The organism is Dulcicalothrix desertica PCC 7102 (assembly GCF_003991905.1).
Lineage (GTDB): Bacteria > Cyanobacteriota > Cyanobacteriia > Cyanobacteriales > Nostocaceae > Dulcicalothrix > Dulcicalothrix desertica.
In genome coordinates, this window is the sequence record NZ_RSCL01000026.1 from 1 (window position 1) to 57,671 (window position 57,671).

The 57,671-nt window shown below is 39.5% G+C and carries 54 protein-coding genes and 2 pseudogenes (1 of these 56 running past the window's edge); 14 read left to right on the plus strand and 42 right to left on the minus strand.

What is annotated here, in order from left to right; genetic code table 11:
• Positions 1-153: 153 nt before the first annotated feature.
• The 14 genes and pseudogenes from DSM106972_RS39385 to DSM106972_RS52805 all read right to left on the minus strand — a co-directional run bounded on the left by DSM106972_RS39385 (position 154) and on the right by DSM106972_RS52805 (position 11,048).
• Positions 154-1,032, minus strand: coding sequence for an Rpn family recombination-promoting nuclease/putative transposase (locus DSM106972_RS39385; RefSeq protein ID WP_127085804.1), 879 nt, complete (start codon positions 1,030-1,032; stop codon positions 154-156).
• Positions 1,033-1,122: 90 nt separating this feature from the next.
• Positions 1,123-2,001, minus strand: coding sequence for an Rpn family recombination-promoting nuclease/putative transposase (locus tag DSM106972_RS39390; RefSeq protein ID WP_127085805.1), 879 nt, complete (start codon positions 1,999-2,001; stop codon positions 1,123-1,125).
• A gap of 190 nt (positions 2,002-2,191) precedes the next feature.
• Positions 2,192-2,551 (minus strand): hypothetical protein, encoded by a 360-nt coding sequence (locus DSM106972_RS39395; protein WP_186538502.1) that lies wholly within the window; start codon positions 2,549-2,551, stop codon positions 2,192-2,194.
• Positions 2,552-2,599: 48 nt separating this feature from the next.
• Positions 2,600-2,734 (minus strand): hypothetical protein, encoded by a 135-nt coding sequence (locus DSM106972_RS55150; protein ID WP_267901212.1) that lies wholly within the window; start codon positions 2,732-2,734, stop codon positions 2,600-2,602.
• A 250-nt stretch (positions 2,735-2,984) separates the two neighbouring features.
• Positions 2,985-3,158, minus strand: a complete 174-nt coding sequence (locus DSM106972_RS54215; protein ID WP_127085806.1) for a DUF4351 domain-containing protein — start codon at positions 3,156-3,158, stop codon at positions 2,985-2,987.
• Positions 3,124-3,240: pseudogene (locus DSM106972_RS39405) on the minus strand (DUF2887 domain-containing protein); the annotation flags it as partial. The pseudogene DSM106972_RS39405 and the gene DSM106972_RS54215, both read right to left, overlap by 35 nt.
• 298 nt (positions 3,241-3,538) lie before the next feature.
• Positions 3,539-4,525, minus strand: coding sequence for a glycosyltransferase (locus DSM106972_RS39410; RefSeq protein ID WP_127085808.1), 987 nt, complete (start codon positions 4,523-4,525; stop codon positions 3,539-3,541).
• Positions 4,526-4,707: 182 nt separating this feature from the next.
• Positions 4,708-5,697 carry a hormogonium polysaccharide biosynthesis glycosyltransferase HpsE gene (hpsE, locus tag DSM106972_RS39415; protein WP_127085809.1) on the minus strand — a complete coding sequence of 330 codons (990 nt, stop codon included), beginning with the start codon at positions 5,695-5,697 and terminating at the stop codon, positions 4,708-4,710.
• Between the two features lie 154 nt (positions 5,698-5,851).
• Entirely contained in the window at positions 5,852-6,844 is a 993-nt protein-coding gene (locus DSM106972_RS39420) for a DUF4351 domain-containing protein (protein WP_127085810.1), read from the minus strand.
• A 224-nt stretch (positions 6,845-7,068) separates the two neighbouring features.
• Entirely contained in the window at positions 7,069-7,314 is a 246-nt protein-coding gene (locus DSM106972_RS39425) for a hypothetical protein (protein WP_127085811.1), read from the minus strand.
• An 11-nt stretch (positions 7,315-7,325) separates the two neighbouring features.
• Positions 7,326-7,553, minus strand: a complete 228-nt coding sequence (locus DSM106972_RS39430; RefSeq protein ID WP_222596606.1) for a ribbon-helix-helix domain-containing protein — start codon at positions 7,551-7,553, stop codon at positions 7,326-7,328.
• A 649-nt stretch (positions 7,554-8,202) separates the two neighbouring features.
• Positions 8,203-9,333: a Fic family protein gene (locus DSM106972_RS39435; RefSeq protein ID WP_127085812.1), complete on the minus strand. Its 1,131-nt coding sequence runs from the start codon at positions 9,331-9,333 to the stop codon at positions 8,203-8,205.
• A 42-nt stretch (positions 9,334-9,375) separates the two neighbouring features.
• Positions 9,376-10,134 (minus strand): HIRAN domain-containing protein, encoded by a 759-nt coding sequence (locus DSM106972_RS39440; protein ID WP_127085813.1) that lies wholly within the window; start codon positions 10,132-10,134, stop codon positions 9,376-9,378.
• A gap of 5 nt (positions 10,135-10,139) precedes the next feature.
• Positions 10,140-11,048 (minus strand): HipA domain-containing protein, encoded by a 909-nt coding sequence (locus tag DSM106972_RS52805; RefSeq protein ID WP_186538504.1) that lies wholly within the window; start codon positions 11,046-11,048, stop codon positions 10,140-10,142.
• Positions 11,049-11,185: 137 nt separating this feature from the next.
• Here DSM106972_RS52805 and DSM106972_RS39450 point away from each other — a divergent pair, with 137 nt between their 5' ends.
• Complete coding sequence (locus DSM106972_RS39450) at positions 11,186-11,842, plus strand: PEP-CTERM sorting domain-containing protein (protein WP_127085814.1); 657 nt, start codon at positions 11,186-11,188, stop codon at positions 11,840-11,842.
• 50 nt (positions 11,843-11,892) lie between these two features.
• Here the strand turns inward: DSM106972_RS39450 and rpmB are convergent, their stop codons facing one another.
• From rpmB to gloA, 10 genes are all read right to left on the minus strand, one after another.
• On the minus strand, positions 11,893-12,129 hold the full coding sequence (gene rpmB / locus DSM106972_RS39455; RefSeq protein ID WP_019492761.1) for a 50S ribosomal protein L28: 237 nt from the start codon (positions 12,127-12,129) through the stop codon (positions 11,893-11,895).
• Between the two features lie 121 nt (positions 12,130-12,250).
• Positions 12,251-14,206 carry a molecular chaperone HtpG gene (gene htpG / locus DSM106972_RS39460; RefSeq protein ID WP_127085815.1) on the minus strand — a complete coding sequence of 652 codons (1,956 nt, stop codon included), beginning with the start codon at positions 14,204-14,206 and terminating at the stop codon, positions 12,251-12,253.
• A 348-nt stretch (positions 14,207-14,554) separates the two neighbouring features.
• Entirely contained in the window at positions 14,555-14,803 is a 249-nt protein-coding gene (locus tag DSM106972_RS52810) for an addiction module protein (protein WP_411675383.1), read from the minus strand.
• A gap of 62 nt (positions 14,804-14,865) precedes the next feature.
• Positions 14,866-15,147: a hypothetical protein gene (locus DSM106972_RS39470; protein WP_127085816.1), complete on the minus strand. Its 282-nt coding sequence runs from the start codon at positions 15,145-15,147 to the stop codon at positions 14,866-14,868.
• Positions 15,144-15,749, minus strand: coding sequence for a GNAT family N-acetyltransferase (locus DSM106972_RS39475; protein WP_127085817.1), 606 nt, complete (start codon positions 15,747-15,749; stop codon positions 15,144-15,146). Before DSM106972_RS39475 ends, DSM106972_RS39470 begins: the two co-directional genes overlap by 4 nt.
• A 284-nt stretch (positions 15,750-16,033) precedes the next feature.
• Positions 16,034-16,351, minus strand: coding sequence for a hypothetical protein (locus DSM106972_RS39480; protein WP_127085818.1), 318 nt, complete (start codon positions 16,349-16,351; stop codon positions 16,034-16,036).
• Between the two features lie 61 nt (positions 16,352-16,412).
• Entirely contained in the window at positions 16,413-16,733 is a 321-nt protein-coding gene (locus DSM106972_RS39485) for a hypothetical protein (protein ID WP_325052263.1), read from the minus strand.
• 319 nt (positions 16,734-17,052) lie between these two features.
• Positions 17,053-19,725: an ATP-dependent chaperone ClpB gene (gene clpB / locus DSM106972_RS39490; protein ID WP_127085819.1), complete on the minus strand. Its 2,673-nt coding sequence runs from the start codon at positions 19,723-19,725 to the stop codon at positions 17,053-17,055.
• A gap of 311 nt (positions 19,726-20,036) precedes the next feature.
• Positions 20,037-21,638, minus strand: coding sequence for an iron uptake porin (locus tag DSM106972_RS39495; protein WP_127085820.1), 1,602 nt, complete (start codon positions 21,636-21,638; stop codon positions 20,037-20,039).
• 23 nt (positions 21,639-21,661) lie between these two features.
• Positions 21,662-22,096, minus strand: a complete 435-nt coding sequence (gene gloA, locus DSM106972_RS39500; protein WP_073624080.1) for a lactoylglutathione lyase — start codon at positions 22,094-22,096, stop codon at positions 21,662-21,664.
• Between the two features lie 103 nt (positions 22,097-22,199).
• Here gloA and DSM106972_RS39505 point away from each other — a divergent pair, with 103 nt between their 5' ends.
• Positions 22,200-22,427: a hypothetical protein gene (locus tag DSM106972_RS39505; RefSeq protein ID WP_127085821.1), complete on the plus strand. Its 228-nt coding sequence runs from the start codon at positions 22,200-22,202 to the stop codon at positions 22,425-22,427.
• Positions 22,411-22,722, plus strand: coding sequence for a type II toxin-antitoxin system VapC family toxin (locus DSM106972_RS39510; RefSeq protein WP_127085822.1), 312 nt, complete (start codon positions 22,411-22,413; stop codon positions 22,720-22,722). Before DSM106972_RS39505 ends, DSM106972_RS39510 begins: the two co-directional genes overlap by 17 nt.
• Positions 22,723-22,983: 261 nt before the next feature.
• On the opposite strand, the gene DSM106972_RS39515 is transcribed toward DSM106972_RS39510, so the two are convergent.
• Positions 22,984-23,856, minus strand: a complete 873-nt coding sequence (locus DSM106972_RS39515; RefSeq protein WP_127085823.1) for a LolA family protein — start codon at positions 23,854-23,856, stop codon at positions 22,984-22,986.
• A gap of 222 nt (positions 23,857-24,078) precedes the next feature.
• Positions 24,079-24,717: a 4Fe-4S single cluster domain-containing protein gene (locus tag DSM106972_RS39520; protein WP_127085824.1), complete on the minus strand. Its 639-nt coding sequence runs from the start codon at positions 24,715-24,717 to the stop codon at positions 24,079-24,081.
• 206 nt (positions 24,718-24,923) lie between these two features.
• On the opposite strand from DSM106972_RS39520, the gene eno reads away from it, so the two are divergent.
• Positions 24,924-26,210 (plus strand): phosphopyruvate hydratase, encoded by a 1,287-nt coding sequence (gene eno, locus DSM106972_RS39525; protein ID WP_127085909.1) that lies wholly within the window; start codon positions 24,924-24,926, stop codon positions 26,208-26,210.
• A 38-nt stretch (positions 26,211-26,248) separates the two neighbouring features.
• On the opposite strand, the gene DSM106972_RS39530 is transcribed toward eno, so the two are convergent.
• Positions 26,249-26,668 carry an aspartyl protease gene (locus DSM106972_RS39530; RefSeq protein ID WP_127085825.1) on the minus strand — a complete coding sequence of 140 codons (420 nt, stop codon included), beginning with the start codon at positions 26,666-26,668 and terminating at the stop codon, positions 26,249-26,251.
• 658 nt (positions 26,669-27,326) lie between these two features.
• Here DSM106972_RS39530 and DSM106972_RS39535 point away from each other — a divergent pair.
• Positions 27,327-27,770, plus strand: coding sequence for a hypothetical protein (locus tag DSM106972_RS39535; RefSeq protein ID WP_145837614.1), 444 nt, complete (start codon positions 27,327-27,329; stop codon positions 27,768-27,770).
• A gap of 315 nt (positions 27,771-28,085) precedes the next feature.
• Here DSM106972_RS39535 and argC read toward each other — a convergent pair whose 3' ends face one another.
• On the minus strand, positions 28,086-29,144 hold the full coding sequence (argC, locus tag DSM106972_RS39540; RefSeq protein ID WP_127085827.1) for an N-acetyl-gamma-glutamyl-phosphate reductase: 1,059 nt from the start codon (positions 29,142-29,144) through the stop codon (positions 28,086-28,088).
• 171 nt (positions 29,145-29,315) lie between these two features.
• On the opposite strand from argC, the gene ribBA reads away from it, so the two are divergent.
• Complete coding sequence (ribBA, locus tag DSM106972_RS39545) at positions 29,316-31,001, plus strand: bifunctional 3,4-dihydroxy-2-butanone-4-phosphate synthase/GTP cyclohydrolase II (protein WP_127085828.1); 1,686 nt, start codon at positions 29,316-29,318, stop codon at positions 30,999-31,001.
• Positions 31,002-31,058: 57 nt separating this feature from the next.
• Here the strand turns inward: ribBA and DSM106972_RS39550 are convergent, their stop codons facing one another.
• The 4 genes from DSM106972_RS39550 to dnaG all read right to left on the minus strand — a co-directional run bounded on the left by DSM106972_RS39550 (position 31,059) and on the right by dnaG (position 37,257).
• The gene (locus DSM106972_RS39550) at positions 31,059-31,676 is read right to left on the minus strand and encodes a Uma2 family endonuclease (RefSeq protein WP_127085829.1); all 618 of its coding nucleotides are present in this window, start codon (positions 31,674-31,676) and stop codon (positions 31,059-31,061) included.
• 109 nt (positions 31,677-31,785) lie between these two features.
• A complete protein-coding gene (gene ilvD / locus DSM106972_RS39555) occupies positions 31,786-33,630 on the minus strand; it encodes a dihydroxy-acid dehydratase (protein ID WP_127085830.1) in 1,845 nt (614 codons plus the stop codon).
• Between the two features lie 247 nt (positions 33,631-33,877).
• Positions 33,878-35,149: a mannosyltransferase family protein gene (locus DSM106972_RS39560; RefSeq protein WP_186538507.1), complete on the minus strand. Its 1,272-nt coding sequence runs from the start codon at positions 35,147-35,149 to the stop codon at positions 33,878-33,880.
• A gap of 176 nt (positions 35,150-35,325) precedes the next feature.
• Complete coding sequence (dnaG, locus tag DSM106972_RS39565; protein ID WP_127085831.1) at positions 35,326-37,257, minus strand: DNA primase; 1,932 nt, start codon at positions 37,255-37,257, stop codon at positions 35,326-35,328.
• 63 nt (positions 37,258-37,320) lie between these two features.
• Between dnaG and tftA the strand changes: the two genes are divergently transcribed.
• Together tftA and sbcC are read left to right on the plus strand one after the other, a co-directional pair.
• Positions 37,321-38,658, plus strand: coding sequence for a hormogonium tapered terminus morphoprotein TftA (tftA, locus tag DSM106972_RS39570; protein WP_127085832.1), 1,338 nt, complete (start codon positions 37,321-37,323; stop codon positions 38,656-38,658).
• A 285-nt stretch (positions 38,659-38,943) separates the two neighbouring features.
• Positions 38,944-41,970: an exonuclease subunit SbcC gene (gene sbcC, locus DSM106972_RS39575; RefSeq protein WP_127085833.1), complete on the plus strand. Its 3,027-nt coding sequence runs from the start codon at positions 38,944-38,946 to the stop codon at positions 41,968-41,970.
• Between the two features lie 93 nt (positions 41,971-42,063).
• On the opposite strand, the gene DSM106972_RS39580 is transcribed toward sbcC, so the two are convergent.
• Positions 42,064-42,438: a recombinase family protein gene (locus tag DSM106972_RS39580; RefSeq protein ID WP_127085834.1), complete on the minus strand. Its 375-nt coding sequence runs from the start codon at positions 42,436-42,438 to the stop codon at positions 42,064-42,066.
• A gap of 577 nt (positions 42,439-43,015) precedes the next feature.
• On the opposite strand from DSM106972_RS39580, the gene DSM106972_RS39585 reads away from it, so the two are divergent.
• Positions 43,016-44,872 carry a PAS domain-containing sensor histidine kinase gene (locus tag DSM106972_RS39585; RefSeq protein ID WP_127085835.1) on the plus strand — a complete coding sequence of 619 codons (1,857 nt, stop codon included), beginning with the start codon at positions 43,016-43,018 and terminating at the stop codon, positions 44,870-44,872.
• A 114-nt stretch (positions 44,873-44,986) separates the two neighbouring features.
• On the opposite strand, the gene DSM106972_RS52340 is transcribed toward DSM106972_RS39585, so the two are convergent.
• The 6 genes and pseudogenes from DSM106972_RS52340 to DSM106972_RS39605 form a co-directional block, all read right to left on the minus strand.
• A complete protein-coding gene (locus DSM106972_RS52340) occupies positions 44,987-45,163 on the minus strand; it encodes a hypothetical protein (RefSeq protein ID WP_170213636.1) in 177 nt (58 codons plus the stop codon).
• Positions 45,164-45,240: 77 nt separating this feature from the next.
• Positions 45,241-45,381: pseudogene (locus DSM106972_RS51780) on the minus strand (DUF6816 family protein); the annotation flags it as partial.
• 120 nt (positions 45,382-45,501) lie between these two features.
• The gene (locus tag DSM106972_RS39590; protein WP_127085836.1) at positions 45,502-45,957 is read right to left on the minus strand and encodes a restriction endonuclease; all 456 of its coding nucleotides are present in this window, start codon (positions 45,955-45,957) and stop codon (positions 45,502-45,504) included.
• Complete coding sequence (locus DSM106972_RS39595; RefSeq protein ID WP_127085837.1) at positions 45,954-46,400, minus strand: hypothetical protein; 447 nt, start codon at positions 46,398-46,400, stop codon at positions 45,954-45,956. Before DSM106972_RS39595 ends, DSM106972_RS39590 begins: the two co-directional genes overlap by 4 nt.
• An 11-nt stretch (positions 46,401-46,411) precedes the next feature.
• Positions 46,412-47,089: a ParA family protein gene (locus tag DSM106972_RS39600; RefSeq protein WP_158632953.1), complete on the minus strand. Its 678-nt coding sequence runs from the start codon at positions 47,087-47,089 to the stop codon at positions 46,412-46,414.
• Between the two features lie 119 nt (positions 47,090-47,208).
• Positions 47,209-48,009 (minus strand): DUF6816 family protein, encoded by an 801-nt coding sequence (locus DSM106972_RS39605; RefSeq protein ID WP_127085839.1) that lies wholly within the window; start codon positions 48,007-48,009, stop codon positions 47,209-47,211.
• Positions 48,010-48,319: 310 nt separating this feature from the next.
• Between DSM106972_RS39605 and DSM106972_RS54220 the strand changes: the two genes are divergently transcribed.
• Together DSM106972_RS54220 and DSM106972_RS39610 are read left to right on the plus strand one after the other, a co-directional pair.
• Positions 48,320-48,721 (plus strand): ABC transporter permease subunit, encoded by a 402-nt coding sequence (locus DSM106972_RS54220; protein ID WP_233787230.1) that lies wholly within the window; start codon positions 48,320-48,322, stop codon positions 48,719-48,721.
• 22 nt (positions 48,722-48,743) lie between these two features.
• Entirely contained in the window at positions 48,744-49,748 is a 1,005-nt protein-coding gene (locus tag DSM106972_RS39610) for an ABC transporter permease subunit (protein WP_233787231.1), read from the plus strand.
• A gap of 104 nt (positions 49,749-49,852) precedes the next feature.
• Here the strand turns inward: DSM106972_RS39610 and DSM106972_RS39615 are convergent, their stop codons facing one another.
• From DSM106972_RS39615 to DSM106972_RS39625, 3 genes are all read right to left on the minus strand, one after another.
• Positions 49,853-50,473 carry a cytochrome c oxidase subunit 3 gene (locus DSM106972_RS39615; RefSeq protein ID WP_127085840.1) on the minus strand — a complete coding sequence of 207 codons (621 nt, stop codon included), beginning with the start codon at positions 50,471-50,473 and terminating at the stop codon, positions 49,853-49,855.
• A 113-nt stretch (positions 50,474-50,586) separates the two neighbouring features.
• Entirely contained in the window at positions 50,587-52,329 is a 1,743-nt protein-coding gene (gene ctaD, locus DSM106972_RS39620) for a cytochrome c oxidase subunit I (RefSeq protein WP_127085841.1), read from the minus strand.
• A gap of 42 nt (positions 52,330-52,371) precedes the next feature.
• Entirely contained in the window at positions 52,372-53,457 is a 1,086-nt protein-coding gene (locus tag DSM106972_RS39625; RefSeq protein WP_127085842.1) for a cytochrome c oxidase subunit II, read from the minus strand.
• A 474-nt stretch (positions 53,458-53,931) separates the two neighbouring features.
• On the opposite strand from DSM106972_RS39625, the gene DSM106972_RS39630 reads away from it, so the two are divergent.
• The 3 genes from DSM106972_RS39630 to DSM106972_RS39640 all read left to right on the plus strand — a co-directional run.
• A complete protein-coding gene (locus DSM106972_RS39630; protein ID WP_127085843.1) occupies positions 53,932-54,882 on the plus strand; it encodes a COX15/CtaA family protein in 951 nt (316 codons plus the stop codon).
• A gap of 227 nt (positions 54,883-55,109) precedes the next feature.
• Positions 55,110-56,066 carry a heme o synthase gene (locus DSM106972_RS39635; protein ID WP_127085844.1) on the plus strand — a complete coding sequence of 319 codons (957 nt, stop codon included), beginning with the start codon at positions 55,110-55,112 and terminating at the stop codon, positions 56,064-56,066.
• A 159-nt stretch (positions 56,067-56,225) separates the two neighbouring features.
• Positions 56,226-57,671 carry the 5' portion of a DUF655 domain-containing protein gene (locus tag DSM106972_RS39640; RefSeq protein ID WP_127085845.1) on the plus strand. The gene runs 183 nt beyond the window's last position, so 1,446 of the gene's 1,629 nt are visible here — the first part of the coding sequence; the start codon lies at positions 56,226-56,228; its stop codon lies off the right edge, out of view.

Here is a 57,671-nt window from a genome sequence, read left to right on the forward strand (position 1 = left end):
ATAGCTCTCTTGTTCCCCCCTTATTAAGGGGGGTTAGGGGGGATCAAAAATCTGCGTCAACACATCAAAACTAATGACACAGACTACTAGTAAAAATTTTACCGTGATTAAAAGCCCCCGAAGAACGTATCGAGGGCTTGAAAAATTGAAAAATTAGATTGCGCGCGCGTCCAACCAAGGTTGTAAATCAGCAAAAGAAGTAAAATCCAATAAATCCTCACTCAAAGTTTCGAGAGTAGGTAACGGTAAACTTTCTATTTGCGCGCGCATCTCCTCAGATAATTCCTGCCCAAACCGTTTCTTCAAAAGACGGGCAATGAGATTAACTGCTTGTTCTTCTCGTCCTTCTTCTCGTCCTTCTTCTCGTCCTTCTTCTCGTCCTTCTTCTCTAGCTTCCTGATAAACTCGTGTTTGTTTAAGTGTTATGCCCAACATAGTATCTATATCCTTTCGACTTAATTTTTCAAACTTGCTAACCATTATCGATGTCACTATCTCAATTATGGCACCACTCAATGCTTCCGATTCTTGCTGTGAGCGTGAGAGTAAATATTTCGCTTCCGAAGGCGCCCTCTTTTTACTCAACGTAGTCAGAACCATTAATGCGACCCATATCGGGAGCTTGCGTATATTCCCTAGTTTATTCAAATATACTATATGCACTTGCCCGCCATTGAGAAACGAGCGATGTGGATGAAGATTACTTTGCTCTACACCCTTTGACGGATAAATTACAACGGCTTGCCAGTCACTAAATTTTTCGCGGTTGCGGTAGAAGTATATTGAGGATTCAGCAGTTAATCTTTCATATAACATCTCGTCCTTCTGGAATTGGACTTCGCAAAAATACACAGTTCCAGGTTGTTTGCTTTCGGGTGGCAAGAATATGCCATCAATTTCAAATTTCGACTCTTTTATAACAACACTATCAAATCTGTAAGCGTCTGTATTGGGCGGTGGTGTCTTAAGTAATTCAAATAGTATCGATGGATATCGTTGGAAAAGTTCGTAAAATATTGAGTTTCGTTTCATTTATTCACCCTGGTAACAATATTTTTAGTATTCCGATACACAAGCCAAAGTTACGCGATTTCAGCACTTTACAGCTTAATAGCGCGAAAATCAGATTACCCTCGTGTCCAACCAAGGTTGTAAATCAGCGAAAGAACTAAAATCCAATAAATCCTCTGTCAAATTTTCAAGATTAGGTAAGGGTAAACTCTCTAGTCGCTGGCGCATCTCTTCAGATAATTCCTGCCCAAATCGTTTCTTTAAAAGACGGGCGATGAAATTGACTGCTTGTTCTTCTCGTCCTTCTTCTCGTCCTTCTTCTCGCCCTTCTTCTCGTCCTTCTTCTCTAGCTTCTTGGTAAACTCGTGTTTCCTTTATTGTTATGCCTAACATAGTATCTATTTCGTTTCTACTCAGTTGTTCAAACTTGTAAACCATTATCGACGTTACCACCTCAAGTACGGCGCCACTTGAAACTTCCGGTTCTTGTCGTGAGCGTTCGAGCAAATATCTTGCTTCTGTTGGCGCCACTGTTTCATTGAGCGTAGTCAACACCATTACAGCAACCCAAATTGGGAGTTTGCGAATATCCCCTAGTTCATCTAAATAAACTCTATGTACTTGCCCGCCATTAAGATACGAGCGATGTGGGTAAACATTACTTTGTTCTACACTTTTCGATGGATAAATTACAACAGCTTGCCAGTCACTGAATTTTGAACGGTTGCGATAAAAGTACAGATGAGATTCAGCAAAAAATTTTTCATATAACATCTCATCCTTCTCGAACTGTGCTTCACAAAAATATACAGTTCCAGTTGTCTCGGTTGCTGGTGGCAATAATATACCATCAATTTCAAATTTTGGTTCTTTGACAGCGACACAATCAAATCTGTAAGCGTCTGCGTTTAATGGTGGCGTTTTGAGTAATTGAAATAGTGCAGATGGATATTGCTGGAAAAGTTTGTAAAATATAGAGTCTCGCTTCATTACCCTGATAATAATATTGTTTGCGCCTCAATAAGAGGATAAACTCAAGCTTTTTAAAGCTTTAATATTAATATATTACTATAAATAGTATTTAAACTTTAATTAATTATGACAGATATTGTACTGGCATAACTAGATTATTATGCTGTTTTAAATATGCTTTAAATGTGAAAAAATAATTTTCATTAGTTTACAATACTAATGGCTGTTTACATTCAATATAGGCTATTAATACTATATTTTCTGGACACAATGCTACCGAGGCGTTTGATTGTTTTAATTTTTGTTCGATTTGACGTGCATAGTTTTTAGATATTATTGGTTCGTAAGAGCGGTAATAATCTTTTTTATATATATTTCTGTATATGCTCCACTTAGCTCTTGTTATTATTTGATATCTTTTAGCAAGGGCGCCTATATAATCGATAGGAACATTTTGCTCTGTCAACTCCTGTGCTATGTAACTACCTGCTGTACAAAGTCCTTGAAGGTTTCTTGACCAGGATGTTTTGTTTAATACATCATATTCTGTAATATATGCAAGTTTCATAATTGTTCAACAATACAAGTATATTTCCCAAGCAGGCGCCGGGTATTGTTATTGTTCCCAAGTATTATTCCCAAACAGGCGCCGTGTAATGTTATTTTTTCCAAGTGGGCGCCGGATAATGATTGTTATATGTAAAAAACCTAACCCCCATTCCAGAGTTCCCTTCAAGGAAAGGCAGAACAAATTTACTCTCCTCTCCTCGTAGGAGAGGGGTTGGGGGAGAGGTTCTTAACAGGCATGAAAAACAAGTTGATTGACCCTCTAACCAAGTTGGTAAATCAGCACGTTAATTTTATATCTCGCTCACGTAATTTATTTCCATAAATACGCTTTGTTCGCGGCTTGTAAAGCAAATTATAGAAACAACGGGCGCCTCTGCTTAAAATTTTACCCTTATTAAAAGCCCCCGAAGAACGTATCGAGGCTTGAAAAATTAGATCGCCCGCGCGTCCAACCAAGGTTGTAAATTATCCAAAGATGTAAAATCTAATAAATCCTCACTCAAAGTTTCAAGAGTAGGTAACGGTAAACTTTCTATTTGCGCGCGCGCCTCTTCTGATACTTGCTGCCCAAACCGTAATACAATCAAAGCTGTAAGCGTCCGCATTTGCTGGTGGCGCCTTAAGTAATTCAAACAGTACAAATGGATACTGTTGGAAAAGTTTATAAAATATTGAGTCTCGTTTCATTACCCACCCTGGTAACAATATTGCTGATACCTCATTACAGAGGTAAAGTTCAAGTTTCTTAAAACTTTCATATAAATATATTACTCTGATTAAATATTTTAATTTTGAGCAATTATGACAGAAATAATACTGGCATAAACGCATAATTATATGATTGCAAATATGATGTTTATATTAACAATAAATCCCCCCAACCTCCCTTAATAAGGGGGCTAAGAGGTGAGTCAAATTCTTTTATAATAAAGCGCTAAAATACCCTTATTATCTCCCCCTTATTAAGGGGGGCTAGGGGGGATTTTCAAGGATAATTAACTTTGATATAACCAAAAAATGTACTCGTATCCGAAAGACGAGGAAATTTATTTAATAAGTCAGTTGCACTTTTTGGAGATAAAAACGACATCGCAGCTAGTTTTAATAAAGCTTTATATAATATTGGTTTAAATAGCAGAGTTTTATCATATTTAACTGCTGTAACTAAAAACCTTACAGCAATTTTAGCATTATGTTGACCAGGTGGCGCCGAGAGTGCTTTATGACTAAGATATTTATATAGGTTTGCGATGCTAACTGATTTTAAATGCTGATACTGCAATGCTTTGGGATGTGCATAAGCTCGTTCAATAACTTGCAAGTTTGCTTTTTCTAGCCCCAATACATTAGAAGACATAGAACTTGCAGAAATACGGTATAAAACTTGTACTTTTTTTACTACAACAAAATCACCTAATGCAGCTAAACGAAACCATAAATCAGTATCTTGCGCGTTAGAAAGCGAACCGTCAAAACCACCTACTTCTGTAAATGCTTCAGCACGTATCATCACATTTGAACCGCTTCCAATAAAGTCATCTAAAAGCAGTTGTGCAAAAACATCACTTGACCACGCTGCATGACTACATGGACGCAAAAATTTATCATTCTCATCTATCGCATCAGTAAAACTATAAGCCACAACACTATTACTTTCCACTAAGGCATTGTACTGTGCTTCGAGCTTATCCGGCGCCCAAATATCATCAGCATCTAAAAAGCTAATAAATTTACCTAAACAATGTTCAAATCCACGATTACGATTAACTGCAACATTTGCTTTGGGATATGAGTATACACGAAGTCGAGAATCTTTAATTTGTGAAATTATTGAAAATGTAGAATCAGTTGATCCTGCGTCAATTACGATTAATTCAAAATCTGTTAAAGTTTGTTTTAATACACTATTAATTGTTCTTTTTATAGTTGTTTCGCCGTTATATACTGGAATTATTACTGAGACAATAGGCATATAATATCAATTAAATAAAATATAATTGATATGCTAATTTGAATCAACTGCTAAACGGCTCAGTTAATTTGCGGATTTGTTTGTGAAATTATTATATAAAAATCCCCCCTAGCCCCCCTTAATAAGGGGGGGACAGGACAATAAAGTATTTTTAGCTGTTATGAAGTAAGAGTAAAAATGAGCTATCTTAAGCCCCCCTTATTAAGGGGGGTTGGGGGGATTAAACCCAGAATTATGTTCCTAAACAAATAAAATGGACTGATAAAAGTACCAAGTAGCCTTTCCATCTCACAAGCCACTAAAATATCACTTTCTATCACCTTATAATTACGGATAAAATACACCAATAACTTCCGAGAATCATTCAGTACATACACAAAAAAAGCAAAAGGTCTCTGCCAAGCATTGAGTAACAGCATTCTTAAATAAAACCGCGCTAACCCAACACCACGCATCAAATTAACTAAATAATTCCTTTCCAGGCGCCATGCCGGAATAACATGGTCAACTTCCATAGCTGGGTTATACCAAATTTCCCAACCAGCAGCATGAATATAAAACAAAGCCTCTGCATCTTCGCTACCTATCATCGAACCACCAACTCGACCCACTAAAAACAACTTCGCAGGCACATTATCTTTCCATGCATCCCGACGAACTACCAAACCTGCAGATGGAGGAAACCCTTTACGGCGAGGTTCAAATACATGAGGTTTATCACCACGTTCGGTAATAGCTAAGTAAAAAAGCAGTGACTTCAAATTCTCTGGTGGTTCAACCTCAAAGTCTCCGTGAATTTGACTAGCAATAGCTCCTGCTAGAGGGTATTCCTGAATAAACTTATACGCCTCTAATATCCAAGTCTCATAAGGCAAATTATCATCATCCAAAAACCCAACTATTTCCCCCTCTGCCTCTATAATCGCGCGCTGACGTGCATAAGCGGCGCCTTGTTCACATTCCAAACAATAACGCAACTGTGCCGGATGGCGCCAATTTTCCTGATACTCTTGAACTAACTTCGCCGTTCCATCACTACTATTATTATCAACAATAATTATTTCCCAACTCAGATGCTCAACACCAGTCTGAATCTGTAATTTCTCCAACACCTCCGGTAAACGACAGGCACCATTATAAGTAGGGATAGCAACAGTAAAGTCAACAGTCATAATATCAAGGCATAAGTCCTATAACTCTAGTATGCCCAGTTCTAATTGTGAAATTTCCATAACTTTATCTGATTTAGGTTTGTAGTAGTGTATTAATGGGTCTACAGTAATTGTCCGGTGGTGATGGCAATTACTGTATTAACCCGCCCTTACTTTAAACGCGCGCGAGCCAGTTCTTTAAATCCGTAATTGAATTAAAATTTAAGTGCGCTTTGATCAAATCATCTAAGCGTTGTGTAGAAAGACCTTGAATACGTTCCCGCTGACCTTGACTTAAGTTCCCTAAACGAGATTCAAGTAGGAACAGAGCTACGGATGCAGCATGTTCTTGCTTACCTAGTTGTCTACCTAGTTCTGTGCCTTCTTCCCTACCTTCTTCCCTACCTAGTTGTCTACCTATTTGTATACCTTCTTCCTTACCCTTCTCTATACCTTTTTCCATCCAGCTAGTAACAATTTCCATAACTTGCTCCTTCTGTTTTGGTTCTATGGTAGCAATTTGTTGATTAAACATTTCTTCCTCCTCTGTATTTAGTTTAAGGTAAGTATCGATAAATACGGAGATTTGATTAACTAACGCTTGATTTAAGCCTAATGAGGCAAGTAACTGTAGTGATACTAACTTTACCGTTGGACGTTCGTTAGCATCCATCTGCATTTTCGACATCAAAGCGCTTGCAACAGGGTTTTGGATATTCGCAAAGTCTTGCCAGTTGAGTTGATTTAACTGAACTACTTCATAATCAAACTGTATGACACTTTTGCCTCTCACACTGATGTTGAAAGACGATGGTTGCTTGGTCATCGGTACATCATGAGAGAAGATGATAATTGGCAATATTGGAACACCATTCAGCTTATACAAATCAGCATAGTAACAAAACATACGTTCACCCAAGTCTTTTGGGATATAAGACTGATGCTCGATGTGTATAATAAATAGCGTTTCCTCATTTTGATATTTCGCTTGGACTAATATATCTACAATCTTTTTATCACCTTTCCTCAAATCTGTAAGTATCTCTTGTGGTAAAAATGTTATAGAGTCTTTATCCAAAACACTACTGATATCTGGAAAGAACAATTCAATAAACTCAGGAAAGAAATTTTGAATTAACTTCTTAAATAAGCTATCGTGGTCAATCATGAACTCAATTCCACTTTTTGTGCAACCTGGATAGTACGCAATTATCAAACATAGAATATTCAATATACAAATTATTTTAGTAAGTCTTAATAATTCCAATTATCTAGGCATTGCCCATACATATAGAGGCGCCTAAACAACTATTTTCACCAAAAATAAACAATCGTAAAAAACCCGCCTTTTACTGAACGGCAGGTATCTGGCAATAATTTTTAGTATAAACATTAATCAGCGATAACCTTTACTGATTTAATGCCTGTACTGCATTTTTGAATCAAAAGCCATTTTTTGGCATCTTTATCTAGGGTAGGTAAAACGCGGAAATTAAAAACATCTTGCCATGTTTCGGCGCCGTGTGTATTAACAAAATCCCACTCCATTGCATTAAACTGTTCGTAGTCCCGGTCACTAATAGCCGTAAACATTGGGATTACTGCGCTTAGTGGTATTTGTGTTGCTGTCTCACTCATCTAAATAACCCTCATCCAGTTTCCCTGTTTTTGTGTCGTTCTTTGTACTCATCAATTGATTTTTTAGTTAGGGCTAACACCAGTCCTGCGACAGTGCGATATTCGCGTTCTGCCCAGTCTTTTAAGACTTCGTACTCTTCATCACTGACTCGGATAGTTATAGACGGTTTTTTAGATGGCACGTTATGACACTCAACAATAAATGCTGCACGACATCTATTATTATCTAGCTTTATCACAAATCCTTCCAGTCACTTGCATTTCTTTGCACTTTACTAAAATTGACTTAGAGTATTAAGAGGTGAACACCTGTTGATGATTATAACACCATAGCCAACTTGTGCAATTGCCACTCACGGAACGGCGCCTTTCGGTTATCTCAATTTTCTGTAGTAGATGGCGCCAGTATTTGCAGTTTCTTAGCAGCATGGTTGTTTGATGGTTATGAAAATTGTTGATTGGCTTACTAAATTTCAAGTAGCAATATATACTCAATTTTGAAATACAATTATTATGCGCTATTTTTTCAAACTCACTTCCGCTATTTTCTTAACCTTAGAAGCTGTAAAGCCTATTATCTCGTAGAGAGGTCAATTTTTTAGCTACAAATTGCCTTTTTCACTTCCGCTATTTTGTCAAACCCACTTCCGCTATTTTTCCAACCCAAAAGCCACAACCCTTAATTTACCGTAGCACATTAAAGTTGATAATTTTTTCATACTGACTTATATAATTAGATCTATTGTAATAAATTACACTTTTGCCTAAGTCTTTTTTACTAAATTACTGTTATTGTTTAAAGGTTTGTATGTTGGGTGAAGGCACAGAGTACACGAACAAAATATAAAATTATGTTGGGTTCTGTTCCTCCACCCAACCTACGAATAATTATGATGCTGTCATTTTGAAGCACGTTTCAATCCATTCTGAGGCAAGTATATAGCTACGGACTCTTTCACCTGAACCCGTTGTAACCGCATTCACAAAGCCTTCCTCTGCCCACTGTTTAAGCCATTCGCGTGCTGTACGTTCAGAAACACCGAACCAAGAGTCAATATCTGAGGAATTAATAACAAAGGGATTTTCTAAGCCGTCAAGAACTCGCGCTAAAAGTCTTGTCAGAAGTTGCTGCGATGTTCTTGGTAATCTTTCCCAAGGTGGTATTTCAGGGGCACCTGCTCTATAAAGTGTTCTGGCTTTAGCTTGTAATTCCTCTGCAGCGCTAGCCATTGTCTCCACAAAATACAGTATCCAAGGAGTATGGTCTGGGTTATGGCGCCCATCATAAAAATCTACAGGCAAACCCATTTGCAAATTATTATAGTAACGTTCGCGGTCAGCATTAAAATACTCATCAAAAGAGAAAAACCCCCGCATCCTATAACCAGAACGCCAAAGTTCCGCAGTTGCCAACAGTCTACCTGTACGACCATTACCATCGTTAAAAGGATGAATGCTTAAAAAACGATGTGTAAGAATAGCGGCACGAATAGGAGCAGGCAAGTTAATAGCAGTTATAGAAGACAGCCATTCAACTAGTTCACGCATTAATACAGGAACATCTTCTGGTGTAGGAGGTGCATAATCAATTTTTCGCGTCACAGTATCAACTACTGGACACTCTGTAGTACGATACTCACTTTTGCTTCCCCTTCGTCCACTCCTGGTGACAATTACAATTCGATGTAACTCTTTTATAAATACTTCTGTAATAGGCGCCTGTGCATCTGCAAATTGTTCAACCCTATCAAGCGCGCGCCAATAATTACGAACTTCTTGCTCTGCATTACTTCCAGTACGGTCGCTACGAGCTATTGCCCGCCTAACCTCAGCATCATCCAAAGGGTTCCCCTCAATTCGAGTCGAACTGCGTGTACTTTTTTGTACAGCATCATGACGCAACTGCAAAGCGCTATCAGGTGGAAGAGGTAATACTTCAACAACAGCACGTGCTGCTTCAATAGTTCCTAGATGCTTTACTAATGCGTTACAATAATTAAAGCGTGGTTCAAAAACCATACATTTGCCATTATTATCTGACTATGAAGCCTATTTAAGATATCACACTGTTGCTTTTTCAGTGATAAGAGGTTGATATTGAAGACTATTAAACAGGCGCCCTTCATGTTGTATATCAAAAGTCATCTCACACATCAAACGGTATTGAAACGGTGTAGAAGGTGCATTTACATGTTCTACCCTTATTTCTACACGTGATTTCTGTTTTATTTGTTCAAAAACTTCAGTTAATAAATATCTTGGACAATAACCAACTATATAATGGTCTTTTGTGCTAACGCTCAAAGCTTCAAAATTATAAGGGTTTTGAAACTCGTGAGCTAGCAATAATTTTTCTTGATGTTGTAATTGATTAATTCGCTCAATAGAACATAATGGTAAATCTTGCAGTCCTTGTAATGAAAAGTAAAAATGATACAATCCATCTTCATCGCATTCAGGCAAAGGAAAGACAGTTAATGTATCTGTTTGTCGTTGTCCACCACTACGGGCTAATATAGTAAATGGATTACTTTCATCTTTAGAAAGGTTTAGCCGCTGCATAAAACTAGAATAATCAGGACGCGCGCGCGACATCAAGCGATTTGTAAATACGGCAAACAAATAAGTTGATGTATATACTTCACCAAAGCGTGGAAATGAGTTCAAAGGGCTAAAAGCACATTTTTCTTTCGCTTCTTGGGCGCCATGCGTATAAACAAATTCATATTTATCTTCCTTATAAGTTAATCGACCAATAGGAAACCAAAAGCGACTGGTTGAGTCTTGCCAAGCTAAAAATAGTGTTTTTGGTGTTTTCAAGGTAGTTACTCTCTCAAATTAACTAGTTTCTGTTTATTAATTCTAAGAATTTTTTGAGCAAAGTCAGCGGCAATAGACGAGAGACGGTCTCTTGGAATTAAATTAAAAATATTTTTTATATTATCTTCACTAATGCTTTCAAGCTGTGCTAACCAAATATTAGCTGCATCTGGATAACTTTGAACAACTTGCTGGAAAACATCAAAAGTCTTCAAGGGCTTTTTATCACCAATATTTCCATAAAATGCTGAGAAGGACTTGTTTGTATAAGACTCTACCGAGCGTTGCTGTCTTTGTTCATCAGAAAGGTCACGTCCCAAACATGAAGCATGGTTATAAGTAGGCGCCAAATATTCTGTCTGTTCTAAAGTAGATTCAATTTTTCTAACAATAGCCCAGTTTTCATGGTGACGGTCTCCGTTACCTATCCAAGCATCCAACAGCAAATAGCCAACAAAAACATCGACAGGCGCCTGAATACTAGAAATAGCTGACCAACCAATAGGCAAATTAATAGATTCGTTGTTTATAGCCATCAGCACCACATCTATAGTGTGCTGCGATATACCATAAGTACCAAACGTTGGATAGTTAGGTACTATCGAAGTCAAAAGCTCATTTCCATGAACCAGTATACTATCTGATGATAAAAAATCAGGTGAAACTACGCCACGATTACCCTCGCTTGTTAAAGCCAACTCATAAGTAGCATGAGGAAGTACCAATAGTTTACATAATTCTGATGCTATTTTTTCAGCCCAGTCTTCTCCTGAATTAGCTCTTGCTTGCTTATACAAACAACGACCTAATTTCTCGTGCTGATACCAAAATTTATATTTGCTTCCTAATGCTTCATCTGTCGAACTTTTATATGCTTCTTCTGTAACAATTATAATTGGAAATTCATTGGTCATAACTAATATGCGGTAATCTGAAAATGTAGGTATTTCTTTAAAAGCATCATAATGATAATTAATACGCAAAAAACATCAAATCAAATACTTAAGAAAATGTTAATATCTTAAGCATCCCCGTATAAATACGTAGTAATATGTCTACCACCAATAAATTATCGCTTGCTATTGTGAGCATGGCTTGTGTTGTCTTTGGTACAGCCCATGCTGCTGGTGCTTCAACAAAATTAACTTTCGATGAATTAGGTTTTCCTACACCTGTGGATAATTTGACAGTAAAAGGGGTAACGTTTGATTTCAAAATAGATGGTGTTGACTCAAACGATGCAATGTATAATGCATCTTTTCCACCACAATTACCAAGCGGTTTATTAGCTAATGTTCAACAACCATTGTTAGAAGGTAATGCAAAAGGTATTTTATCTCTAGACTTTGCTGCACCAGTAGAAGCGCTAGAGTTTGCCGTTGGTGTAGAGGCTTTTCGACCTTTGACGCCTGGTTTTTCTGTGGAACTTTTAGACAAAGGATTAAATTCTTTCTTGATTACGCCAGTTAATACAGCACCGCTAGCTATTTTATCTGAAGGATTATTTAAATACAGTGGCGCCTCAATTAAAAAGGCTATTTTGAGCTTTAATAGTGAATTCTTTTTAAACCCGGATAATCCGCGATTTTCTCTTGATAACCTTAGCTATACTGTAGTACCTGAACCATCTTCACTTATTGCTTTACTAGCTAGTAGTGCGATAAGTGCATGTTTATATCGAGTACGTAAACAGCAAAAAGTTGTTTAGCTCTGGGTCGCCAATGGCGACCTTACCCAAACTAAAAGCAAGCGCGCGGTTTAGAAGTGGTTCAAATTGAGACCAGCTTCTTTTGCCATTGCTGCTAAACCCTTGACTTCGATAGTCTTGAGAGCTTTGGTAGAAATTTTTAGCTTCACAAAACGGTTTCCTTCTGCCCACCAAAGACGCTTTGTTTGCAGGTTAGCTTGTTGCAAACGCTTGGTGCGACGGTGTGAGTGCGATAGTGCGTAACCGTTATTTGCTTTTTTACCAGTTAATTGACAGCGACGAGCCATTTTGTTTATTCTCCGATATTTTTAGTCACAATCTCTTATTGTACAAGTAGTGCTGAGTTTTGAGTGCTGAGTGCTGAGTAGTTACTCCTAACTCTGACTCAGCACTCAGCACTTTTAACTCTTACTTCGTTGCTTGTTCAGTCAACTTGGTTAGTACATCGTTGGAGCGTTCGACAAAAGATTTCATACCTTCTGCGTCAAAACCTTTTTGCGACATTAGTGCCAAGTCATATACGTGTTGGCATATCATGTTCGCTAGGTTTCCGGTTGGGGACTCTCCTCCACCCTGAATAATACTGCCTTGGCTTAATGTTGCCAAGTTTTGTATTAATGGGTGTGCTGTATTAACCACCAAAACATGCTCATCGGGGAATTCTACTGCTTGTTGCTGCATCATTGCGTTCATCTCACGCAGGCGCCGCAATATCTCAGGTAATAGTACCATTGCTGGTGGTGTGCCCTGTGGATTATCCGATTTTAATGATTCTGTACGAATGTTCAGTTTAGGCTTGTTGATGGCTTTCTCAAATAGTTCTTTGATAACTTCGCTCTTCGTTTTGTTTGTGGTGGGGTCTACTATTTCTGCTGGTTTTTCTTTATCGAGGAGGGTGTTATCAAGTTCTGAGTCTACGCGCGTAAATTTAACATCATTATATTCGCGCTCTAAGAAGTTGATAAAGTGAGTATCGATAAAGGAGTCCATATATAGGACTTCCAATCCTTGGCTCTTATGTAATTCTACGTATGCCGCTTGTGATGCTTCTTCTGTACAGTAGAATACACGGTTCTCGTGACGCTCTTTGTTACGTTCTAAATACTCTTTAATGTTGGTATAAGGTAACTTGGCGCCTGCATTTACATCTTGCCAAGCATCACTATCATCGGTTTGTACTTGTACAGTAGGAGTATCTTGGCTTGGTTGATAAGTTGTGCGGAAGACAATTATATCTTCAACTTGCTTTTTGAATTTCTCGTCGTTGAGGGCGCCGAATTTAACGAAAGTTCCCAAGTCTTTCCATGCACCTACATACTGCTCCCGGTTATCACGGTAAAGCTCTTTGAGTCTATCCCCAACTTTCTTGGCAATATAATCACCAATCTTCTTAACTGTTCTATCACCTTGCAGCGAACTACGCGATACGTTAAGCGGAATATCTGTACTATCTACAACACCGCGCATTGGTAGTAAGAACTGCGGAATAATTTCCTCAACGTTATCGCTGACAAATACTTGGTTACAGAACAGCTTAATTTGTCCTTTAGTAACATCAACATCAGGACGCAGTTTCGGAAAATACAAAATCCCATTGATAATAAATGGGTAATCAGTATTCAAATGCACCCAAAGCAAAGGTTCTTCTTGGAATGGATACAAGTATCGATAGAACTCTAAATAGTCTTCCTTACTTAGATTACTCGATGACTCACGCCAAGGCGCCTTTTGTTTGTTAACCACCTCACCATCAAGTTTGATGGCAACCGACATAAAGTCACAGTATGTTTTTACCAGAGTCTTGACGCGCGCTTCTTCGAGATATTCTAATTCCTCCTCCATCAAATGCAGCGTAATAGTAGTACCACGAGTAGTACGTGCAGAATCTTCGAGAGTGAAATTTGGCGAACCGTCACAACTCCAATGTACTGCAGAGGCGCCGTCTCTATATGACAAAGTATCGATTTCTACTTGGTTCGCTACCATAAACGAAGAGTAGAAACCTAAACCAAAGTGACCGATAATTGGCTGATTAGAGTCACCCTTATACTTCTGGATAAATTCTTCAGCGCTAGAAAAAGCTACCTGGTTGATATACTTCTTAATTTCATCAGCCGTCATCCCAATCCCATTATCGGTAATTGAGAGCGTTTTTTTATCCTTATCAATCGCAACAACGATTTCAGGTTCGCCAATATCGCCAGAATACTCACCCGCGCGTGATACCATACTCAGCTTCTGGATAGCATCCACAGCGTTTGACACGAGTTCCCGAAAGAAGATTTGATGGTCAGAGTAAAGCGACTTCTTAATAATCGGGAATATATTCTCGGTATGAATACTGATAGTACCTTGCTCTAGCATAATTCCTGTGTGTGAAAGACTAATAAATTTTAATGGGTTTTACGCAGAATAGCTCTATAGACCTATTCCTAAAGACATTTCCATTAAGGATTGTAAGCGCAACCGTACTCAAATGCCTCCCAACGACTAAGTACTGTTTGCCGATAAACCTAAATTCGGTTTTCCCTACCGACACTCCCAGAAACCTGGTTTCCCCACCACTGAACACAACAATCTTCATATTTAACAAAGGAAACCAGGTTTCTTGTTAAGGACGCCCATCCCACAAAACTTTTAACCAAAATTAACATCCATAAAGAGTGAAAGTGAGGCGCCTGGAGCTAACATAAGCAGTACATATAAATTAATCTACTGGTTTAGAACGGGGGTACCAACCGATGGTAACAACACAGGAATCATGGGAAAAGTTAAACAAGAAAATGGACTGTTAGTTATTCGTTTATCAACATCGTTTGCCTTGAATTCTAGCTTTAACTTCTTCCCAAGAACTAGCTGTGATTGTTTTTCCTCATACGCAGCTTTCCTGCGGTCAAGCTCTGATAATTGCCATTCAGTCAATGGAATTTGTTCTGGAAATACAATAATATTATCCCACAGTTCTTACACTAACTGTCATCTTTCGCTAATCGCTAGGTTAAGTAATTCAGAATATAATGTGTTTATGACTTGCTGGCATCTTTAATTTCTGCAATTGTTTTTTTAAGCATCTGTTCTGTTTCTTCTAGCGCTGCTAATTTTTTTAACGTTTCCTCTTTTCGTCGCAATATTTTGTTCAAGTATTTCTCAAAACAACTTCCGTCTATTACTGATTGAAGTCTAGCGTCATACTCCTCTTCTGAAAAAGGTGTACCAGCTATTGCAGTTAAACCGAGTTCATTTAATTCTCTCCATTTTGCTAACTCTTCGGGTGTTAGTTCGTGCTTATCTGACGTTTGTGTCATTGTGCTGTTCCTCTTATACGTAGTTGGTTTTGTACAAATAATTGCGCTGCTTCTTTTGTTAAAATCATTTCTCTGTCAAAATCAGGGTTTGACTGAAAGCCAATACTTTCATAAAAACTTCTTGCTCTGTCAATTGTTAATAATTTAGTTACTCCTTCAATATTAGTGTCTATTACTTCAATAATTATATCTGCCATCAACCAAGTTGCCGCTCCTTTTATTGTTTCAGGAAATGCAACTCCCTCCAAACAGTTCCAAGGAGGTGTGGTAAATGGGTCAATAGATAAATACTCTCTTTGTTCTATATCAGGATATATTACTCCGTACTGCCTCGATACTATCGCACCTGCTTGTAAACGACCGCTTTCATCCCTTACTCCTCTAAACAAAGACGCATCATCTGAATCTATCACACTATCTACTAGGAATTCAACTTTACTAACACAATCTCCAAATTTTGTTCCTCTTATCCTACTTCTGTCTCCTTCAAAAAACCGATTAATATATTGTAATGAAATCGTTATCCAACTGATTAATTCGTTTTGGGTTGCTTGGTCTGCACCAATAACATAACTAAATTTATTTACTATGAAATCATTCATCTTTAAGCATCACTTTATTCTGCCATCTTACTGCCAATTATTAGTTATAGTTCCTTTGTTCGTCAATAACGTTCATGTTGATTTTTGTATCAAATTTTGTATCAAATAATTACATTATGTTTTCAGCGCGTTATCTTTCAAACTTGAATAACATTGTTTAATTTCATTGTCGAGCTATACAAAACTTAATAAATAGGTATTTGCTTAGATAAAGCGCCTAGCTAAGTTTTTAGGTAAAATTAGGAGTCCCGAAAAGCTAAAAACACGCTTATAAGTATAAACAATTACTTGAATACATCAATACCCAGTTCTCTCAACTTGGCTTGTAAATCTTCCTCAGTGGCGCCGCAATAGTAATATTTTTTCTCTAGTAGGTTTGCTAAGTAATATCCATGCTGTCCACCATTAATGCGAAATAATTCTACAACTACATCTTTCTTAGTTGTCCCAAAAAATGCTTCTATATCCAAATTTTTCAAATTCGGGGTCGGTAAATTTGTGAGATTACAAAACAGCGCTGGACGTTCAAAAGCCCAACCAACTTTACCATTCCTAATTTCATGTTTTATAATACGCCAACAAAGAGGATATATAAGCGTCATAATACCACGCCATCTTGGTTTACTAAGCTTTTACTGCTGGTAGGTGAACAGCATCGCTTTTCTAATTTTCTAAAGTCTTGTCTCGTTTCAAAAACTCATCTAAAAGTTGGAAAAAGTATGTGATACCTTCTTTTTCGTCTACTGAATAGAGCAAAATAATTTTATCCCAAGAATTAACTGTTTTTACCTCTAATTTTTGTTGTAGCCACGGTTGGAAATTTTTATAAAAGTCGCCTTCGCTGTCTTGATTTTCTAATCCCATTTCTCGACGAGCAAATTGGTAACTACCCAAAACATTCTTAGGGAAGTTATTGAGGCTGTACCTAAATACATTCCAGGTATGCAGCTTAATTTTTTCTAGCAGTTCGTATAACTTACTCATATTGTTTCCTTTTTGTAGTTATATAATGTTTAAAATTCTTCAATTATTTCTTCGTCACTCATGTTTTAATGCTAACTTTGAATTTAAGCATTTAAATATAATAAAATTTTTTGAGAGTAAATTTACTGCTGTTTACATTTTTTTGACTTATATAGCCTTTAAGCTGATGATTTTAGTACGTTTATAACGTACTTTTGCTATTAGCCTTAGAATTGCATTCTAAGGCGGTTTATATTGTAATGGGTTGATGTTGGGTTACTACATCTCTATCCTGATAGAACGGGCAAGGATGCCCATTCCACAAGAGTTGCTGTTTAAGTTAGCTTGCTTCGGAGGTTGTTTCGATTAATTGGACTGTTGTTTGAGCTACGGGTATTTTGGCAGGCGCCTTTTTATCAAAAGACAAACCGTGTTCTGCTTTGTCGATGACAACGGTGTCTCCGGGGACAAAGGTGTTTTCGAGAATTTTGGTTGCTAAAGTGTTCTCGACTTCTCTTTGTATTGCGCGTTTGATGGGTCTGGCGCCATATGTTGGGTCGTAACCGACTTCGATTAAATACTCGCAAGCTTCTTTTGATATTTCTAAGCTGATTTTTTGGTCTGCGAGTAAGTTTTCGACTCGTTTGAGTTGAATTCTAATGATTTGACCCATTTCGCTACGGCTGAGAGGATGGAAGATTATCAAATCATCAACGCGGTTGACGAATTCGGGACGGAAGTGGACTCGAAGTGATTCTAATACGCGGTTACGCATTTTTTCATACTGATTGTCATCGCCGGAAATATCAAGGATATGTTCGCTACCGATGTTGCTGGTCATGACAATTACGGTGTTACGAAAGTCTACAGCACGTCCTTGAGAGTCTGTAATTCTACCGTCATCGAGTACTTGTAAAAGTATATTAAATACATCTGGATGCGCTTTTTCGACTTCATCCAATAGCACTACCGAGTAAGGACGGCGCCGTATTGCTTCGGAAAGTTGTCCTCCTTCTTCGTAACCAACGTATCCTGGAGGGGCGCCGACGAGTCGAGATACTGAGTGTTTTTCCATGTACTCAGACATATCAAGACGCACTATGGCATCGTCGGAGTCAAACATAAATTGTGCTAATGCACGTGCTAACTCGGTTTTTCCTACACCTGTTGGTCCCATAAATAAGAATGAACCAATGGGACGGTTGAGGTCTTTTAATCCTGCACGCGCGCGACGTATGGCAGCAGAAACTTTTTCGACTGCTTCAGATTGTCCTACTACACGTAAATGTAAATGACTTTCGAGTTGTAGAAGCTTTTTCCGTTCCGATTCTAATAAACGGTTTACAGGAATACCCGTCCATTTAGCAACAATTTCAGCAATATCAGCTTCGGTAACTTGCTCGCGTAATAAAGTCGAACCTTCGCTTTGCAAGTCTACTAATTGGGTTTCTTTGGCTTCGCGTTCGCGCTGCACTCCTTCTAATTTGCCGTACTTTAACTGCGCTGCTTTATTCAAATCATACGCGCGTTCGGCTTGCTCAATTTGTACCCGCAGCTTTTCTTCTTCTTGCTTTAAGGCACTAATTGCTTCTAATATATTTTTTTCACCTTGCCATTGGTCATTTAATTCGTGCTGTTTTTCGGTTAAGCTCGAAATTTCTGACTCAATACGTTGCAATCTTTCTTTGGTTTGTAGAGTTGTTTTTTCTTCTCCTGCTAAGGAAAGCTTTTCCATTTCCAACTGCATTAGGCGCCTGTCTATCGCTTCTAAGTCCGCTGGTTTGGAAGTGATTTCCATTTTCAATTGTGCCGCAGCTTCGTCAACTAAGTCAATCGCTTTGTCTGGTAGAAAACGGTCGGAAATATAACGTGCTGATAATGTGGCAGCAGCTACTAACGCACTATCAGATATTTTGACGTTATGGTGAACTTCGTAACGTTCTTTCAAACCCCGTAATATCGAGATTGTATTTTCAACGGTGGGTTGGTCTACATATACTTGTTGAAAACGTCTTTCTAATGCGGCATCTTTCTCTATATATTTACGGTACTCATCCAAAGTGCTGGCGCCGATACACCGTAATTCACCACGTGCTAACATTGGCTTGAGCAAGTTTCCAGCATCCATTGAACCTTGTTGCCCAGAACCTGCACCAACTACAGTATGTAGCTCATCTATAAATAAAACAATTTGCCCGTTCGATTCAGTAACTTCACGTAGAACGGCTTTGAGACGGTCTTCAAATTCACCACGATATTTGGCGCCTGCAATTAAACTACCAATATCAAGCGAAATTAACTGACGGTTTTTCAGAGACTCAGGTACATCACCATTAACTATCCGCTGTGCTAAAGCTTCGGCAATAGCAGTCTTACCAACCCCAGGTTCACCAATTAACACAGGGTTATTTTTACTGCGTCGCGATAGTACTTGAATAACTCGACGAATTTCATCATCACGCCCAATTACAGGGTCAAGTTTCCCAGCTTTTGCAGCTTCCGTCAAATCGCGTCCAAACTTTTGTAGTGCTTCGTAACGTGACTCTGGGTTTTGGTCGGTGACTTTTTGACTACCACGTACCGTTTTAATTGTAGTCTCTAACTTCGTTACATCTAAATCAACGTTTCTGAGAACTTTTTTTCCTATACGTTCATCATCAACGAAACCCAACAGCATATGCTCTACTGATATATACGAATCATTCATTCGTGTTCGTGCTTCTTCTGCACGGTCAAGCATTGTGTCTAAACTACGACCTAAATACAATTGTTCGCCACGAGCAACTTTTGGTTGACGACGTGCGTAATCTTCGAGTTGCTGTAGTATTTTATTGGCATCGGCGCCTGCTCGGTTAATTAAACGCGCGGCTAATCCGTTATCTTGTTGTAAGGCAGCAATAATTAAATGCTCAACATCCAACTGCTGCTGTTGGTAAGCACGAACGATATCCTGCGACTTAACAATGATATCCCAAGCTTTATCTGTAAATTTATCGGGGTCTGTAGGCTGCATTTTAAATAGTTATGAGTTAAGAGTAATGTAGAGACGTGATACATCACGTCTAAGGTTAGGATTTTTAATTTTTTTACTTAGCAGAATTATCTACAATATATATACTCGCATTTTGCAGCCTTTTCAGTAAGACTGCATCATGCTAAAAGCTTAAACCTCGGCGCCAACTTTATTGTAACTAGTACAAAAGGCTAGAAGAGAAGCTAGCTGTTTAACCATTAGAGATTATTACACGTTAAGACATGTTGACCTGATATTAATTTTAACTCTTGACTCCTGGGGAGACGTGACATGTCACGTCTCTACATAATTTAAAACGAAAATACTGTTCTGAGGGTGCTTTGCCAGATTGTACCGTTATCTTTATCGTTGTCGGGGTTGGTGACGATGGTAAATATGGGGGTGACGCTTACGCTGTCACTAAGTCTAAGGTTATAAAATGCCTCGAAGTTAGTTTGAGTTGCGTTTCCTAAGTCACCTGTTACAAAAGGTTGACCAACTGCTACTCCAGCAAGGGTTCCCGGTATTACAAGGTTACGCTGTTGTAAACCTACTGACCAACTAAAAGGATGTGCGTCTAAATTACGGTTGATAGCGGTGTTAAATCCTTCGTAACTTCCGTACCCCACTCTTCCAAAAAACCCAGTGTTTAGATTCATCCGGTACTCGGCGTTAACACCAAAAGCGTTGATATCAGTGTCGTTAATTTGAGCGTTAGTATATTGTAATTTTAATTTTAGCTGATTGCTAGGAGCATATTCTACTTCTACGCTCGCTTGGCGCCTGTCTGCTGATATGCCTTGAGTTGGTTGATTTGCGTCTGCTGCTATATATAAACCACGTGCTGCAAATTTACTATTTTTTGGACTCCATGCTACGGCAATACCTGCTCCTGATGTACGGTCGATTTGATTTTGGATGATAAGTGGATTATTTAAAAATATACCAGAACTAAAATCAAGTGCTTCATCGTTAGCATAAGAGTTTTTATCGATAAAATCACGTGGCGCCATTTTTGCCCCTACTGTTACAGCTAAGTCATCCTGGGGACGAAATGTGTAGTATAGGCGCCTTAGTTTCAAATTTGACTCATAATCACTATAATCAAGCCCACCAGCATTCGCAAATAAACCTGCGCTACCTAATAAATTAAACCCTTCTCGCTGTTCTGCCCCCACAGCATCACTACCGTTATTACCTGACTCTAACTGAGTAACGAGTAAATCTTTTTGATTAAAGCTAGTTATTAAGTTCAAACGAGTACGCGAAACAATTGTACTCGAAGCACTACTTCCCCCTGTAATAGCTGCTATTTGTTGTCCTTGTAATTTTGTTGTGGTCGAAAATTGATTTGCTTCAAGTTCCGCAGCTTTAGACTCTGTATTGTCGATACGTTCCCTAACTTGGCTTAATACAGTAGCATACTCTTTTTGCAGGCGCCGAACTGTAATAGCATCTTGCCGAACATATTGGTCACCGATGGCATTCGCGAGTATTCCTTCGATTTTATCAAGAGTTGTCGCCAGTGCTGCGGCAAACTCGTATCGCGTCATTGGTTTATTACCGCGAAATGTTTTGTCTGGATACGCCGATAATATACCGTAACGTTCCATTAGCGACTTTAACGCTTGATATGCCCAATCAGTTGGTTTAACGTCCGAAAGTTCGTTCACCATCGGTAATTGCTCTAATGCATTTGGGTTGCCATCTGGAGTTGTTACAGGGTCAGTAGCTATGGGGGAAAATTCTGCAACTTGAACACCTACGTCAAGTGTAGGCGCCTCATGATGTGGTAAAGATGCCATTGAAGGAAAACACAATTGGCTAAATATACCGCAACTCAATAAACCAATGAGTTTAGGGAGCGGTTGCAACTGCGACAACCGCGCGTACTGTTTAGGGTTCAACTCCATCACACCTGCACTATATGTAAAAATTATTTATTAACTAACTGTTGATTAGTTTCATTTTTGGCTTCTGAACCCTGAGTACCCAACTGTATTAGTTCTACCTTATAACCATCGGGGTCTTCAATGAATGCAATAACGGTTGAACCGTGTTTCATGGGCCCTGGTTCGCGCGTTACCTTACCACCAAGCTTTTTAACTTCATCGCAGGTAGCATAAATATCATCCACCCCAAGTGCAATATGACCATAAGCATCGCCTAAATCATATTTTTCTTTACCCCAATTATAAGTTAGTTCTAACACCGATGTATCAGATTCGTCACCATACCCAACAAACGCGAGTGTAAATTCTCCACCCGGATAATCCTTTCGTCGTAGTAATTTCATCCCCAGGACGTTACAGTAAAACTTTAACGACTCTTCAAGATTCCCCACCCGTAGCATTGTGTGTAGTAAACGCATAAATTTATTCCTTCGAGCTTCTTATAAAGATTTTAGATGCATTTCTTCATGTCATCATATCGTTTATGATTAAATAGAAGTACTAATCTACTGTTATCCAACAATGAAAACTCTTCAAACCAAAGTACAAATAGACACAAGTGGTCAACTGAGTGTAAATATCCCAGTTGCTATGCCTCCTGGAGAGTATCAGGTTGTTTTAGTAATTGAAGGAAACTCACTTCCTGAAGTCAAGTCATCGCTTCTTAATCTTCCTAAACATGACCTTGGTGCTTGGAATCCTAATCTTTCTCTAAGACGTGAGGATATGTACGGTGACGACGGTAGATAAAAACTCTATTTTTATTGACACTAATATACTTGTTTTTGCTAGCGTAGTAACTGCTCCTTTGCACGCAATCGCACGGCAAACTCTTGTAGAATTGAGTGCTGCTGGTAATAATTTATGGATTAGCAGGCAAGTTCTGCGAGAGTACCTAGCAACCCTTAGTCGTCCACAAAATTTTACTATTACTTTATCACCTGGAACTCTTAAAAAAGACATCGAAGACTTTCAAAACCAATTTTTAGTTGCAGAAGATAATTTTGAAGTTACTCAAAATTTATTAGATTTACTTCAAAAATAAACTGTTGGGGGTAGGCAAATTCACGATGCTAATATTGTTGCGACAATGCTGGCTTATGATATTCCTCAGCTAATTACACACAATGTAAGCGACTTTAAGCGGTTTTCTAATTTAATCAATTTGATTTCGTTAGAATAATAGTAATGTGTGCCTGTTATGGGAATGTAAAGTAATTATTTTGTATGAAGGGACGGGCAAGGATGCCCATCCCACAAGAGTTTTATTGATAGTTATTCGCGCATCTAGTGTATGAAGCTGATATTAGAAGGGGCTAATTGATAGGGATTTTACTTTTTTGGCGCCTAATGGTGGTGTAAATTTGAAGGTTTGTGGCGCCAGATTTTTGACTTCGGTGCGCTGTTGAATTTTTTCGATTATTGCAATATCTAACCCGTCGTCTTTGCCAACAATTTGCATTTGTTCGAGGTTGGCTAGTTGTGGGTTAACGAAAGCACTTATAGTATATCCTTGTTTGGGGTCGTTGAATGAATATACGTATGTTTGCTTGCCTTCGATGTCGCGTGTTTCTCCTTGAATTGCTTGGTTTGCCGCTGTGTTAATTTCTTTGATAACTTCTGGTTGAGATAAGGCGCCGCTGGCAATATATTTACCCATATTATTGGCAAATTCAAGGAAAAACGATGAAGAAAGACCAATTAAAAATGAATCATCCGACTTATTAAATGCTTGAGATGAAATTACACTATATTGTTTCAAATCAGGTCTATATATGTAAACTTGTTTACCATCAGAAACAACAACTGCTGATTCTTTGCTTGGTTTACCATTTTGAGTAAAGGCAATTTCTGACCTAAATTGATTCGTTGAATTAACTATGGTTTTGGCTTGTATATAAAAGGTAACATCTGTATTTTGCTTTGTTCCTCTTAACTGCATTTCTGATACAGTTTGATAATTATTACCTTTAAAAAAACTTTCTCCTGTTTTAATTAGTAACGGTAAATCTAATTGAGAAGAAGTTGCCGTTGCAGGTTTTGACGACGACGCTATAGATAGACTCGCTGGAGCTTGCAAGTGCGTAGGCACTGCATTACTGTAACCAATAAATCCAAAGTTTACAGCAATTATACTTACTGCACTTGCTAAATATTTTGAAAATGAAACTGAAACCATATTCCTCACACTAGAATTATTGAAACGGTTTTGTCGTAGCGTTTTGAGTTAATGGTATAAAATTTGATATCTATACCTAGTCTAGTATAGCTTTTGGTAATGGGTCGTTGGCAACGGATGTAACGGATGTAACGGATGTATATTCGTAAGGGCGGGTTCACCCAATAATAAACATAGTACAAGGAACCACTAAACCCGCCCTTCCCTACACTACCGATAAACTTAATCTTCAGTCGTCAACTCCAACCCCCCTTGATAACCAGTTATTAAGCGGCTACCATCCTTAAAAATATGAACCTCAATCTGGTCACTCGCCCAATTAATTTTGTCAGAGAGTGCTGGGTTAAAAACATGGACTCGCTGGTTACTTGAAGAAACTGGAGAATTAGGAGAGTTCACCGCTAACCCCTCAACATAGGCGCCATCAATCAAAATATCAAGTTGTGTTAATAAGTCTTTGGCGCCAGCTGGGGCATAATCAGATTGGAGTTGTTCTAAGGTAAAGCCAGTAAAGGACATGACATTTAAACCTGCTGCTTTAACTTTTTTGGCAAGGTTGGCGAGTGCAGAAGCTTGCCAAAAGGGTTCTCCACCTGAAAACGTCACTCCAAGGTTACGAGGGTCAGCAAGGATTTTTTCAACCAGGTTATCTATAGATATGAGTTGATTAATCTCAAACGACCAAGAAGCTTCATTAAAGCAACCCGGACACTCGCGCATACACCCCTGCACCCAAACAACGGCGCGCGAACCAGGACCATTTACCTCTGATGCATCAACATACCCCATGATATTGAGATAACCAGCCGGGATTTCAAACAGTGAAACGTAAGGGTGAGTTTTTTGTTGATATTGAGTCATTTTGTTTACTTTCTTCTGTTTTGATTCAGGTATGGGTTTACTAAAAGATTATGCGGAAAGTTTGAGGACATTGTGAGGGTATTTAATGAATTATTTCTAATTGACTGTCTACAAAGTCCCGCAGTCGTCCTATGCTAGATTGTCGGGCAGCGAGTGACTGTTTACTGTTATGGAACGAGCAAAAGTATAAAAGGACGTTGAGACACATGATTGATACTGCAATTGAGACAATTATTGCGCGTGAAATCCTTGACTCGCGCGGAAAACCAACGGTAGAGGCTGAGGTTCACTTATTTAACGGTGCCGTTGGGTTGGCTCAAGTTCCCAGTGGCGCCTCGACAGGTTCTTTTGAAGCGCACGAACTTCGAGACGGTGAAAAAAATCGTTATGGTGGTAAAGGAGTACTAAAAGCTGTACAAAATATCAAAGATGTACTAGCGCCAAAGTTATTAAACCTTGACACACTCAACCAAGAACTCATCGACCGCACGATGATGTCTATCGATGGTTCGCCTAATAAAGCGAATTTGGGCGCCAATGCAATTTTAGCTGTATCTTTGGCAGCGGCAAAAGCAGGTGCAGAAGCTTTAGCTATTCCTTTGTACCGTTATTTGGGTGGACCTTTAGCTAACTTGCTCCCAGTTCCTTTAATGAACGTTATCAACGGTGGCGCCCATGCGTCAAACAACGTTGATTTTCAAGAGTTTATGATAGTGCCAGTAGGCGCCTCTAGTTTCCGTGAAGCACTGCGTTGGGGTGCTGAGGTATTTGCTACCTTGGCAAAAGTACTCGACGATAAAGGTTTGCTAACAGGTGTTGGTGACGAAGGTGGCTTTGCACCGAACTTAGAATCAAACCAAGTTGCTCTAGAGTTACTTATAGCAGCAATTGAAAAAGCTGGATATAAACCAGGGCAAGAAGTAGCTTTAGCGTTAGACGTTGCCGCAAGTGAATTTTACAAAGATGGGCAATATGTCTATGACGGTAAACCTCATGCACCGAGTGAATTTATAGATTATCTAGCCAAATTATCTAACGAGTATCCCATTGTTTCAATAGAAGATGGCTTACACGAAGAAGACTGGCAAAACTGGCAAGCACTAACAGCAAAAATTGGTTCCAAAGTGCAACTAGTTGGTGATGACTTGTTCGTTACCAATGCCACTCGTCTCCAAAAAGGTATCGACCAAAAAGCAGCTAATGCCATCTTAATCAAGTTAAATCAAATTGGTTCCTTAACCGAAACCTTAGAAACAATTGATTTAGCTACCCGTAACGGTATGCGTTCAGTTATCAGCCATCGTTCCGGCGAAACCGAGGATACCACAATTGCCGACTTAGCAGTTGCCACACGCGCAGGACAAATCAAAACAGGTTCTTTGTGTCGTAGCGAACGTGTTGCTAAGTATAACCGCTTACTTAGAATCGAAGACGAACTCGGTTCACGCGCAATTTACGCAGGAAGAGTAGGCATGGGTCCAAAAGGCATTTAATATTTAATAATGTAGAGACCGAATATATTCGGTCTTTACTAGTAAGCTAAATGATAAGTATCCTTTCCAGTATCAGGAAGCACAATTAACTGCTGATTATCCACATCAGGTTTTAACCCTAACTCTTCGAGCTGTATCAAACCTAAAATTGCGCTTTCATCTTCAGACAACTCAATACAACGAGACAGTGCTTCTCGTCCCTGCACTCTTAAACTTACATGTTTAAAAAGGCGTACTGTTCTAATTCCAGTCGCAGTTTTAACTTCTATTTCTTCTACAAAAGGTAAATCTAATTTAGCAATAACATCAGCTGGTAAACATAGAAAATGAGTACGTGTGCGAACTACAGCATTATTTATGGTAATAGAGCGAATTTTTTCAGATGGTATATAACCGTGTGTTGCCAATACTTCATCCTCAAAATTTGTGACAGTGATTGTAGTAGTAACGATTCCCATTGATTGATAATTTTTGTAAGGATAACTCTTGGTAGATTATATAGTATTAGGAAAGACAACGCCTAAAATATGGCTATAAATATTATTTTCAGCACTAACAGCAAAAATTGGTTCTCGCATTTCAACTAGAGCGCTTCAAGCGAGCATAGAAGTAGTTGATATAAAAGGCTAACATGCGTGTTGCTCTAACCCTTGCATGTTTGGTGCCTCAGTATTTGATGTGAAGGTTAAATAATTTAATCTAAAAATAAGCGCTTTACCTCAACACATGAATTTACGCTTTCCTCAATATATATTACTCTACCGACGCACGCAGTTGCTACACGCGCAGGACAAATCAAAACAGGTTCTTTCTGTCGTAGCGAATGTGTAAGCCCAAAAAGACAAACGCATCTGCGCGGTAGATATTGACTTAGATGGTGATACCATTTGCACTCTTTCAGTATTAGAACCCGACGTTAATGGTGAAGTTCATGAAGTTGCGAGAGCTTTCGTAAAAGGACACGCTTCACACATCAGACGTAGGAAGAGGGAACTAGGAAAGATTGCTAAGCTTAGGAACCAAACTGTTTCCGTATCTAAAGGATTTGCTCCAAAATATTGGTCTAAAATTAGTAATCGTGAACAGTCGGAAGGATACCGAATTTCTTCGGAGATTGTGAATTTTGCAGTCAAACATGATTGTAAGGTTATTGTCTTTGAATATTTAACTTCACTTCGCCCGATTAAAGGAAAATATTCAAAGCGCTCAAATCAAAAGCGTATGTATTGGTTGAAATCAAAAATCTACTTATATACCAGTCATATTGCGCGAACCAAACACAATCTTTTATCTGCAAGAGTCAACCCCAAAAACACTTCTAAATATTCGGCTATCGACAATTCCGAATTATTAAGAACTAATGACCACGAATTTGCAGAGTATTTAGCAACTAATCCATCTGCATGGGATACTTTTAAAAATACTCAAGGATACCATCCTGGTTTATGGGCTATTTCTAGAAACGGTTACATGATTCATTCAGGTTTAAATGCTTGTAGAAATATTGGCATGAAGTTCTATAAGCGATATACTGAAAAGCTTAAATTTGTAAGAGTTTAAGTTAGGCGCTTCGCTATATGCTGGTGTCTAAACCCATGTGTAGAGGGTTGATAATTCACTTACTGGTATTAGGTAGTTGCTTACAATGCGTAAGACATTTTTAATAGGTGAGTATTTCCACATTTGGAATGATGCTCTTGCTACCCGGATAGAGGTGAACCGAAAACGTAAAAAATGTTGGTGTCTAAAATGTACCGATATTTTCCTACACAAGAGAGAGTTATTCATCCGTTACATCCGTTTTATCCGTTGCAAGGTTTGTTGGATTGCACAGGCAAGATGCCTGTGCCACAAGAGACAATAATTTTTGGCAAATTAAGGGTAGAAGCCTAGTTTGGGTAGTCCTAGGGTTTCATCCCAGCCCATCATGAGGTTCATGCATTGAACTGCTTGTCCTGCTTGCCCTTTAATTAAGTTGTCGATGACGGACATTACAATAATTCGTCCGGTGCGGGTGTCAACTTCTATACCTATGTAACAAAGGTTACTGCCACATGCCCATTTTGTTTGGGGGTATGTGTCAGCGTCACAAATTTTAATCCACGGGGAGTTACGGTAGAACGCGCGGTAAATGGTGATTAAGTCGTCACGTACTAATCCTGGGTCACGAAGGTTTGCGTAGACGGTGGAGAGGATACCGCGCACCATTGGTACTAAGTGCGGTGTAAATTGGACTGTTACTTCGTGTCCTGCCAGTTCGCTACAAATTTGCTCAATTTCTGGGGTGTGACGGTGTTTTGCTACGGCGTATGCTGCTATTGAGTTATCTGCTTCTGCTAGTAACATGTTAACCTTGGCTTCGCGTCCTCCACCTGATGTGCCTGATTTTGCGTCTATAATGGCTGTTTCAGGTACTATTAGTCCTTGTTTGAGTAATGGTGAAAGGGCCAGTAAGCTCGCTGTTGGATAGCAACCCGGACATCCTACTAGTTGTGCTTCTGCTATGCGTTCGCGGTATAGTTCTGGTAAGCCATATACGGCTTTTGATGCTGTTTCGTTGTCGCTTCGTTCTTTTCCGTACCACGCTGAGTATGTTGATAAATTAGTAAATCTATAGTCGGCGCTTAAGTCTAATACTTTACATCCTTTTGCCAAGAGTATAGGCGCCATTTGGCAAGCTAAACCATTGGGAACTGAAAGAAAGACTACTTCACAACGTTCTGCAATAACTTCTGGGTCTACCTTCTCAACTGTCAAGTTAATTGCGTGTGCTAAGTGCGGGTAAATATCCGCAAATTTTTTACCAGTAGTGCTATCACCCCCCATGTACACTACCTCTACATCTGGGTGGTCTATTAACAATCGCACTAGCTGAACTCCGCCATAACCGGACGCGCCAACTATCCCAACTCTTACGCGTCTATAATTACCCATAATATCAAAATCCTTATCTGTTTTTGTAATTTGCTGTTTAGTCAAAAACTTACTCTAGTATTAAAACGCAAACAGTGCGAATCGAGAACGAGAACCGCGAATAATTTGCTCGTGAGTTAACATCATAAGCTACAATGATATTTACGATTGGTCGCCGGATAATTAACATTTGTGTCGCAGCATCAAGAAGAACTAGCTACTGAATTTAGATTTGACCCGATTAATGCCGCCCTAGCTGACTTAAAAGCTGGTCGTTCTATCGTGGTGGTTGATGACGAGAACCGCGAAAACGAGGGTGATTTAATTTGCGCTGCTCAATTTGCTACACCTGACACCATTAATTTTATGGCTGTCGAAGCGCGCGGTTTGATTTGTTTGGCAATGATGGGTGAGCGTCTCGATGAACTCGATTTGCCTTTGATGGTACGAAATATTACAGATACTAATCAAACTGCATTCACAGTCAGTATTGATGCAGGACCAAATTTAGGTGTTAGTACTGGTATTTCCGCCGAAGACCGTGCCAGAACTATTCAAGTAGCTTTAAACCCCGCAACTAAACCAGAAGACTTACGGCGCCCTGGTCATATTTTCCCATTACGGGCAAAAGAAGGTGGAGTTCTCAAGCGTGCGGGTCACACCGAAGCAGCAGTAGACTTAGCACGGTTAGCTGGTTTATATCCTGCTGGTGTAATTTGTGAAATCCAAAACCGTAACGGTTCGATGGCACGATTACCTGAATTAATCGAATACGCCAAGCAGCATAACCTGAAAATTATTAGTATTGCCGATTTAATTAGTTACCGTTTACAGCACGACCGTTTAATTGTTCGCGAAACTGTCACCAAACTACCTTCAAGTTTTGGTCAGTTTAATATTTACGGCTACCGCTATATTCTTAACAATACAGAACACGTTGCCATTGTTAAAGGCGACCCTAGCACTTTTGTTGATGAACCAGTAATGGTACGAATGCACTCAGAATGTCTCACCGGTGATGCACTAGGTTCATTACGTTGTGACTGTAGAATGCAACTTGAAGCCGCACTCAAGATGATTGAAAATGCGGGTAAAGGTGTTGTTGTATACCTACGCCAAGAAGGTCGAGGTATTGGGTTAATTAATAAACTCAAAGCTTACTCATTGCAGGATATGGGCTTAGATACAGTCGAAGCTAACAAGCGTTTGGGTTTCCCTGCTGACCTGCGTGACTATGGAATGGGCGCCCAAATTCTCATGGATTTAGGTTTACACCAGATACGTTTAATTACCAACAATCCCCGTAAAATTGCTGGTTTGAAAGGTTATGATTTAGAAATTGTAGACAGAGTACCGTTGTTAATCGAAGCAAACGACTATAACTCTTATTACTTAAGCACAAAAGCCGAGAAACTCGGGCACATGCTGCTGCAAACCTATTTATTAACAGTAGCAATACATTGGAAAGACGACCCACAATGTGTCACCGATAGATATGAAAGATTAGAGAAACTAAGATATTTAGCAAAAACCCACGACTTATTATTACAAGAAGACGCGCGTCCATTAGCGATAGCACTGTTCGATAAACCATCGTTAGCAGTACACCTCGGTTTTGACCAACCTGGCATGGCAGCAGCAGACTGGTACTCTCAAACAGGTCATCCTTATATACAAGCTGTGAGCCAAATATTAGATAACTTAATAGATTTACCTTACATCGAAAAGCTAGAATTTCTAGTTTCCCCTGGTGTTGACCCACTCAGCAACCTACAAGTACAACTAGACCGTGAAGTTTTTGATGTTGGAACTACGGCGCCTTCTTCAGTTTGTCACGACCACTTACAAACACAGAAAATTTATAGCTTTGCAAAGTAGAAAGTGCTGAGTGCTTAGTACTGAGTGCTGAGTGCAAATTGTCAAGTTTTGGGTATTTTATCGTTGCAAAGCTGAGTCAAAAATCTGTTGCGCGGTAAGGTTAATGTCAGGAAATAGAGGAGAAATGATTAAGTCATTGCCTCGGTACATTTTCTTTCTGTATTCTCCATCGATTAGTTCGCATACAAAAATAGTAGGTTGTTTGGGGTCGCCTATAAATTCCCGACTCCCCAACGCAGCATAATCTACAATCCAGTACTCAGGGATGCCAATAATTTCATAATCAGCAAACTTTTTATGGTAATCGTCCCGCCAATTAGTACTTACAACCTCAATCACAAATGGTATAGAAGCACCATCCATGACAGTTGATTCTTTTTTCCATAAGGGTTCATTTACCAGATTGTCACGGTTTATTAACAAAACATCAGGAGAGTAACCTGATGCACTTTCGGGTGGTTTAACCAACGCAGTTTTGGGGATCATATACGGAAGATTCATCTTGTATAGCTCGACACTAACTCTACAAGTTAAAAAGCCTGTTACATCCTCATGCTCGCCGACTGGCTGCGACATCTCTACAATTACTCCATCATGTAATTCGTAACGCCCACCTTCAGGGCGCCATGCGGTAAATTCTTCAAAGGTTACTAGTAATGGTGGAGCTTGGGTCATAATTTATTCAGCCTTTTAGTCGTTTTTACTTTGTTTTGAGCGTTTTTTTACTTTCAAGCTTTTGAATGTAACGGTTCAAGAAGGCGCCTCTAAATATACGCTTATTTTCCTATTCGAGCATTTCCAGGTTTCTTACGGCGCCTTGATCCGCACTAGTTGCCAGCAATGCATAAGCTTTGAGTGCTGCTGTCACCCGACGCTGCCTCTTTTGTTCAGGCTTCCAGGCATCTTTGCCTTTTGCTTCCATTGCAGCACGACGGTTGGATAATTCCTCTGTTGATATATCTACATTAATGCTGCGATTGGGGATGTCGATTAAAATTAAGTCGCCGTCGCGAACTAGAGCAATGTTACCACCCGCTGCGGCTTCTGGAGATGCATGACCTATTGAGAGTCCCGAAGTACCACCTGAGAAGCGACCATCAGTCAATAATGCACAAACTTTGCCCAGACCCTTAGATTTAATGTAACTTGTTGGATACAGCATTTCTTGCATACCAGGCCCACCACGCGGACCTTCATAGCGAATAATTACCACGTCGCCCGGTTCCACTTCGTCGCTGAGAATTCCTTTGACTGCGGCATCCTGGCTTTCATAAATACGCGCTTTACCTTTAAATACGTGAATGCTTTCGTCAACGCCTGCCGTCTTAACAATGCAACCGCGTTCGGCGAGGTTGCCGTATAGCACTGCAAGTCCACCCTCAGTGCTGAAGGCGTTTTTAATACTGCGGATACAGCCGTTTTCTCTATCTAGATCGAGTGATGCCCAACGAGTTGATTGGCTGAAAGCTTGCTGAGTTGGAATACCCGCAGGGCCAGCCTTGAAGAAAGTATGAACGGTTTCTGAGTTAGTACGCATGATGTCCCAGTGGTCGAGCGCTTCTTTCAACGTCTTACTGTGAACTGTTGGTACGTCGGTGTGGAGAAGTTCAGCACGGTCTAGCTCGCCAAGAATGCTGTAAATGCCGCCAGCACGGTGGACATCCTCAACATGATACTTAGGTGTGTTAGGCGCCACCTTACAGAGTTGCGGTACTTTACGTGAAAGGCGGTCTATGTCGGTTAGGGTAAAATTTACATTGGCTTCATGTGCGGCAGCAAGCAAGTGCAAAATGGTGTTGGTGGAGCCTCCCATCGCAATGTCCAGCGTCATGGCATTTACAAACGCTTTAAAACTGGCTATAGAGCGTGGCAGTATCGATTCATCGTCCTGCTCGTAGTAGCGACGGGTAATGTTGACAATAGTGCGCGCGGCGTTGAGGAACAAATCCTTACGGTCGAAATGGGTGGCGAGTACGGTGCCGTTGCCTGGTAAAGAGAGACCGATAGCCTCGGTTAAACAGTTCATAGAGTTTGCTGTAAACATGCCAGAGCAAGAGCCACACGTTGGGCACGCGGAACGCTCATATTCTTCGGCAACCTCGTCGCTGATACTGTTGTCCGCAGCAACCACCATAGCGTCTACCAAGTCCAGTTTGTGTTCTGAGAGCTTAGTTTTGCCTGCTTCCATCGGACCACCCGAAACAAAGACTGTAGGAATGTTAAGACGCAGGGCTGCCATTAACATACCAGGAGTGATTTTGTCACAGTTGGAAATGCACACCAAGGCATCGGCACAATGGGCGTTGACCATGTACTCAACCGAGTCGGCAATTATCTCGCGCGAGGGTAAACTGTAAAGCATCCCGTCATGCCCCATAGCAATGCCATCGTCCACTGCAATGGTGTTAAATTCCTTGGCAACAGCACCTGATGCTTCAATTTCACGGCACACCAATTGACCTAAATCTTTTAGGTGAACGTGTCCGGGTACAAATTGGGTAAAGGAGTTAGCGACCGCAATGATTGGCTTCTCGAAATCTTCTGTATGCATTCCGGTGGCACGCCAAAGCGCGCGGGCGCCTGCCATATTGCGTCCCTGAGTGGAGGTTTTGGATCGATAGGTCGGCATGACACATCTAAAAATTGTTAATAGTTCAAGTTTAGTAGAAGATGTTAGTTAATAAGTCATATTGTGTATTAATTGGTCATTGGCTGGTATAATTCTTTGCTAAAAATATTTTAAATGCTTTGTTCTTCAGCATGACATTAGATGCTACCCTGCGGGAAAACTGCGTTAACGTGCCTCAGCATGACATGAGGTGAAGCTTTTACCCGTTTATTGTATACATCCGTTGTATCTGTTGTATCTGTTGCCATTAGCCAACCCAAAGGTCTTGTGCAAAACGTATGCTGAAAATAAATAATAGTATTGTGAAAAAGCTTATACTCATGTAGCCCCAACGGGGATGACGCGCGAGAAAAATTCCATATGCGATTATTGTAGGGACAATACCGTAAACAAGACGCGAAAGTGAAATAGTTCCACCTGATAATAACAGCATTGCCATTCCCAATAAACCATAAAATAACGTTACAGGGGTTAATTCATTGCGGTAGTGCCAAAGTAAGAAAGTGCTTACAATAAATACTGAAGTATTTATTACGGGGTCTCCTGCTAGTAACCATAAAGCCAAGAATAATACGCCAAAACCATAATCTACTTTTGCTGCACTTAATTTATTTCGATGGCGCCACAGCAAATAACCACATCCTACTATAATTAAAAATATCAAAGGATGGGTAATGTCTTTGATACCACCGTGTTTATAATTCCGTATCCCCACGGTGATTTGCATTAGCATTTTCCACCATGTCTGCCAGTCAAAACCTGGGTTTGGGCGCCAAGCTTTTTGAGCATGAATAAATGCAAGCGCGTCTCCATGCTGTACTGCACAATAAATACTGAAACTAACTACTCCTATACTTGTTAAAAGTCCTGCTATGTAAGCTTTGGGTAATTTATTTTGTTTCCATGCTGCTAACAAAAACCCAGGTATTAATGCTAACCCTGTGGGACGTGTTGCTGTTGCTAAGGCGCCGAATATTGCTGTTTGAGTATATTTATTTTGGTCAAATGCTCGCAATGCTGCTGTACTAAGTAATAAATATAATGCCTCTGTATATATTGTTGCCGTAAATATTGATAATGGAAATAACGCAGCAAGTGCAACTGTCCAACGTGCAACTCTTTCACCTTGATATTGATATAGCCAAAGATACAATACGTATAAAAATAGCAAAAATGCTAAATTACTAATTAATATACCCGCAACTTCAAAAGGTAAGCCGATACTCATCAACGCGCGCGCTGTCAACGAATAAAGAGGAAAAAATACTACATTACCTTTACCATTAATGTATTCGTATCCTGAAGTCGCAATGTTATAGTAATGTATACTATCCCAACCTGAAAAGACCCCTAACCCAAATGTTGCGGCAATTCCATTACGGGGTGCTGGTAGTAATGGCGCCACTAGCAGCATTGCTACTAATATCAATGTACGACTTGCAAACCAGATTGTCGCGGGAAACATTAGCCCGTTTGTGGCTTGGGTGACTTTGGTAGATAAAGATTTAACATTAATCATGAGTATAAACTTATAGCATGATGTACATCATATCTTCTTAGAAACTTCCAAATAAAAAATACTCAAAATTTTCTTGTGGGGTGGGCATCCCTGCTCGCCCTGAATATTGAAACGGGCAAGGATGCCCATTCCACAAGATGGATAATTTAATTTTTGCAATTTCCTTGGCAAAATAGCTACAAATCTAGTATCGAGAACAGCCGCTGTTTATCCAACCCTTTGAGCCTAATACTCTCTTCAGAAAACGCTTGATAATAATAGTCATGCCGTTCGCGGTCAACTTCTGGGTCAATTTCTTGCCAAAGTTGTTTGTAATGTTGTATACGCTTCTCACACATGGCTATTTCCATGCAGGCAATTGCTGCTTTAATTACTTGCTGTGCCCGTAATATTTCTGATTTAGTTTGTGGTGTTAAATGAAACAGGTGTGTAACTGGCGCCGTTTCTTCTGGATTTTCTAGACATGCATCTTGTAATTTTGATATTACGGCAGAATTATATTCGTCTGATGTTTCTTCTAACACTTTTAGAATTTTTTGCCACAGGAACCGATGGTGCGAGTGGCTAAATTGCAAGTCGCGTTTATCTATAATGTCTACTATGTTTTGTCGTTGCCCTGGACAATGTAGAAATATTTGTAGCACCAACCCTTCTGCTTTTTCTAGTAAGCTTTTTTCTATCCTGGGTTTTGATTTTTCTGTTTCTTTATTATTTGGTGTACTCGCACGATTTATGATGCTTTTATTAGGCGCCGAATTTGCGCTCTTATTTATTTGTGTTAGTAAGTTTTCTATTCGCAAAGGTACTAACTGCACGTTTCCTAAACTCAGAATTTCTGCACAGTATGTTACGTAATAAGACCGTGTGTCTGGATTAACTATATTTTTAAGTAATTTTACGATTTGTTGCGATGCTTGTTGGTAGTCTACTGCTTGTTTAAGGTCTTTGTCTTTGATGGTTTGCTCAATTTGCCAGTTCAACCATAGCGGCGCCTGAGCTAATAATTGCTGGTACTCTTGGCTTGAATGGGTATGTAAATATTCATCTGCATCTTTACCGTCAGGAATATTTAGAATTTTAAGCTGCACTTCTCCTCTGTATGCTAAGTCAGCTATTTCTCCTATGGCACGTTCTGCTGCATTCGTACCTGCTTTATCTGCATCGAAGTTGAGAACTAGTTGTTTTGACTCAGTGTATCGTAGTGCTAATTTAACTTGTTCGATACTTAATGCAGTTCCTAGCGATGCTACAGCATTATTTATTCCAGCAGCATGAAGCGCTATGGCATCAAAATATCCTTCTACTACCACAACAGAGTTAAATTGTGATATGCCATTTTTAGCGGCATCGAGTGCAAATAAGTTTTTGCCTTTACTAAATAACTCGGTTTCTGGGGAATTTAAATACTTTGGTTGCTCGTCTCCCATTGTTCTACCACCAAAGGCTATCACACGCCCCATTACATCGCGAATCGGAATTATTATCCTGTCGCGAAATACATCGTAATACCCGCTTCCTTCTTTACGACGTTTAATTAAACCTGCTTTTTCCACTAACTGTACAGGATAATGCTTGTCTTCGACTAAATATCTATATAAAGTCTCCCAACCCTGTGGTGCATACCCCAAACCAAACTGCTGGATTATTTCTGGACTTAATTTTCGCTTATTCTGTAAATAATCTAAGGCGCCACCACCTGAATTTTTGAGCGCATGTTGGTAAAATTGCGCGCTCAGTGCTAAAACTTGATGTAACTGCTCACGTAGCGATATTTGACGCTCTAATTCTTGTCTTTGTTCGGGTGCAAGCGTTTTTACTGAAATTTGGTAGCGACGCGCTAAGTCTAATACTACCTCCGAAAATGAGCGCTTCTGCAAGTCCATCACGAACTTGATTGAATTCCCTGCTGCCTGACAACCAAAGCAATAGTACATTTGCTTAGTTGGAACAACTGTAAAGCTAGGACTTTTCTCATCGTGGAAAGGACATAACCCTACATAATCTTTGCCACGCTTACGTAAAACAACATATTCTGAGACGACATCATATATATCAGCTCGTTGTTTGACTTCTTCTACTGTATCGGGGTGTAAGCGAGGGATTTGCATAGGATTGAATGATATAACTTAATTCGCCTGCAATAATGATTTTAGCAAAGGAAATACTGAGAAATGGGACGTATATTTATTTCAGCAGCACACGGAGGTAGAGAAAACGGAAGAATTGACCCAGGTACTATTGCTGGGGGTACTACAGAAGCTCGCGAAATGATTTTGCTACGAGATTTAATAGTTACTGAGTTACGCGGTCGAAATTGGCAAGTTCTCTCAGTTCCTGATGACTTAAGCGCACGGGGTACTATTAATTGGATTAATGCCCGTGCAAATTCACGCGATGTTGCGCTCGAAATTCAAACTGATGCGGCGCCTAATCCTTCGGTACGTGGTGCTACTGTGTTTTTCATAGGCAATAATGCAGAACGTAAAACTAATGCTGATTTGTTATTGTTAGCTTTAATTCAACGTGTTTCCCAATTACCTAATCGTGGTACTAGACCTGATACAAGTATTAGTACAGGTGGTTTAGCTTTTTGCCGTCAAACATCTATTGCTGCGCTGGTTATGGCAGTAGGGTTTTTAACTAGTCCCGAAGATAGGAGACTGTTGCAAACTCGGCGCCGTGATTTTGCAGTGGGAATTGCAGAGGGTTTAATATCCTGGAGTCGTGTCATTGACCCAAGTGGAACACCTAGCGAACCAGAATATCCTTCTATCAATATTAATATTAATAGCAAAAATTATCCCAATAGAGGAATTTTAGTTAGCGGTAGCGCTTATATGCCTACTGACTTAGCCGACGAATTACAAGTTGATTTATCTAAAGGTTCTCTCGGTCGAGTTACTTACCAAGGAGCTACTTATGTTAAAGCTGTTGACTTGCGTACTTTAGGTGTGTCGGTTGGTTGGGATAGCGCAACTCGCACACTTAACTTAAAATCGGCATCTTCAAACCAAGAAATTAATGAAATTATGGGTTCGGGTAGAGCATCAGAAGTTCAACTACACATCTTCCTACGTAGCAAAAATGAATCTGGTTCCGTACAGTTTCCCGATATCCCTTCACTTTATATCGAAGAAGCTCGAATTGAAGGTGTAAATCATGACATTGCTTTTTGCCAAATGTGTTTAGAGACTGATTTTTTGCGCTTTAGTGGTAATATAAAACCTCAGCAAAATAACTTTGCTGGTCTCGGTACTGTTGAAGGTGGTTCGGAAACTGCTACATTTGAAAGCGCACGTATTGGTGTTAGGGCACATATTCAACATCTTAAAGCTTACGCCAGTTCTGACCCGTTATCACAAGAAGTTGTTGACCCCAGATTCCGATTTGTAACACGCGGTGTGGCACCTATTGTTGAACAATTATCTGGTCGCTGGTCTGCTGATAGAAATTATGGCGCCAAAATTCTCGCTATCGTTCGCCAATTATATCAATCCGCAGGATTATAGTGCTGAGTAGAAAGTGCTGAGTGCTGAGTATAATAGTGAAAAGCCTTTCCTTAATAATTCCTTAATAATTGTTTTTATTTTTTCAGAGCAAAACTTTTTTGCAGACAAAGAATAGTTGAGTGGCTATTTACAAACGTTAAATCTCTCAAAAACTGTAAACATTTGTAAAGATGCAGTCGAGAAGACTAGAAAGATGCATTATAGATAGTTACACTAACGTTTAGGTGTATGTTTGTTCTTATTCCTTGAAACCACAAAAAGTAAGATGCTACGGATTGCTAATCGATGATTCCACTACAACTTACCATCAAAAATTTTCTGAGTTATCGCTCTAGCACGTTGGATTTCCACGGTTTGCATACCGCGTGTATTTGCGGCTCAAACGGCGCCGGAAAATCTTCGCTATTAGAGGCAATCACCTGGGCAATATGGGGTGAAAGTCGTGCCGCTTCAGAAGATGATGTAATTCATACTGGCAGTAAAGATGTGCGTGTTGATTTTGTCTTCGAGGCAAATCAACAAATTTATCGTGTCATTAGAACTCGCAGTCGTGGGGGAACTGGGGGGTTAGAGTTTCAAATCGAAACGCCAAGTGGTTTTAAGGCTTTAACTGGTAAGGGACTAAGGGTAACTCAAGATTTAATTCAATCCCATATCAAGCTAGATTACGATACTTTTATAAATTCGGCTTATCTTCGCCAAGGACGCGCTGACGAGTTTATGCTCAAGCGTCCGGCTGAACGTAAAGAGATATTAGCTGAGTTACTAAAGCTTAACCAGTATGATGAATTAGAGGAGCGAGCAAAAGAACTATCAAAAACTTTAAAAGTTCGCTCAGATGAGATAGAACGCACCCTGGACACAATTAAAAGTCAATTGCAAAACCGGGATACCATCACGACTCAGCGCAATTCATTAGAAGCGGAACTTAACCAACTTCAACAGCAACAGCAGTTTGAAACAATACAATTGCAAAGCTTGCAGGTTGTGGAACACCAGCGCAAATCTTGGGAAGAGCAACTTAGTTTTGTGCGTTCTTCGTTTGCGAATTTAACCCAAGACTGTGAGCGTTTAGAAAAAGACCGTTTTAGTGTTGGCGCCGAGTTGGCTAAATTAGATGAATTATTGAAACGTGAAAAAGATATCATCGCAGGGTACCAACATTACCAAAATTTGCAAGCAAAAGAAGAAGCTTTTTCGACAAAATTTCAAGAATTTACCCGTACTCAGCAACAGCGTGGTATAAAACAGCAGCAGCTTAATCAACAAATTAATGCTTTAGAGCGACAATTACAGCAAGCGGAGGCACAATTAGAAGCGGTACTGCAACAAGAACGGGATATTCAACAAACACTGAATAAATCCAAAGAAGTTGAAGCTGCTTTAGAAAAGTTACGGGAATCTCGTAATCATTTAACACATCTTGATGATTTGCAAATGCGCGTTGCCCCGATATTGCGTCAGCGCACTCAACTGCAAAGCCATCTCGATAAAGCACATGCGGGTTTGGTAGCGCGTATTGAACAACTAGAAACGAATGAAATTCAATTACAGCGTGCAACAAAACGTCAACCGCAAATTCAACAGGCAGTATTAGCAGTCGCAGCGCAAATAGAAGAACTCGAAAAAACGCGCGTTTATTTACAGCGAGTTCAAGAAAAAGGTCAAGAACGGCGCCATTTTATCGAGCGTTTGCAAGCACAGCAGCGCGAATATGAGCGACTTTTGGGCGAACTCGAACAAAAATTACAGCTTCTCAAAACACCTAACGCCATTTGTCCATTATGTGAACGTCCTTTAGATGAACATCACTGGAACCGAGTTGTTAGTAAAACAGAGACAGAATATAAAGATACCGAAGGACAGCTATGGGTGTTCCGCGAACAAATGGCTGTATCTGACCGTGAAATTCAAGTTTTAAGGCAAGAATACCGCGACATCTCCCAAAAATTATCCCCTTACGATACATTACGCGAACAAAGAGGACAATTAGCAGCGCAGTTAGAATCTAGTAGCGATGCAGAAGAACATCTACATCAAATTGCTGCTGAAAAAGAAAAATTAGAACGTGCGTTACATTTGGGAGATTATGCACCTGACCAACAAGAGGAATTACGCCACCTTGACGAGTATATACAAAGTTTAAATTACAACGAACAAGACCATGCTTTAGCACGTAACGAAGTTGAAAGATGGCGATGGGCAGAAATTAAACAAGGGCAAATTAAAGATGCGGCAAAGCGACAAGCGCAACTCGACAAGCGTAAACCAGAGTTAGAAGCGCAAATCGTTGATTTAGAACGACGTATCGAATTAGAGGCAGTAGAATCTGAATGCGCTTTAGAAATTGCAGCTTTAGATAAATATATTGCTTCCATTGGTTACGACAATAATGAGCATAACAACATTCGCACCGCACTTCGTACTGCACAAGCTTGGCATCTACGTTACCAAGAGTTACATAATGCAAAAACTACATACCCCACCCGGCAATCGCGGTTAAATGAGTTAAGTGCAGCATTAGCTCTTCGTGGAGTTGAGCGTCAGCGTTTAGCATCGCAAATCGAAGCAACTATTGAGCAATTAAAACAAAGTGCTAACCCAACACAACAAATTCAAACATTAGAAGCACAATTAGCAATTAGGCGCCGTCAACTCGACGAACAGCTTGGACGTTTAGGAAGACTCGAACAGCAATCGCAGTACTTAGACACTTTACAAACTCAGTACGGTGAGCAACAGCAACAACTGACTGAAACACGCAACCAACAGCGTGTATATCAGGAATTAGCGCAAGCCTTTGGTAAAAATGGTATCCAAGCATTCATGATTGAAAACGTGTTACCTCAGCTTGAAGCCGAGACAAATCAATTACTTTCGCGTTTAACCGCCAATCAGTTACACGTACAATTTGTTACACAACGACATGGACGCAACGGCAAATCTACAAAGAAAAATGCCAAATTAATAGATACCTTAGATATTCTCATTGCAGATGCACGAGGAACACGTGCATATGAAACTTATTCAGGTGGTGAAGCATTTAGAATCAACTTTGCAATACGACTTGCACTAGCTAAATTATTAGCACAACGTGCAGGCGCCGCGCTGCAAATGCTGATAGTCGATGAAGGTTTTGGGACACAAGACGCAGAAGGATGTGACCGTTTAATAGCAGCAATAAACGCTATAGCTCCAGACTTCGCTTGTATCCTGACGGTAACACACATGCCACATCTCAAAGAAGCCTTTCAAGCACGTATCGAAGTTACCAAAACTCAAGAAGGTTCACACCTACGCTTACTTGTGTAAGGTGAGCAATACCCATCCTACCGTGAAAATTTTCCTCAAAAGGCGCCTACATTGTAGAGACTGTACATGTACAGTCTCCAAATGTCACGTCTCTCAGTCTTCTTCCTCAAAGTCCAAAGATTCGCCAATAAGGCAATCAACTCCAGACATTCTCAACGATTTTCCATAAAGCCTATCTAAAACTCGTTTGACAGATATTCGTTTCCACAACTGACAACGCTTAGTCCGATATCCTTGCTCATTGAGCCAGTTAGCTATCTGTTGTAGAGACTTTCCTGATTTGTGATGACGGCGAATTAGCTCAATTACAGCTTGTTCGTGGGGTTCTTCAACAAGTTCACCGTTAATTGACGTCAAACCAAAAGGTGGCGAACCGTAGCCAGCATAGCCACCGCGCGCCGCTTTGAGTTTTCGTCCTTGTTCTAGCCTCTCCCAGATACTTCCTCTTTGGGAGCTATCTGCTGTCATGATTGTAGGGTATGTGTAAAAGACGTTGCTATTTTAACTTAAATCAGTCAGTATGTACACGCAAATTATAATCATCATTTATAAAACTCATCTATCTAAAGACTTAATTATTACATTAAATCAATATGACTTTGGAGATAATTAATCAATAAATCAAATAATTACTGTTACATCCGTCTTAGAAATCAGGTCTCTAAATTTGAGAACTATAGTTTTGAATGTATTTTTAAATGCAAATTTTAATGTTCAAACTGGTTTTTATACACAGAAATAGTTATAACTATTAGTATAAGCCCGTCAAGATATGTAATTAATTTTAACCGAATAGGGTGCTGATACCTTCATAAGTACTTGTACGAACTAATTTCTTAATAGTGCGTAGCACTAACTTGTGAGATTACGACAATATCATAAACCCTTAAACTACACATAGGAATGCTATAGATTAGACATTAATTTAAGAATGTCTAATTTCTCATCTCTAGATTAACAAGTGTTTCCCAAGTTTAAATATCGAAATTTTGTTTACACTTTTCAAAACAACTTTTAAGTAACTTAATTTTAATAGGTGGCATTTATGTTGACTCGGTTAGTAATCAATACAGCAACCTTAAGTACATTTGATTTAAATAATATTACAAGCTATCGCAGTTTAATTGTATTTTTAGATACACTAATTCTGCTTATAGGTGGAGTAATAGTTAGAAAAATATGGTCGATAAAGCATATAGGTAAAACTATCTATAACTTACTTCCAAATTCGTTAACGAAACAGTGGCAAGCATACGATGAATGGGTAATTCAAACGAAAAAAATATTTGATACAATCGAAGTGCTACGTCAAAGCGAGGAAAGGTTTCGAGTTATTTTTGAAGCAGCAGCAGTAGGAATTTCTCATACTGGTATAGATGGACGTATTCTGCGGACGAATCCAAAGTTTTGTCAAATAGTTGGATATGAAGCTTCGGAACTGTTATCAATGCGGTTTCAAGATATTACTCATCCAGGTGATTTATTACTTGAACTGTCATTACAGCAAAAACTGTTAAAGTTAGAACAAACTAGTTATCATATCGAAAAGCGCTATATTCGTCGTGATGGTACGCTTGTTTGGATAAAATTGTCTGTTTCGGTTATTTGCGACTCGAACGGTAAACCAATTGAGCTAATTAAAGTTATCGAAGATATTAGCGATAGAAAAAATGCTGAACTTGCGCTAAGACGGAGCGAAGAACGTTATCGTTCGTTAGTTGCAGCAACCTCGCAGATAGTATGTATTAGTGATGAAAATGGTAATTTAACACACATGTTCGCAGGCGCCGGATATCGAGTCAAGGATATTGAAGGGTTACAGCGAGTTGGTTGGGTAGAAAGAATTCATCCCGAAGACCTTCCACAAGTTCAACAAGCTTGGCAGTTTGCACACTGTAATAAAAGCTTTTACGAAGTTGAGCATCGACTAATGGATGCTGATGGGAACTATAGATATATGCAGACGCGCGCAGTTCCGGTATTATCAGAAGATGGTAATGTACGCGAGTGGATATCGGCGATTACAGATATTTCCACACGTAAACAAGCAGAAGCAGAATTGCTTGAAAGAGCCATCCAAAAACTTGCTGACACCCAAGCACAATTAATTCAAAACGAAAAAATGTCCTCTTTGAGACAACTTGTTGCGGGTGTTGCCCACGAAATTAATAACCCTGTTAGCTTTATTTATGGAAACATTAGCCATATCCACGAATATACTCAAGATTTGCTGAAACTAGTTTTACTATATAAACAACACTATCCCAAACCTTCGTCATGTATTAATAAAGTACTTCAAGCTATTGACCTTGACTTTATTCAAGAAGACTTGCCCAAAATTTTATCATCAATGATTAAAGGCGCCGACCGTATTCGGCAAATAGTTTTATCACTACGGAACTTTTCGCGACTAGATGAAGCATCGTTAAAGGCAGTTGATATTCACGAAGGAATAGACAGTACACTATTGATATTACAAAGCCGTCTCAGTAGTTCATCAAACGCTCCAAACATTGAAATTGTCAAACAATATGGCGCCATTGGAAAAATTGAATGCTACGCAGGACAATTAAATCAAGTATTTATGAATATTCTTAACAATGCCATTGACGCAATTTACAACTTAGGCAGTCATCGACCAGGTAAAATAGTTATCAATACAAACATTAACGAACAAAGTCAAGTAGTTATCAATATTATAGATAACGGGTGCGGAATGAACGAAGAAACAAGGCGCCGAATTTACGACCCATTCTTTACAACAAAACCCGTTGGTTCAGGCAACGGGTTAGGAATGGCTGTTAGCTACAAAATTATAGAAAAACATGGTGGTAAGCTCGAATGTTCCTCTACCGTTGGAGAAGGAACAAAGTTTACTATCTTGTTACCAAAACAACCATAACTCATAGAAACCCGGTTTCTTCATTGAAATATTGTAATAAAAACGACAAATTTGCGTAGAAACCGGGTTTCTTCATTGAAATATTGAGCGCAAAACATCTTTAAAGTTTTCACATTACAAATCGTCTGGTTCAACTCCTTGGTCAATCCAAGCATCAATTGCTCTTTTTACTTCCGATTCTGTTACAGCTGACCATTGTTTTTCATTGAGAGTTGTTTGGAATACTGCTCTTTTTCCGTGACCTACTTTTTCGATTGTGTGCCCGCGATACTGATTGTTAGGTTTAACCATTTTTAGTGCGATTTTATTTTTTATTATAGCAAATCTGGAGGCGCCATTTTTTCTTAGCTATTGTTTGTAGTGTTAAATTATAACTTAAATTTATACAGTGCTACAGGAAAAGCGGCGCCTGCTTTGAAGTAGTTGAGGTCTTGGGTAGATAGGTAAACTACGGTAACTTGGTCGGCTACAATGGCAGGTTGTTTTGTTGGTTGTTGTTGATACACAGTATAATATTGGGTTTTTTAACGTTTCTAGCATTGCCCAAACTACAACTACAGGGTGTGTAAAGCTTTAGAGCGCGGAGGCAAACTGGCAAAAATACGTGGTTGATAAAGCTAGCTTTTTGCTTACGGCTCCACTATTTTCACATCTTCTAAACCTGCTAATTTTGGTAAATCTTTTTTAGATAATTGAAATGCATCATTTTGTTCAAAAATATCGCGAAGTGTTAATAAATGGATGTTAATACTAGTAATATCTGGGTGTCCAAACAATCGCTGTTTAAATGTTTCTTTGTAACCAATTCCTGCAAGCATGATGCTTATATCTATCTTATGATAATTCAAATCTGAGTAATACATGCGAGCATCATCTTTATCTAAAAATTCGCTTCTCAGTTTACATTGAAAATGTATTTTTTGCCCTTTCTCATTAAACCCAAAGCCATCGATACCATCATCAGGTCCTTCTGGTCCAGGTTCTAAACCTAGTTTTTCAGCAAATCGACGACCTAGCTTTTGTTTTGCAGTATTACTTGAACCAGTTATACCTATAATAAGCGCGCGGATTTGAAATTCGTTCATTCCTGGTTAGTAATTTTAATGTTGTTTGTTTTCTCATTTTTAACTATAATTAATTTTTTATAAAGCAATTTAATACCTACTACCACACACTCCGAAATCTTTTTATCTAAGTTAGCTTCTTGCAGTCTGGTAGTTGTTTTACCAGTGATTGATACTTTCATAATATTTGAACCCAGCCGTTTTGGGTAGTCTTTCAACTCAGTAAAGTTAACTTGCTGAATTTTTACGTAGTATAAAGAATACTTAATAGCTAAGTTTACAATAGTTTCTAAAGACAATCCTGTAACATCACTAAGTTGCTCTAATTTTTCTTCTTGGGCTTCTGTCAGTTTAATTACACTTTTGTCTTGCCACTCATCTTCATTAAATTGCTGCTGACCAATTAATAAAGCTCTTTCAACAACCCCATTTTTAACTTGATTTAATTGTGCTTTAGTAGACATATCTCTTTATTTTAAATATCTATTTCTATTATTGAGCTAAAATAATCTAATAATTCTTCATAGCCAGAATAATTCCAAATATACTTCCTTTCTTTTTTTGCTTTGTTCATTCTAGCTTGTAGATTTCTCATTGCTGGTGCAGCTTTACAATTTTCTGGCTTATCTTGAGATTGTTCAATCCTTATAGAAACCAAATTTTGCCCTACACCCAGAGGAACCACTCTAACCATCGGGGAATAATCAGAACCACAAATTTGATACAATACTCCAAGAAAGTCGGGGAGGTCTTCTAAGGCTGTATCTCTTTGCGAGGCATTAATAGGTGAGAGTATTATATTTGGACTGTTATTACTAATCATAGCGATTGCATCCTCCAGTGGCGCATCCGTATCCATAACTATATAACCATATTCATCTAATTCTGCTTTTTTTATAGGTCGGAATCTTTCTTTCTTGCCATATTGTGGAGGGTTCCAGACTATATCGAAGCGTTTGTTAACTTCTATGAATTTATTTTCTTCGCCTGAATTCGGTTTTCTACCCAGATAAAAACGCCAAGAATCAGGTCGGGGGTCAGCGTCAATTAACAGTATTCGTTCTTTGGTTACAGATAAAAGTAAACCTGTAACATGAACCGCAAGTATAGTTTTACCGACACCACCCTTGGGAAACGTGGAAAGAATTATCACTCTCGTTCTTGAAAATAAGTGCTTTATATTGCTTTGTATTTTCACACGCTAAAGTGTGGTGTGTCAATAAATCAAATTAATATAATCGAGTGGTTAATGCATGTGCATTCCTGCTCTACCTACTTCGACATTGCCATTTTTTCTTGACTATTGTTTGTAGCGTGAAATTCTAACTTATATTTATACAGTGCTACTGGTTTAGTTCCAGCTTTAAAGTAATTGGGGTCTTGGGGGGATAGGTAGACTGCGGTAACTTGGTCGGCTACAATAGCTGGGTATGGAGTGGGTTGTTGGCTGTAAGCGGTTGTTGATTCTACTATATTAAAGTAAGGATTTTTGGCGCCTTTAAATAATTGCTGGAATACTTCGCTTGTAATATAATCATCGGGTGTAATTTCTATTGCTCGTGTAGTAACTATTGATACTAGCTGTAAGTTATTTTTGAGTGTGGTAATTTGACGGTTGGGTGATGGGTCTACTTTAACAGATATTACTGCGTCTTCTCCTAGATATGCACGTGCTAAACTTAAACTGTTGTATGCTCTATCTGCAACAATAGAAGCAGATTTGTTTACAATACGAGGAATTAGCTTGGAACCAGTAATATAAGTTTTTTCTGGTACAAATTTAACTTTAAAACTAACTGGTTGATTTAAATACTGTCGATTTCCTTCAAACCCTGGTGTAATTATATCAGGCGCCAAAGGTGCAGCTAAGTCAACAAGGGTACTTTTTACCAGCCATTCACCTTGCATCCAAGTGGGGTATATTAAATCTCCATTTGCGGGTTGTGTTGTGGTTAGTCTCTGCCATTGCGGAAAATTAGCTAATCGTTGTGCTAACTCTCCTGCCTTTGCCTCACCATTCCATACCAATAGCCCAACAACTAGGCAAAAACTTAATATAAATAACTTTCTCATTCTCGTTGATGTTAGCAGTCAAACTACAAATATACAACAGTTATGGCGCCACTACTGGTCTGTGTCATAAAATTTGGGGAGTAGATAGATTAGCAACGGATGATGAACGGATGTAACGGATAATTGATTTTAAATAATTAGACTTTCTTTTATACCAATAACTCATCCGTTACATCCGTTACATCCGTTGCCAGCCAACATACCAAAACTTATGACACGAACCACAACCCCGAAACATATTGAAAAATCATCCTCATAGTTAAGGATAGGTTAAGAAAACAAATCGGCGGCAAAAGTTTTAATACCCCTTTTGGATGTATTACAATCTATTCCTGTATTATCAATTGCACCTGGTGTTGTTTTAGGTTTAATTGCTTTATTTCCTGGTCAGCGAATTGGTATAGAAATTGCAGCAATTTTAATGATTTTTACTGGTATGACTTGGAACATGGTGTTCAGTTTTTATCAGTCTTTGCGTGGTATTCCTATTGAATTAAGAGAAGCTGCGCGCGTTTATGGTTTAAGCGGTTGGCAACGATTTTGGACTTTAGAACTACCAAGTGGCGCCATTGGTTTGGTATGGAATAGCGTCATGTCGGTTGCTGGTGGTTGGTTTTTTCTAATAGCTATTGAATCTTTAACGTTGGGAGACAAAAATTTCCGTCTCCCTGGCTTAGGCGCCTCGGAACGGTGCAGCAGCAGATACAGGTAATTTTGTTGCCTTAACTTGGGGTTTGATAGTTCTAATTGGAGTGATTACTGTTACAGACTTTTTTATCTGGCGCCCGTTAATTACTTGGGCAGAAAAGTTTAAATACGAAACAGTTGAGTCAGAAAATGTCCCAACCTCTGCAGTTTTAGATTTCTTAAGAAGGTCACCAACTGTTAGGGTTATGACTGAACGAGTTTGGAAACCTGTAACAAAAACTCTTTCTCCAAAACCTCGTAACCGACCACACACAACAGTTACCCCTACTTCTAATTCTTCTGTTGGTCAGTGGATTAATTGGTTGTTTGTTAGTGGACTTGGTTTTATTGTATTGTGGGGAACTTGGGAAGCTGTGATGATGTTACGCTTACTAAGTTTTTCTGATTGGCTATCTGTTATTACTGGCGCCATTTGGACATCGTTTCGAGTTTTTACAGCTTTAGTGCTATCACTGTTATGGACGATACCAGTAGGGGTAATCATTGGTCGTAACCCAAAACTCGCGCAACTACTACAGCCAATTGTCCAAATTGCCGCTTCGGTACCTGCAACAGCTTTATTTCCTGTGTTGCTTTTATTTCTAATTCGTATTGGTGGTGGTTTAAAGATTGGTTCGGTAGCTTTAATGATGCTAGGAACGATGTGGTATATCTTATTTAATGTTATCGCAGGCGCCCAATCTATCCCATCAGAACTATTTGAAGCTGCTACTGTTTATAAGCTTAAAACTTTCCAACGTTGGCGAACTGTAATCTTACCAGGTATTTTTCCATACTTAATCACAGGTATTATTACAGCAGTTGGCGGCGCCTGGAATGCGAGCATTGTTAGTGAGTATGTACAGTTTCAAGGGCAAACTATTACCACTCCTGGTTTGGGTTCAATCATTTCTCAAGCTTCAGCAAATGCTCAATATCCACTTCTATTAGCTGCTACTGCTGTAATGTCTATTTTAGTCGTTTTAACTAACCGCTTAGTTTGGCGCCCGTTGTATCGTCTCGCGCAAGAAAAATATCAATTGCTTGTTTAATGTCATGAGTCGCGCAGTGAAGCATCTCTCATAATATTCGCAATTATAAAGATTCTTCGCTACGTGACTAATGACAATTTCGCGTAGCGAAGAATGACATTCAATTAAAGTATGTACAGTAAACCGAATAAGATAATCCAAATTACATCAACGAAGTGCCAATACAATTCAGCCGCTTCGATACCGAAATGATTTTGGTCGCTGTAATGACCAGGTTTGCGAGAACGCCATAATACGGCGAGAATTGCAATTACACCAATTGTTACGTGTAACCCGTGAAAACCAGTTAGTACATAAAATGCACTAGCAAATAAGTTTGTTGTTAAACCAAATTCAAGGTGGGTGTATTCATATACTTGACCAAACAAGAATGTGATTCCCATTAGCGCGGTAATTCCAAACCACAATTGCATTCCCCGCACGTCGTTTTTCTTAATTGCGGTGTCAGCATTATGGATAACAAAGCTGCTAGCTATTAGGTTAACGGTGTTAATACCAGGTAGTAGTAACTCAAGTTCGGGGGTTCCTTCGGGTGGAAAAACGGGTAGCACAGACCTAAAGGCAAGATAGGCGCCGAATAAGCCCATAAAAATCATACCTTCAGCAATTAGGAAGAAAACAAGTCCAAACATACGATGGTCTGGGTGTTCTTCGTGATGCGCTTCAGTTGTTGTATGGTGATGATTTAACTCGGTTTGCTTTGGGTCAATAGTTTGACTTTGCATGAAGATTTATTATTTAAAGAACAGGAGATTTTCATAGGGGGCGGGGAAGAGGGGCGGGTTTATTAGATAGTAAACTTTGTTTTAGGATATCTGTTAACCCGCCCTTACTAGCTTTATCGTTCGTCAGTTTTTGCTGCTATTGATGGATATGGTTCGTCAGGGTCTGCCCGTAGTACAGAGTTTGTGCCTGCCGATGTTAGTGGGTCACCGCTTTCCATCGGTACGCCGTATTTGGCATTTTCTAAACCGTAGTCGTAGGGACCTGTTGCTAATACAGGAATTCCTTCAAAATTCTCAATTGCTGGTGGCGAAGTTGTCATCCACTCTAGGGTGAGACTTCTCCAAGGGTTGTCACCTGCTTTTTCGCCATACAACCAACTCCAAGCCATGTTAACAATAAAGGGCAAGGTTGAGATAGCAAGAAGATAAGAACCGTAAGTGCAAATTTCGTTTACTGATGTAAATTTTGGGTCGTACTGAGCAATACGACGGTTCATACCCATCAAACCTAGTTTGTGCATGGGTAAGAAGGTCATGTTCAAACCAACAATTGTTAAGGCAAAGTGAACTTTACCCCAAAACTCGTTGAACATCCGTCCGGTCATTTTGGGGAACCAATGATAAATTCCTGCGAAAATGCCGAGAACGCTACCACCAAATAATACGTAGTGAAGGTGGGCAACTACAAAGTATGTATCGTGAACGTGAATATCAAATGGTACAGCCGCAAGCATTACACCACTGATACCACCAATAACGAATGTACCAACAAACCCCATAGCAAAAAGCATTGGAGTGTTGAGTTGAATTTTACCGCCCCACATTGTCGCCAACCAGCTAAATATTTTGATACCAGTAGGTACGGCGATAATCATGGTGGTAATCATGAAAAACATCCGTAACCAACCTGGAATACCACTGGTAAACATGTGGTGCGCCCAAACTATTAATCCAAGGAAGCTGATAGCTAAACTTGAATAGGCAATAGCTTTGTAACCAAATATTGGCTTACGCGCGTGGGTAGGAATAATTTCGGAGATAGCCCCAAAGAAGGGCAAAATCATAATGTATACGGCTGGGTGGGAGTAGAACCAAAACATGTGCTGGTAAACTACTGGGTCACCACCACCCGTAGGATTAAAAAATGTCGTTCCGGCAATTAAGTCAAACGACAGCAAAATTAAACCTGCTGCTAATACTGGGGTAGAAACTAATACCAATGCCGAAGTTGCGAGCATTGCCCAGCAAAATAATGGCATTTGGTGGAAACCCATTCCCGGTATACGCATTTTGAGCAGCGTTACAAGGAAATTAATCGCCCCTAAAATTGACGATGTTCCCAGTAACAAAACGCTCAAAATCCAAATCATTTCCCCTACCTGCCCTGTAACTAGTGACAGTGGGGGGTATGAAGTCCAGCCTGCATCTGGTGCGTCTCCGACAGCTAAACTACTAATCAGTAGCAAACCGCCTATAGGAATCATCCAAAATGCAACAGCGTTGAGACGCGGGAATGCCATATCTTTGGCGCCAATCATTAGGGGTATTAAATAATTGGCAAATCCGGCGCCGACAGGCACAATCCACAAGAAAATCATGATTGTGGCGTGCAATGTAAATAAGCTGTTATACAGTTCTGGGCTGACGAAATCGCTTTCTGGAGTTCGCAACTCGGTACGAACCAAGTCAGCCATTACCCCACCAATACAATAAAAAATGAAGCTGGTAACAATGTACTGAATACCAATAACCTTATGGTCGGTGCTAAAGGTGAAAAACTCCCACCATTTTCTAACACCAGGTTCTTCAATCTTTGCTGGAATATTCGCAGCTTCCTGAATTTTTGCTTGTGCCATAAAGGAAAGAAATTATCGTAGTAAGTACTTTAGTGCTTACAACTAATGATGAATTTGATGTAATACTTCGTTTGATTCAATTCCCATGTGCTGGGTATAAGGCGCCAAGAAATCAGAAACTGATTTATCTGTAGGATTCATAGCTACAGCTTGATTAAGGGTTTCTCGACTAGCAACTAATTGCTCTTGTATCCAATTATCGTACTCTTGTTTCGTTTGTACTACGACAGTTGTGTGCATGGCGCCGTGGTAAGGGCCGCACAACTCAGCACAAATTAAAGGATAATCGCCTTCTTTTTGTGGAGTAAAACGAATTTCTGTTTGGCGACCAGGAATTATGTCTTGCTTAAGTCGAAACTCTGGAACCCAAAATGCATGGATAACATCGTTAGCACTCATTTCTAACTTGACTTCGCGTCCAATGGGAACGTGGAGTTCGCCACTTGTTACACCTGCTTCAGGATAAGTAAAAATGAAGGCGTATTGTAAACCTGTGACATTAACTACTAATTCAGGCGCCTTTCCTTCTTTATCGGGAGTGGCGCCTAATCTTGGAGAACTGATCCCCATACCTGGAGCATCGTTTTTCTGGGGTATTTGGTCGGCATTGCGAACTGCAGCAGTTGCGGGGTCAAGATTAGCCTCGTCTGACTGTTCCTGGTTGCGGTTAGGTTGGTCAGTGGGTGGAGTATCATTTAACGTCGCCGCTATTGCCGCACCTGGCATTTTCATTGCTTCAGGAGACATTGGCGCCGCATGTGCCGCATGGGGATCAAAACCACCCATGTCGTTGTACACTTCAAAGCTGTATACAGATATACCAATAACAATAATTGCTGGAATCGCAGTCCACAGAATTTCTAATGGGACGTTCCCGTGTACTGGGGCGCCGTCTGTTTCATCTCCGGCTTTGCGGCGATACTTAAAAGCGCTGTAAATTAAAATACCTTCAACTAAGACGAAGATACCAACAGAGACGGTCATCATGGTATTGAACAAACCGTCAATGAGAAAGGCTTCACTACTAGCAGCGGTTGGTAACAAGCCATGATTTTGACCGTACCAAAGGCTGACAAGGGTCAGCAGAATGCCAATAAGTAAAGTCCAGATTGAACTTGGAATTTTCACGGTGGATTTACGCTCTCCGACTTAACTAATGCATGGAACTAACTGCCCACTCTCTACTACGGTAATCCAGCCTATACGACATGGAGTAATAGAAGGTGAAATAATTATTAATTTTTTAGGGTTGAGTTAGATAGTCAAATATGTGAAAACCCTTTGGCATAACTTACTCCTGGGTGTGTATTTGAGTAAAAAGACGCACCCACTAGAATAATGGTTGTTGTGTGCTGCTTATAAACTAAAAAATATCTAAAGCTTTTGGCAAGGTCGTAATGACTTATCTTTAGATTGATTAGTAGCAAACAGTAAAAGTTTATCTCCAACCCGAAATCTATGAGCTAGGGTGTAGGTAAGCAGAACACAATTTTTGTAAACTTCTTAGATTAATATTGCTTATTAATCAAATTGTCCGTTCGTTACTAAATAAATTACGTTCGGTTAGTATAGTCTACGAGTAGTGGGCAAAAGGTATCATTCATGAGCGAGTTTGTCCTTGAACAAAATGAACAACGAAATATAGCGGCAGAAACTCAACCAGTTGAGCGAACTCGTCGCTTGGTCTGGAAGATTTCTATTGCCACACTGATTCTAATCGCGATTGGCAGTGCCACTCGTGTAATGAACGCTGGACTCGCTTGTCCTGACTGGCCTCTGTGCTACGGTGAACTTGTTCCAGCCAAACAAATGAATCTTCAAGTCTTCTTGGAGTGGTTTCATCGATTGGATGCTTCGCTAATCGGTCTAAGTGCCATCGTACTAGTGTTTTTAAGCTGGTGGAAACGGCGCCATCTTCCCAATTGGCTACCCATAGCATCGACATTTGCCTTATTCCTAATTGTTTTCCAAGGTGTATTAGGTGGTCTAACAGTTACTCAATTGTTACGATTCGACATTGTGACGGCACACCTAGGAACGGCATTATTATTCTTCATAACTCTGCTAATCATCGGTACAGCTTTGACACCATACCAGGGGACTGGAACTGTCGGCAAGCTACCTTGGATAGGTTTAACTGCTGCGATTTTGGTGTATGTTCAAAGTTTGCTAGGCGCCGTTGTTGGGTCACGTTGGGCACTTCACCAATGTTTTGCAGGATACCAACTCTGCGGTGTCATGTATAGCCACATTTTTGGCTTGATACCGCCAACAGTAGCAATTGTGTCTTTAGTTGTAATGGCATGGCGAACTCCAGCGTTACACCCAGCTTTACGAAAACTAGCAAACTATGCAGGTGGATTGCTTGTTCTACAAATTTTGTTAGGTGTCGCCACATTTAGACTACATCTTCAAGTTGAACCGCTGACTGTATTGCACTCAACAATAGGCGCCACATTGTTAGGAACGCTAGTTGTCTTCACTGTTTTAGCAATGCGTGATGCACAAACAAATAAACAAACAGAACTAGCAATAACAGCAACAGCCCAGTAAAAAGAACAAGTTCACCTCTTACAGAATCAAATTCATAAAAAGAGAGAAATTAGAAGAGTTAGGAGTGCTGAGTGCTGAGTGCTGAGTGCTGAGTGCTGAGTGCTAAGTGCTGAGTGCTGAGTGCTGAGTAGTAAATTATAACTGCTAATTCCTCACTCCTAATTCCTAACTCCTAACTCCTAACTCCTAACTATTCAGTTATTTATAAATAAGGAACTAGTGCCAAAATGATTGAGACTAATGTCTCGAGACACCACCAAACTTTTTTAGAAGTGGTTCAGAGCTACTATTTGCTCACTAAACCCCGTATTATCCCATTACTACTAATTACCACCGCTGGCAGCATGTGGATTGCCGCCAAAGGACAAGTAGACCCATTACTGTTGTTAGTAACTCTAGCTGGTGGTACTCTCGCGGCAGCTAGTGCCCAAACAATCAATTGCGTTTACGACCGGGATATTGATTATGACATGGAGCGCACGCGCCATCGTCCCTTACCTTCAGGCAAAGTTCAATCACGCGATGCTTTAATTTTTGCTGCTGTCCTCGCAATTCTTTCTTTTACGCTTTTATCTGTTTTCGCTAATTTGCTTGCTGCACTTTTAGCAATGTCAGGTATTGTATTTTACGTATTGATTTACACGCACCTTCTCAAGCGTCATAGTACTCAAAATATTGTAATTGGTGGCGCCGCTGGTGCAATTCCGGCTTTAGTTGGTTGGGCAGCAGTGACAGGAACCCTTAGCTGGGCTGCATGGTTAATTTTTGCTATCGTCTTCGTTTGGACACCTCCCCATTTCTGGGCATTGGCGTTAATGATTCGGGATGATTACGCAAAAGTTGGTATTCCAATGCTACCAGTAGTTGCAGGTGCCAAAGCTACAGTACAACAAATTTGGTATTATACCTTAATAACAGTATTGGCAAGTCTCCTACTAATTTATCCCTTGCATGAGACAGGATTTATTTATGGTGCAATAGCAGCATCTCTAGGTGGTGTATTCATACATAAAGCTTGGAAATTATTACACAATCCAGAAGATAAACCCACGGCAAAAGCATTGTTTCTCTATTCGATTTCTTACATGATGTTACTTTGCTTAGGTATGGTTGTCGATAGTCTCCCCATCACTCATCATGCAGTGAATTTCGCGGTTAGTAAATTACATTTGCTCGTTGGGTAATATTTTCTATGCGTGGAAATCACACATTGTAAAAATCACGCAATTGTAGAGACGCGACATGTAACGTCTCTACATTTATTTGTGTGATGTTATTTTTCGCATAATTTTGGGAAATATAAATTTGTAAATTGGTTTCCCAAGATTTTAACGAAAATAATAATGAATTTCAAATTAATAAAAAAGTATATATCTTGTTCTTTTATACTCATTCTCACAGGGTGTCAGAATAGTTGTCAGCAAAAAAAGATAGAACAAACCAAACTATTACCACTACCTCAAGACCCATTGATTCAAGTCTATTTAAATCATTCCGAAACTTTAGAATATCAAGAACCTTATAAAGATAAAAAGCGTCAGGGTAATGATTTAGAAAAACAAATAGTTGATATAATAATGGGCGCCAAGTCTCAAGTAGATATAGCAGTACAAGAGCTACGCTTACCAAAAATAGCCCAAGCTATAGCAGCAAAGCAGAAAGCAGGGGTAAAAGTTAGATTAATTATAGAAAACACATACAATCGTCCGATTAGTAGTTTATCACCCCAAGAAGTCAAAAAGCTCAAACCAAGGGAAGCGCAGAAGTATAAAGAATATCGTAGTTTTGTTGACATCAATCAAGATGGTAAACTAGATACGAAAGAAATAGAACAGCGTGATGCTTTAGTAATTCTCGACAAAGCCAAAGTCACAAAACTCGATGATACGTCAGATGGTAGTCGTGGTAGTGACTTGATGCATCATAAATTTGTTATAGTCGATAACCGTTTTGTTATTGTCACATCAGCAAACTTTACACTTTCAGATGTTCACGGTGACTATACAAAACCAGAAACTTTGGGAAATGCCAACAACTTATTAAAAATTGACAGTCCTGATATCGCAGCACTATTTACAGAAGAATTTAATTTGATGTGGGGAAGTGGGGGTAAAACTAGTCAAAAATTTGGACTGAAAAAACCAATACGGGCGCCAAGAACAATCAAAATAGGAGATAGTACAGTTACAGTTCACTTTTCACCGACTTCCCCAACCCAACCCTGGACAAATAGTAGTAATGGATTAATAAATACAAATTTATCAGCAGCTACCAAATCTGTAGACATGGCGTTGTTTGTTTTTTCCGAACAACGACTAGCTAATATCTTAGAATGGCGCCATCAACAAAACGTTCAAATTAGAGCATTACTCGAAAAAAGCTTTGCATATCGTTCTTATAGTGAAGGGTTAGACATGATGGGTCTGGCACTTAGCGACAAATGTAAGTATGAAGTTGATAATAAACCTTGGCGCCAACCCATCACTACCGTTGCTATACCCTCATTACAACAAGGTGACTTATTACACCATAAATTTGGTGTTATCGATAATCAAACAGTTATTACAGGTTCACACAACTGGTCAGAAGCAGCTAATAGTGGCAACGACGAAACACTTTTAGTAATTCAAAACCCCGTTATCGCTGCTCACTACACGCGCGAATTTGAAAGATTATACAAAAAATCACAACCTGGAATACCACAAAAAATTCAGCAAAAAATCAAATCTCAACAAAAACAATGTCAGAAAATAGAGTCACCATCAACGATAGAAAATAAATCTGTGCAG

Coding starts and splice junctions, on each gene's coding strand:
- DSM106972_RS39385 (WP_127085804.1), bottom strand. CDS start 1,032: ATGAAACGAAACTCAATATTTTACGAACTTTTCCAACGATATCCATCG.
- DSM106972_RS39390 (WP_127085805.1), bottom strand. CDS start 2,001: ATGAAGCGAGACTCTATATTTTACAAACTTTTCCAGCAATATCCATCT.
- DSM106972_RS39395 (WP_186538502.1), bottom strand. CDS start 2,551: ATGAAACTTGCATATATTACAGAATATGATGTATTAAACAAAACATCC.
- DSM106972_RS54215 (WP_127085806.1), bottom strand. CDS start 3,158: ATGCGGACGCTTACAGCTTTGATTGTATTACGGTTTGGGCAGCAAGTA.
- DSM106972_RS39410 (WP_127085808.1), bottom strand. CDS start 4,525: ATGCCTATTGTCTCAGTAATAATTCCAGTATATAACGGCGAAACAACT.
- hpsE (WP_127085809.1), bottom strand. CDS start 5,697: ATGACTGTTGACTTTACTGTTGCTATCCCTACTTATAATGGTGCCTGT.
- DSM106972_RS39420 (WP_127085810.1), bottom strand. CDS start 6,844: ATGATTGACCACGATAGCTTATTTAAGAAGTTAATTCAAAATTTCTTT.
- DSM106972_RS39425 (WP_127085811.1), bottom strand. CDS start 7,314: ATGAGTGAGACAGCAACACAAATACCACTAAGCGCAGTAATCCCAATG.
- DSM106972_RS39435 (WP_127085812.1), bottom strand. CDS start 9,333: ATGGTTTTTGAACCACGCTTTAATTATTGTAACGCATTAGTAAAGCAT.
- DSM106972_RS52805 (WP_186538504.1), bottom strand. CDS start 11,048: ATGACCAATGAATTTCCAATTATAATTGTTACAGAAGAAGCATATAAA.
- DSM106972_RS39450 (WP_127085814.1), top strand. CDS start 11,186: ATGTCTACCACCAATAAATTATCGCTTGCTATTGTGAGCATGGCTTGT.
- rpmB (WP_019492761.1), bottom strand. CDS start 12,129: ATGGCTCGTCGCTGTCAATTAACTGGTAAAAAAGCAAATAACGGTTAC.
- htpG (WP_127085815.1), bottom strand. CDS start 14,206: ATGCTAGAGCAAGGTACTATCAGTATTCATACCGAGAATATATTCCCG.
- DSM106972_RS39470 (WP_127085816.1), bottom strand. CDS start 15,147: ATGACACAAACGTCAGATAAGCACGAACTAACACCCGAAGAGTTAGCA.
- DSM106972_RS39475 (WP_127085817.1), bottom strand. CDS start 15,749: ATGAATGATTTCATAGTAAATAAATTTAGTTATGTTATTGGTGCAGAC.
- DSM106972_RS39480 (WP_127085818.1), bottom strand. CDS start 16,351: ATGACGCTTATATATCCTCTTTGTTGGCGTATTATAAAACATGAAATT.
- DSM106972_RS39485 (WP_325052263.1), bottom strand. CDS start 16,733: ATGAGTAAGTTATACGAACTGCTAGAAAAAATTAAGCTGCATACCTGG.
- clpB (WP_127085819.1), bottom strand. CDS start 19,725: ATGCAGCCTACAGACCCCGATAAATTTACAGATAAAGCTTGGGATATC.
- DSM106972_RS39495 (WP_127085820.1), bottom strand. CDS start 21,638: ATGGAGTTGAACCCTAAACAGTACGCGCGGTTGTCGCAGTTGCAACCG.
- gloA (WP_073624080.1), bottom strand. CDS start 22,096: ATGCGTTTACTACACACAATGCTACGGGTGGGGAATCTTGAAGAGTCG.
- DSM106972_RS39505 (WP_127085821.1), top strand. CDS start 22,200: ATGAAAACTCTTCAAACCAAAGTACAAATAGACACAAGTGGTCAACTG.
- DSM106972_RS39515 (WP_127085823.1), bottom strand. CDS start 23,856: ATGGTTTCAGTTTCATTTTCAAAATATTTAGCAAGTGCAGTAAGTATA.
- DSM106972_RS39520 (WP_127085824.1), bottom strand. CDS start 24,717: ATGACTCAATATCAACAAAAAACTCACCCTTACGTTTCACTGTTTGAA.
- eno (WP_127085909.1), top strand. CDS start 24,924: ATGATTGATACTGCAATTGAGACAATTATTGCGCGTGAAATCCTTGAC.
- DSM106972_RS39530 (WP_127085825.1), bottom strand. CDS start 26,668: ATGGGAATCGTTACTACTACAATCACTGTCACAAATTTTGAGGATGAA.
- argC (WP_127085827.1), bottom strand. CDS start 29,144: ATGGGTAATTATAGACGCGTAAGAGTTGGGATAGTTGGCGCGTCCGGT.
- DSM106972_RS39550 (WP_127085829.1), bottom strand. CDS start 31,676: ATGACCCAAGCTCCACCATTACTAGTAACCTTTGAAGAATTTACCGCA.
- ilvD (WP_127085830.1), bottom strand. CDS start 33,630: ATGCCGACCTATCGATCCAAAACCTCCACTCAGGGACGCAATATGGCA.
- DSM106972_RS39560 (WP_186538507.1), bottom strand. CDS start 35,149: ATGATTAATGTTAAATCTTTATCTACCAAAGTCACCCAAGCCACAAAC.
- dnaG (WP_127085831.1), bottom strand. CDS start 37,257: ATGCAAATCCCTCGCTTACACCCCGATACAGTAGAAGAAGTCAAACAA.
- tftA (WP_127085832.1), top strand. CDS start 37,321: ATGGGACGTATATTTATTTCAGCAGCACACGGAGGTAGAGAAAACGGA.
- sbcC (WP_127085833.1), top strand. CDS start 38,944: ATGATTCCACTACAACTTACCATCAAAAATTTTCTGAGTTATCGCTCT.
- DSM106972_RS39580 (WP_127085834.1), bottom strand. CDS start 42,438: ATGACAGCAGATAGCTCCCAAAGAGGAAGTATCTGGGAGAGGCTAGAA.
- DSM106972_RS39585 (WP_127085835.1), top strand. CDS start 43,016: ATGTTGACTCGGTTAGTAATCAATACAGCAACCTTAAGTACATTTGAT.
- DSM106972_RS52340 (WP_170213636.1), bottom strand. CDS start 45,163: ATGGTTAAACCTAACAATCAGTATCGCGGGCACACAATCGAAAAAGTA.
- DSM106972_RS39590 (WP_127085836.1), bottom strand. CDS start 45,957: ATGAACGAATTTCAAATCCGCGCGCTTATTATAGGTATAACTGGTTCA.
- DSM106972_RS39595 (WP_127085837.1), bottom strand. CDS start 46,400: ATGTCTACTAAAGCACAATTAAATCAAGTTAAAAATGGGGTTGTTGAA.
- DSM106972_RS39605 (WP_127085839.1), bottom strand. CDS start 48,009: ATGAGAAAGTTATTTATATTAAGTTTTTGCCTAGTTGTTGGGCTATTG.
- DSM106972_RS39615 (WP_127085840.1), bottom strand. CDS start 50,473: ATGCAAAGTCAAACTATTGACCCAAAGCAAACCGAGTTAAATCATCAC.
- ctaD (WP_127085841.1), bottom strand. CDS start 52,329: ATGGCACAAGCAAAAATTCAGGAAGCTGCGAATATTCCAGCAAAGATT.
- DSM106972_RS39630 (WP_127085843.1), top strand. CDS start 53,932: ATGAGCGAGTTTGTCCTTGAACAAAATGAACAACGAAATATAGCGGCA.
- DSM106972_RS39635 (WP_127085844.1), top strand. CDS start 55,110: ATGATTGAGACTAATGTCTCGAGACACCACCAAACTTTTTTAGAAGTG.